The organism is Yinghuangia aomiensis, assembly GCF_039542225.1.
Classification (GTDB): Bacteria; Actinomycetota; Actinomycetes; order Streptomycetales; family Streptomycetaceae; genus Yinghuangia; species Yinghuangia aomiensis.
In genome coordinates this window covers 1-54,249 of record NZ_BAABHS010000007.1, presented here as the reverse complement: position 1 = coordinate 54,249, position 54,249 = coordinate 1, and the positions used below count along the sequence as shown (strand labels likewise).

50 protein-coding genes are annotated in these 54,249 nt (G+C 70.6%); 23 read left to right on the top strand and 27 right to left on the bottom strand.

Going from position 1 to position 54,249, the window contains the following annotated elements:
* Positions 1-32: 32 nt before the first annotated feature.
* From ABEA93_RS11310 to ABEA93_RS11300, 3 genes are all read right to left on the bottom strand, one after another.
* Positions 33-824 (bottom strand): hypothetical protein, encoded by a 792-nt coding sequence (locus tag ABEA93_RS11310; RefSeq protein ID WP_345675287.1) that lies wholly within the window; start codon positions 822-824, stop codon positions 33-35.
* Between the two features lie 86 nt (positions 825-910).
* Positions 911-2,056 (bottom strand): LLM class flavin-dependent oxidoreductase, encoded by a 1,146-nt coding sequence (locus tag ABEA93_RS11305; protein WP_345675286.1) that lies wholly within the window; start codon positions 2,054-2,056, stop codon positions 911-913.
* 341 nt (positions 2,057-2,397) lie between these two features.
* On the bottom strand, positions 2,398-3,189 hold the full coding sequence (locus ABEA93_RS11300; RefSeq protein WP_345675285.1) for an SDR family oxidoreductase: 792 nt from the start codon (positions 3,187-3,189) through the stop codon (positions 2,398-2,400).
* Between the two features lie 231 nt (positions 3,190-3,420).
* On the opposite strand from ABEA93_RS11300, the gene ABEA93_RS11295 reads away from it, so the two are divergent.
* From ABEA93_RS11295 to ABEA93_RS11285, 3 genes are all read left to right on the top strand, one after another.
* Complete coding sequence (locus ABEA93_RS11295) at positions 3,421-3,876, top strand: nuclear transport factor 2 family protein (protein ID WP_345675284.1); 456 nt, start codon at positions 3,421-3,423, stop codon at positions 3,874-3,876.
* Positions 3,877-3,931: 55 nt separating this feature from the next.
* A complete protein-coding gene (locus ABEA93_RS11290; RefSeq protein ID WP_345675283.1) occupies positions 3,932-4,702 on the top strand; it encodes an SDR family oxidoreductase in 771 nt (256 codons plus the stop codon).
* Positions 4,703-4,931: 229 nt separating this feature from the next.
* Positions 4,932-5,621, top strand: a complete 690-nt coding sequence (locus ABEA93_RS11285; protein WP_345675282.1) for a DUF4352 domain-containing protein — start codon at positions 4,932-4,934, stop codon at positions 5,619-5,621.
* A gap of 228 nt (positions 5,622-5,849) precedes the next feature.
* On the opposite strand, the gene ABEA93_RS11280 is transcribed toward ABEA93_RS11285, so the two are convergent.
* From ABEA93_RS11280 to ABEA93_RS11260, 5 genes are all read right to left on the bottom strand, one after another.
* Positions 5,850-6,305 (bottom strand): nuclear transport factor 2 family protein, encoded by a 456-nt coding sequence (locus ABEA93_RS11280; RefSeq protein ID WP_345675281.1) that lies wholly within the window; start codon positions 6,303-6,305, stop codon positions 5,850-5,852.
* A 65-nt stretch (positions 6,306-6,370) separates the two neighbouring features.
* On the bottom strand, positions 6,371-6,811 hold the full coding sequence (locus ABEA93_RS11275; protein ID WP_345675280.1) for a hypothetical protein: 441 nt from the start codon (positions 6,809-6,811) through the stop codon (positions 6,371-6,373).
* Positions 6,812-6,975: 164 nt separating this feature from the next.
* Positions 6,976-9,090 carry a 3-hydroxyacyl-CoA dehydrogenase NAD-binding domain-containing protein gene (locus tag ABEA93_RS11270; protein ID WP_345675279.1) on the bottom strand — a complete coding sequence of 705 codons (2,115 nt, stop codon included), beginning with the start codon at positions 9,088-9,090 and terminating at the stop codon, positions 6,976-6,978.
* Positions 9,087-10,289: a thiolase family protein gene (locus ABEA93_RS11265; RefSeq protein WP_345675278.1), complete on the bottom strand. Its 1,203-nt coding sequence runs from the start codon at positions 10,287-10,289 to the stop codon at positions 9,087-9,089. Before ABEA93_RS11265 ends, ABEA93_RS11270 begins: the two co-directional genes overlap by 4 nt.
* Positions 10,290-10,411: 122 nt before the next feature.
* The gene (locus ABEA93_RS11260) at positions 10,412-11,413 is read right to left on the bottom strand and encodes a DUF8094 domain-containing protein (protein ID WP_345675277.1); all 1,002 of its coding nucleotides are present in this window, start codon (positions 11,411-11,413) and stop codon (positions 10,412-10,414) included.
* Between the two features lie 425 nt (positions 11,414-11,838).
* Between ABEA93_RS11260 and efeO the strand changes: the two genes are divergently transcribed.
* Both efeO and efeB read left to right on the top strand, forming a co-directional pair.
* Positions 11,839-12,963 carry an iron uptake system protein EfeO gene (gene efeO, locus ABEA93_RS11255; protein ID WP_345675276.1) on the top strand — a complete coding sequence of 375 codons (1,125 nt, stop codon included), beginning with the start codon at positions 11,839-11,841 and terminating at the stop codon, positions 12,961-12,963.
* Between the two features lie 106 nt (positions 12,964-13,069).
* Positions 13,070-14,389 (top strand): iron uptake transporter deferrochelatase/peroxidase subunit, encoded by a 1,320-nt coding sequence (efeB, locus tag ABEA93_RS11250; protein ID WP_345675275.1) that lies wholly within the window; start codon positions 13,070-13,072, stop codon positions 14,387-14,389.
* Between the two features lie 108 nt (positions 14,390-14,497).
* Here the strand turns inward: efeB and efeU are convergent, their stop codons facing one another.
* The 4 genes from efeU to ABEA93_RS11230 all read right to left on the bottom strand — a co-directional run bounded on the left by efeU (position 14,498) and on the right by ABEA93_RS11230 (position 18,752).
* The gene (gene efeU, locus ABEA93_RS11245) at positions 14,498-15,355 is read right to left on the bottom strand and encodes an iron uptake transporter permease EfeU (protein ID WP_345675274.1); all 858 of its coding nucleotides are present in this window, start codon (positions 15,353-15,355) and stop codon (positions 14,498-14,500) included.
* A gap of 251 nt (positions 15,356-15,606) precedes the next feature.
* A complete protein-coding gene (locus ABEA93_RS11240) occupies positions 15,607-16,923 on the bottom strand; it encodes an HRDC domain-containing protein (protein ID WP_345675273.1) in 1,317 nt (438 codons plus the stop codon).
* A 230-nt stretch (positions 16,924-17,153) separates the two neighbouring features.
* A complete protein-coding gene (locus tag ABEA93_RS11235) occupies positions 17,154-17,825 on the bottom strand; it encodes a LuxR C-terminal-related transcriptional regulator (RefSeq protein ID WP_345675272.1) in 672 nt (223 codons plus the stop codon).
* A 330-nt stretch (positions 17,826-18,155) separates the two neighbouring features.
* Positions 18,156-18,752 (bottom strand): DUF3000 domain-containing protein, encoded by a 597-nt coding sequence (locus tag ABEA93_RS11230; protein ID WP_345675271.1) that lies wholly within the window; start codon positions 18,750-18,752, stop codon positions 18,156-18,158.
* A gap of 186 nt (positions 18,753-18,938) precedes the next feature.
* On the opposite strand from ABEA93_RS11230, the gene hemE reads away from it, so the two are divergent.
* From hemE to ABEA93_RS11210, 4 genes are all read left to right on the top strand, one after another.
* Positions 18,939-20,015, top strand: coding sequence for a uroporphyrinogen decarboxylase (hemE, locus tag ABEA93_RS11225; RefSeq protein ID WP_425584906.1), 1,077 nt, complete (start codon positions 18,939-18,941; stop codon positions 20,013-20,015).
* 68 nt (positions 20,016-20,083) lie between these two features.
* The gene (gene hemG / locus ABEA93_RS11220) at positions 20,084-21,616 is read left to right on the top strand and encodes a protoporphyrinogen oxidase (protein WP_345675269.1); all 1,533 of its coding nucleotides are present in this window, start codon (positions 20,084-20,086) and stop codon (positions 21,614-21,616) included.
* A gap of 32 nt (positions 21,617-21,648) precedes the next feature.
* The gene (gene hemQ, locus ABEA93_RS11215) at positions 21,649-22,380 is read left to right on the top strand and encodes a hydrogen peroxide-dependent heme synthase (RefSeq protein ID WP_345675515.1); all 732 of its coding nucleotides are present in this window, start codon (positions 21,649-21,651) and stop codon (positions 22,378-22,380) included.
* Positions 22,381-22,559: 179 nt separating this feature from the next.
* Positions 22,560-23,099, top strand: a complete 540-nt coding sequence (locus ABEA93_RS11210) for a methylated-DNA--[protein]-cysteine S-methyltransferase (RefSeq protein WP_345675514.1) — start codon at positions 22,560-22,562, stop codon at positions 23,097-23,099.
* A 171-nt stretch (positions 23,100-23,270) separates the two neighbouring features.
* Here the strand turns inward: ABEA93_RS11210 and ABEA93_RS11205 are convergent, their stop codons facing one another.
* From ABEA93_RS11205 to ABEA93_RS11175, 7 genes are all read right to left on the bottom strand, one after another.
* The gene (locus tag ABEA93_RS11205; RefSeq protein WP_345675268.1) at positions 23,271-23,729 is read right to left on the bottom strand and encodes an SCO6045 C-terminal-like domain-containing protein; all 459 of its coding nucleotides are present in this window, start codon (positions 23,727-23,729) and stop codon (positions 23,271-23,273) included.
* Positions 23,726-24,658, bottom strand: coding sequence for an MbnB/TglH/ChrH family RiPP precursor modification enzyme (locus ABEA93_RS11200; RefSeq protein WP_345675267.1), 933 nt, complete (start codon positions 24,656-24,658; stop codon positions 23,726-23,728). Before ABEA93_RS11200 ends, ABEA93_RS11205 begins: the two co-directional genes overlap by 4 nt.
* Positions 24,544-25,626, bottom strand: a complete 1,083-nt coding sequence (locus ABEA93_RS11195; protein WP_345675266.1) for a TIGR04222 domain-containing membrane protein — start codon at positions 25,624-25,626, stop codon at positions 24,544-24,546. The genes ABEA93_RS11200 and ABEA93_RS11195 overlap by 115 nt, the downstream gene beginning before the upstream one ends.
* A gap of 225 nt (positions 25,627-25,851) precedes the next feature.
* Positions 25,852-26,280 carry a peptide-methionine (R)-S-oxide reductase MsrB gene (msrB, locus tag ABEA93_RS11190; protein ID WP_345675265.1) on the bottom strand — a complete coding sequence of 143 codons (429 nt, stop codon included), beginning with the start codon at positions 26,278-26,280 and terminating at the stop codon, positions 25,852-25,854.
* 93 nt (positions 26,281-26,373) lie between these two features.
* Entirely contained in the window at positions 26,374-27,804 is a 1,431-nt protein-coding gene (gene murC / locus ABEA93_RS11185; protein ID WP_345675264.1) for a UDP-N-acetylmuramate--L-alanine ligase, read from the bottom strand.
* Between the two features lie 155 nt (positions 27,805-27,959).
* A complete protein-coding gene (locus ABEA93_RS11180; protein WP_345675263.1) occupies positions 27,960-28,442 on the bottom strand; it encodes an indole-3-glycerol phosphate synthase in 483 nt (160 codons plus the stop codon).
* 74 nt (positions 28,443-28,516) lie between these two features.
* Positions 28,517-29,332 carry a pyrimidine reductase family protein gene (locus ABEA93_RS11175; protein ID WP_345675262.1) on the bottom strand — a complete coding sequence of 272 codons (816 nt, stop codon included), beginning with the start codon at positions 29,330-29,332 and terminating at the stop codon, positions 28,517-28,519.
* 31 nt (positions 29,333-29,363) lie between these two features.
* Here ABEA93_RS11175 and zapE point away from each other — a divergent pair, with 31 nt between their 5' ends.
* The 6 genes from zapE (at position 29,364) to ABEA93_RS11145 (ending at position 37,328) form a co-directional block, all read left to right on the top strand.
* Positions 29,364-30,455, top strand: coding sequence for a cell division protein ZapE (gene zapE / locus ABEA93_RS11170; protein WP_345675261.1), 1,092 nt, complete (start codon positions 29,364-29,366; stop codon positions 30,453-30,455).
* Positions 30,456-30,937: 482 nt separating this feature from the next.
* Positions 30,938-31,759, top strand: a complete 822-nt coding sequence (locus tag ABEA93_RS11165) for a PPK2 family polyphosphate kinase (protein WP_345675513.1) — start codon at positions 30,938-30,940, stop codon at positions 31,757-31,759.
* A 160-nt stretch (positions 31,760-31,919) separates the two neighbouring features.
* Entirely contained in the window at positions 31,920-34,163 is a 2,244-nt protein-coding gene (locus ABEA93_RS11160; protein ID WP_345675260.1) for an MMPL family transporter, read from the top strand.
* Positions 34,164-34,373: 210 nt separating this feature from the next.
* The gene (locus ABEA93_RS11155; RefSeq protein WP_345675259.1) at positions 34,374-35,603 is read left to right on the top strand and encodes a sensor histidine kinase; all 1,230 of its coding nucleotides are present in this window, start codon (positions 34,374-34,376) and stop codon (positions 35,601-35,603) included.
* The gene (locus ABEA93_RS11150) at positions 35,600-36,280 is read left to right on the top strand and encodes a response regulator (RefSeq protein WP_345675258.1); all 681 of its coding nucleotides are present in this window, start codon (positions 35,600-35,602) and stop codon (positions 36,278-36,280) included. Before ABEA93_RS11155 ends, ABEA93_RS11150 begins: the two co-directional genes overlap by 4 nt.
* 88 nt (positions 36,281-36,368) lie before the next feature.
* The gene (locus tag ABEA93_RS11145; protein ID WP_345675257.1) at positions 36,369-37,328 is read left to right on the top strand and encodes a hypothetical protein; all 960 of its coding nucleotides are present in this window, start codon (positions 36,369-36,371) and stop codon (positions 37,326-37,328) included.
* 76 nt (positions 37,329-37,404) lie between these two features.
* Here ABEA93_RS11145 and ABEA93_RS11140 read toward each other — a convergent pair whose 3' ends face one another.
* Positions 37,405-38,049 (bottom strand): hypothetical protein, encoded by a 645-nt coding sequence (locus ABEA93_RS11140; RefSeq protein WP_345675256.1) that lies wholly within the window; start codon positions 38,047-38,049, stop codon positions 37,405-37,407.
* A gap of 361 nt (positions 38,050-38,410) precedes the next feature.
* A complete protein-coding gene (locus ABEA93_RS11135) occupies positions 38,411-38,809 on the bottom strand; it encodes a nuclear transport factor 2 family protein (RefSeq protein WP_345675255.1) in 399 nt (132 codons plus the stop codon).
* A gap of 445 nt (positions 38,810-39,254) precedes the next feature.
* Here ABEA93_RS11135 and ABEA93_RS11130 point away from each other — a divergent pair, with 445 nt between their 5' ends.
* Both ABEA93_RS11130 and ABEA93_RS11125 read left to right on the top strand, forming a co-directional pair.
* Positions 39,255-39,698, top strand: coding sequence for a MarR family winged helix-turn-helix transcriptional regulator (locus ABEA93_RS11130; protein WP_345675254.1), 444 nt, complete (start codon positions 39,255-39,257; stop codon positions 39,696-39,698).
* A gap of 534 nt (positions 39,699-40,232) precedes the next feature.
* Positions 40,233-40,952, top strand: a complete 720-nt coding sequence (locus ABEA93_RS11125) for a hypothetical protein (RefSeq protein ID WP_345675253.1) — start codon at positions 40,233-40,235, stop codon at positions 40,950-40,952.
* A gap of 294 nt (positions 40,953-41,246) precedes the next feature.
* On the opposite strand, the gene ABEA93_RS11120 is transcribed toward ABEA93_RS11125, so the two are convergent.
* From ABEA93_RS11120 to ABEA93_RS11105, 4 genes are all read right to left on the bottom strand, one after another.
* On the bottom strand, positions 41,247-42,170 hold the full coding sequence (locus ABEA93_RS11120; protein WP_345675252.1) for a hypothetical protein: 924 nt from the start codon (positions 42,168-42,170) through the stop codon (positions 41,247-41,249).
* A gap of 711 nt (positions 42,171-42,881) precedes the next feature.
* Complete coding sequence (locus ABEA93_RS11115) at positions 42,882-43,574, bottom strand: alpha/beta fold hydrolase (protein ID WP_345675251.1); 693 nt, start codon at positions 43,572-43,574, stop codon at positions 42,882-42,884.
* A gap of 129 nt (positions 43,575-43,703) precedes the next feature.
* Positions 43,704-44,522, bottom strand: a complete 819-nt coding sequence (locus ABEA93_RS11110; protein WP_345675250.1) for an SDR family NAD(P)-dependent oxidoreductase — start codon at positions 44,520-44,522, stop codon at positions 43,704-43,706.
* Positions 44,519-45,466 carry a sugar phosphate isomerase/epimerase family protein gene (locus ABEA93_RS11105; RefSeq protein WP_345675249.1) on the bottom strand — a complete coding sequence of 316 codons (948 nt, stop codon included), beginning with the start codon at positions 45,464-45,466 and terminating at the stop codon, positions 44,519-44,521. Before ABEA93_RS11105 ends, ABEA93_RS11110 begins: the two co-directional genes overlap by 4 nt.
* A gap of 178 nt (positions 45,467-45,644) precedes the next feature.
* Between ABEA93_RS11105 and ABEA93_RS11100 the strand changes: the two genes are divergently transcribed.
* From ABEA93_RS11100 to ABEA93_RS11085, 4 genes are all read left to right on the top strand, one after another.
* Positions 45,645-46,436 (top strand): IclR family transcriptional regulator, encoded by a 792-nt coding sequence (locus ABEA93_RS11100; protein WP_345675248.1) that lies wholly within the window; start codon positions 45,645-45,647, stop codon positions 46,434-46,436.
* A gap of 115 nt (positions 46,437-46,551) precedes the next feature.
* Positions 46,552-47,202, top strand: coding sequence for a nuclear transport factor 2 family protein (locus tag ABEA93_RS11095; protein WP_345675247.1), 651 nt, complete (start codon positions 46,552-46,554; stop codon positions 47,200-47,202).
* 278 nt (positions 47,203-47,480) lie between these two features.
* The gene (locus ABEA93_RS11090) at positions 47,481-48,203 is read left to right on the top strand and encodes an alpha/beta fold hydrolase (RefSeq protein WP_345675246.1); all 723 of its coding nucleotides are present in this window, start codon (positions 47,481-47,483) and stop codon (positions 48,201-48,203) included.
* 206 nt (positions 48,204-48,409) lie between these two features.
* Entirely contained in the window at positions 48,410-48,814 is a 405-nt protein-coding gene (locus tag ABEA93_RS11085; protein WP_345675245.1) for a hypothetical protein, read from the top strand.
* Positions 48,815-48,918: 104 nt separating this feature from the next.
* Here ABEA93_RS11085 and ABEA93_RS11080 read toward each other — a convergent pair whose 3' ends face one another.
* The gene (locus ABEA93_RS11080) at positions 48,919-49,971 is read right to left on the bottom strand and encodes a hypothetical protein (protein WP_345675244.1); all 1,053 of its coding nucleotides are present in this window, start codon (positions 49,969-49,971) and stop codon (positions 48,919-48,921) included.
* 929 nt (positions 49,972-50,900) lie between these two features.
* Complete coding sequence (locus tag ABEA93_RS11075) at positions 50,901-51,407, bottom strand: transposase (protein ID WP_345675243.1); 507 nt, start codon at positions 51,405-51,407, stop codon at positions 50,901-50,903.
* A 902-nt stretch (positions 51,408-52,309) separates the two neighbouring features.
* On the opposite strand from ABEA93_RS11075, the gene ABEA93_RS11070 reads away from it, so the two are divergent.
* Positions 52,310-52,855 carry an HD domain-containing protein gene (locus tag ABEA93_RS11070; protein WP_345675242.1) on the top strand — a complete coding sequence of 182 codons (546 nt, stop codon included), beginning with the start codon at positions 52,310-52,312 and terminating at the stop codon, positions 52,853-52,855.
* 783 nt (positions 52,856-53,638) lie between these two features.
* On the top strand, positions 53,639-54,160 hold the full coding sequence (locus tag ABEA93_RS42300; protein WP_345675241.1) for a PQQ-binding-like beta-propeller repeat protein: 522 nt from the start codon (positions 53,639-53,641) through the stop codon (positions 54,158-54,160).
* Positions 54,161-54,249: the final 89 nt, after the last annotated feature.

Sequence of the window (54,249 nt, the reverse complement as noted above, 5' to 3'; positions counted from 1 at the left end):
GCCCGTCACCGCCGGGTGGCGGTGGGGTGGTTCTACCAGAGCTGGTCGGTGTAGGTGTCCCGGCCGGGGATGGTCGGGATCCACGGAGCGGCGAAGGTCACCGTGCCGATGCCCGAGGCGTTGATCTGGTCGGCCCAGGCGTGGAAGGCGTCCCAGCTGTCGCGGGGGTCGCCGGACAGGAAGTACAGCTGCATGCTGCGGGTGGCCGCGTTCGGGTCGCGCGGGACGAAGGCCGGGGCGTCGTCGGCGAGCGGTTCGGCGGTCCAGGCGGCCACCGACTCGACGGCGGAACCGTCCAGGAACTTGGGCAGGTTCGCGTCGAACCACGCTTCGAGGTCGGACTGCGAGACACCCTCGGCGCGCTGCACGGCCAGCGACACCATGCCCTGGTAGCCGTGGTCGAGGGCCAGCTCCAGCGGGACCGGGTCCTCGTCGCGGTACCAGCGCTTGTCGTGCAGGTACATCGCGGTGTGCGCGTGGATCCGGTTCGGGAATCCGCGGTCGTTGGAGTACAGCCAGTTGACCTGCTCCACGGCCCAGTTGTTCCACTCGGCCCACTGACCGTCGTTGACCCAGTAGATCGCCAGGTACGAACCGGCGTCGATCGCCGGGACGACGTCGCTGTCCGCCGGGAAGCGCAGGTCCTTCAGGTCGCGGGTGGCGACCCAGCGCTTGCCCGCCAGCATGCCGGGGCCGATCATGCAGCCGGCATAGAAGTGGTCGCGCTCGTACCAGCGGTGGTACTCGACCTCGTGCCCCCGCTCCGGGTCGACCGCGGTGAACAGCATCCCGGTCGCGCGGATCGGGTACTCCTTGAAGCCCATGAACGATTCCTTTTCGTGCGAAGGACCTGACACTACGTCAGAAACGACACCGCTGTCAGCACCTGGTGACTTTCCCGGCGCCGGTCTCACCCCGCGCTGTTTCCGCCGCCCGCGGCGGCGTCCCGGAAGCGCGTGGTGCGGTGCACCGGGTCGGTGTCGATCTTGGGGATCACGTGCTCGCCGATCAGCCGGATCGACTCGAGCGCCTCGTCGATCGTCTGCCCCACCGGCAGCCCGAACGTCAGCTGGTCGACGCCGGTGCTCTCCCAGCGCTTGCACTGGCGCAGCACGTCGTCCGGGTCGCCTGCGATGGTCATGCCTTCGGAGAGCATCCAGTCGACGGCGGCCGGGTCCGGGTCGGGTATCAGCTCCGGCCACGCCGGCACCTGCGGCGGGTGCGGGAACGTGTCGTGGTACCGGAACACCAGGCTCTGCAGGTAGGTGTTCGCCGGCCGCATCATCACCTCGCGCGCCCGCTCGCGGTCCTCGAAGCAGATCGCGCTGCTGGTCACCATGATGTTGTCGTTGACGAAGGCGCCGATCGGCTCGGCGTTGGCGATCTCCGTCTTGTACGCCGTGAGCACCGGCTCCAGCTCCTTCGGCGACCCCACCGAGAAGCCCAGCACGCCGAGGCCCTTGCGGGCGGCCATGGCATAGGACGAGGTGTTGCCGGCCGCGTACCACATCGGCGGGTGCGGCTTGGCGAGCGGTTTGGGCAGGATCTTGCGCGGCGGCAGCGACCAGTACTCGCCTTCGAAGCCCTCGTATTCGTCCTGCAGCCACATCTTGGGGAACTCGGCGATCGTCTCTTCCCAGATCGGCCGGGTGCCGCCCATGTCGGTCATGCCCGGGTGGAAGCCGAGGATCTCGTGCGAGCCCGCGCCGCGCCCGGTGCCGAACTCGAACCGGCCACCCGACAGGTGGTCGAGCATCGCGACACGCTCGGCGACCTTCGCCGGGTGGTTGACCTTGGGCAGTGGGTTGAAGATGCCGGACCCCAGGTGGATCCGCTCGGTGGCGTGCGCGAGGTAGCCGAGCACCACGTCGTTGGCGCTGATGTGGCTGTACTCGTCGAGGAAGTGGTGCTCGGTGACCCACACGTACTTGAATCCGGCCGCGTCGGCCGCCTTGACCAGCTCGATCTCGCCCATGATCGCGCGGTGCTCGGCCAGCGGATCGGCCTCCTGCGCGCTCTTGGGGACATAGCCCTGAATAAAGATCCCGAACTCCATTGTTCGTCGTCCCTTCTTCGTGGTGGCTTGCCGGGGTGGAGGACGCCGACGCGGACCGGCCGTGGCGGGCATCGTGAGCATCGACGTCTTGGAAGAGGGCGGGAGAGACGCGGCCGTTCCGGGCTTCACTCGAACGGGAAACGCCGAAACACCGAAGCACCGAAGCGCCGGAACACCGAAGCGCCGGAACACCGGATACGCAGGAAACGCCGGATGCGCAGGAAACGCAAGACACGTGGAAGACGCGGGAGACGCAAGAGACGCGGGGGTCGCAGAAAAACAGGGGCACCACAGACCCCCTCGGCGCGGGGACGACCGCAGCCGCCCCCGCACCCGCGGCCTCAGAGCACGAACACCCCGTCCTCGCGCCGCACCCAGCCGGACGCGGCCAGCGCCCCGCCGTCCACGTGCAGCGTGGTCCCGTTGACGAACCCGGACATGTCGCCCGCGAGGTAGACGATCGGCGCCGCGCAGTCGTCCGGCGTCCCCCAGCCGAGCGGCACCTTGCTGCCGTAGTCCTGCCCGCCGACCGCCTCGGACAGGCCCGCGTCGCCCGGCGTCGGGATCGCGTCCGGCGCCACGCAGTTGACCCGGATCCGGCGCGGCGACAGCTCCAGCGCGAGCGACCGCGTCAGCTGCTCGACGGCCGCCTTCATCGCCGCGTACACCGCGAAGCCGGGCGCCGCGCGGTGCGCCTCGATGCTGGTCACGTTGACGATCGAGCCGCCGTCGTTCATCAGCGGCACGCCGTGCCGGACGACGTGCGTGACGCTGGTGAAGTTCTCGTCGACCAGCGCGGTCTGGCCCTTGCCGCGCACGTCGAGGAACGGCGACCAGAAGCCGCCGCCCGCGTTGTTCACGAGGACGTCGAAGTTGCCCAGCTCACGCTGCGCGTCCGCGAGGAACGCCGCGACGGCGTCCCCGTCGCGCACGTCCAGCGTCCCGACGTGCGCCTTGCGGCCCGCGTCGGCGATGGCCTTCGCGGTCTCGGACTGGTCTTCGCGGTCGCAGATGGCCACGTCCGCGCCGAATCGCGCCAGCGCGGCGGCGGTCGCCGCGCCGATGCCGCGGGCGCCGCCGGTGACGACGGCGACACGGCCGGTGAGCAGGGCGGAGGAAGGATCGAGAACCACGTCGTACCTCTTCTGGCAGGCGGCGGCGCCGCACGGGTGCCGCGGCGCACAGCTCACCATGCCATCTGACGCGGCGTCACTAAAGAGCGATGCGACGCGATTTCGATCGCGTTGCCGACCCCGGGCGCAGCCCGGCGGAAGCACGGGGCGGGCGGAATCCGGGTCTGGATTCCGTCGGCACGCGGCCGTACTGTGACCGCCAGTCAACGGCGGCCTACCGGAGGTTCACACGTGTCACCCGAACGCATGCCCGGACACATCGCCGTCCCGAACCTGATCGGCCTGTACGCCGAGGCCATCGACGACGGGGACTTCGAGAAGGTCGCGGACATCCTCGCCGACGCGGTGGTCACCAGCGAAGGCACCGACCGGGAAACCGTGGGCCGCGCCGCCGTCCTCGCCATGTACGAGGACTGGACGCTCCGCTACGAGGACGGCACGCCGCGCACCAAGCACGTCACCACGAACATCATCCTCGAGGTCGACGAGGACGCCGGCACCGCCGCGGCCCGCTCCTACTTCACGGTCCTGCAGGCCACCACCGGCCTGCCGCTTCAGCCGATCATCACCGGCCGCTACCGCGACACCTTCGTCCGCGTCGACGGCGCGTGGCGCTTCGCGACCCGCCACATGATCACCGAACACCTGGGCGACCTCAGCCACCACCTCAAGATCGCGCTCGGCTGACCGGAATCCCCACCCCGCACCGCTGCACCACCGAACCGACCCGAAAGGACGTCCCATGGGCAAGCTCGACGGACGCGTCATCCTCATCTCCGGCGCGGCCCGCGGCCAAGGCGAGGCCGAAGCCCGCCTGTTCGTCGCCGAAGGCGCGTCCGTCGTGCTCGGCGACGTCCTCGACGACGAAGGCGCCGCAGTCGCGAAGGACCTCGGCGACGCCGCCCGCTACGTCCACCTCGACGTCACCAAGGAAGCCGACTGGACGGCTGCCGTCGCCGAGGCCAACGCGGCCTTCGGCAAGCTCGACGGCCTGATCAACAACGCCGGCATCCTGCAGTTCGGCGCCATCGTGGACACCTCGCTCGACGACTACATGAAGATCGTCAACGTCAACCAGGTCGGCGTCTTCCTCGGCATGCGCGCCGCCATCCCGTCCCTCGTGGCCGCGGGCGGCGGCACGATCGTCAACACGTCCTCGACGAACGGCCTCCAGGGCGTCGCCGGCATGATCGGCTACACCGCCACCAAGTTCGCGGTCCGCGGCATGACCAAGGCCGCCGCCCTCGAACTCGGCCACTCCGGCATCCGCGTCAACTCGATCCACCCCGGCGGCATCGACACCCCGATGGTCCGCCCGGACAACGTCGAAGGCCTCGTCGCCGACGACACCAGCTCCGGCGACATCTACGCCGCTCTCCCCGCCGGCCGCGTCGGCCAACCCGAAGAGGTCGCCAAACTCGCCCTCTTCCTCTCCTGCGCCGACTCCTCCTACTCCACCGGCTCGGAGTTCGTCATCGACGGGGGGATGACGGCGGGCCCGACCTGGGCGTGAGCGCCACTCTTTCAGCGCGCCGCCCGACGACGGGTACCCGGCCGGACCTCCGCGATCCGGCCGGACATCCGTCACGGCAACCCGTACGGCGGCGCGAGGCGATCGGATGACCGCCCGGACAGCCGGAAGAGGTAACGATTCCGCGGCCACGTGCCCGGATCTCCCGTATTTCTCCCGCCACTTGAGTGTTGCTCTGCCACCATGATCACTCCAACCGGATGGGGGGATCATGAAGCGCATAGCGCGACTCGGTTCCGCGCTGGCGGCGTTGGTCGTGGGGACCACGCTGCTCGGAGCCTGCAACGACGACTCGCCGAAAACGACCGCGAAGACACCCAACGCGGCCGCGATGGACTGCACCGACCCGAACATCCCGATGGGCGAATGGCGCAAACGCTGCGACACCGAAAGCGGCGAAGCGTCCCCGACGGCGAAGGACAGCGCCGCACCTCGCTCCTCGGCTCCGGCGTCGGACGCCACCGCCGCACCGGGCGCCGGCAGCACCACCGCCCAGGTCGGCGACACCATCAGCCTCACCGGATTCGAAGGCGTGAAGCTCGACGCGACCGTGGTCAAGGTGGTCGACCCCGCGACACCGGAGAACGAGTACATGAAGCCCAAGGCCGGAACGCGCCTGGTGGCCGTGCAATGGCGGATCGCGAACACCGGCACCGTGCCGGTCGACAGCGGCCCCACGAGCGGCTCGAACGTAGTCGACGGCTCCGGGCAGCAGTTCGATGCCTCGTACTACCCGACCTCGGCGGGCCCGGAGTTCCCCAGCGGCGTGAAGATCCCGCCGGGCGAATCCCGCCTCGGCTTCGTGACCTACGAGGTTCCGGACGACTCGAAGGTCGTGAAGATCCAGTTCGCTGCGAACTCCGGCTACGCCAAGCAGACCGGCCAATGGGCGGTGTCCTGAGCGGGGCGAGGTGAGGGCCGGCCCGGGGGCCGCCGTCCGCTGGTCGAGCGCATGAACGTCCTGCTCGGCGTCCGTTCGCAGCTCACGAGGGAGACGGCCGAGAATTACCTGGTACCTCGGCCGTGTGGCGGCGCGGTTCCGGACGCCTGATCTCCGCCGCCGGAGTCCGGCGCGCGGAACACGTGCGGCCTCGGCCGACCGCTGCGCATCCCGCGCGCCGGTGGTGCGTCAGGCGCCTGCCGCCTCCGCCGCCAAGCTCGTCTCGCCCTCCCACGTCGACAGCCCCAGGTGCTCCCGGATCTCCGCCGGGGGCTCCCAGAAGGCGCGGACCGAGTCGACGAGGCCTTCGTCGTTGACGCGCCAGAGTTCGATGCTGTCGACCCAGGCGGGCTTGCCGGCGACGGAGCCGTGGTTGCGCATGTAGACCTGGGCTTCGCGGCCGCAGGCGATGACGAGGACGGGTTCGAGGGTCCAGACCTTGTCGGCGGTGAACGACTTGTCCCACGCCTGGACGGACATCACGTCGCGGCCCACGGCGGCGACGGTGCCGGGCGGGTCTTCGTAGCGGACGTCGTCGGCGAGGATCTTCAGCCAGGAGTCCTTGTCCTGGTTGTTCCAATGGCGGACATGGGCGTGCACGGCTTCGCGTGCCGCCGCGGCGAGGTCCTTCGGGGCATCTGTCATCCCGTCAGATCTAGCCGCGGCGGCGTGAAGTATCAAGAACCATCGGGACCGATCGCGTCGGCTCCCTACTCCGGCGCGTTCTCGCCGGGACGGGTCTCCCGGCGTCGTCCCGACACCGCCCCGGCCGCGTCCGCGACCGCCAGCGCCGTACCGGCCACGGCCGAGCCGCCCGCCAGAGCGGCGATGAACATACGAGTCCGCGGGAGTTCGTGCCAGTGCTGCCGCGTGGCCAGGGTGTCGCCGACGTCCGCGGCGGCGGAGGCCAACGCCCACAGCGGGAACCCGCGGCCCGACAACGCCGCCACCACGGTGCCCGCGCCCAGGGCGACGTCGCGCGCCCCGAGGGCCTTGGCGAACACCGTCCCGCCCGTGGTGAACGCGTCCTCGCCGATCCACGGCCGCGACACCGACGGCGGCCTGGTGATCGCCATCACCCCGAGCAGCGCCCGCGCCGCACCCCATCCGGCGCCGGCGGAACGGACGGTCTTGCGCCAGTCACGAGACATTCGCGGACTCCTTCACAGCGGACGATTCCCTGCCCTTACCCACGCACAAAGGCGCCGCACGCCCCCCTTCGCCAAGGGGGGCGCACGGCGCCTCCGTCACAGCACCGACGACCTGCCGCACCTATGCCTTACCGCGGCACGACGCCACGGCACCGCGGCACGGCTCACGCCACCGACGCGACGCCCGGCTCCAGGAACCGCTTCCCGGTCGCCTTCTCCGCGATGCCCTCGCGGTCCAGGTACGGCGTGATGCCGCCCAGGTGGAACGGCCAGCCCGCGCCGGTGATCATGCACAGGTCGATGTCCTGCGCGGCTTGCACGACGCCCTCGTCGATCATCAGCCGGATCTCGGTCGCCAGCGTCGCCAGCGCCCGCGCGCGGACCTCGTCCGCGGTGGACGGCGACGAGCCGACCTCCATCAGCGCGGTCACCTCAGGGTCGACCTCGGGCGCGCCCGACGCCCACGTGAGGAACGACCGCTTGCCGGCCTTCACCACGCGCGCCAGGTTCTCCGACACGCCGAACCGGTCCGGGAACGCCCCGTGCAGCGTCTCGGCGACATGCGCGGCGATGGCCGGGCCCACGAGTTCGAGCAGCACCATCGGCGACATCGGCAGCCCGAGCGGAGCGAGCGCCTTGTCGGCGACCTCGATCGGCGTGCCCTCGTCGACCGCCGCGAGCACTTCGCCGAGGAACCGCGTCAGGATCCGGTTGACCACGAACGCCGGGGCGTCCTTGACCAGTACCGCCGTCTTCTTCAGCTGCTTGGCGACCGCGAACGCGGTGGCCAGCGACGCGTCGTCGGTCTGCTCGGCGCGCACGACCTCCAGCAGCGGCAGCACCGCGACCGGGTTGAAGAAGTGGAAGCCGACGACCCGCTCGGGGTGCGCGAGCTTCGACGCCATGTCGGTGATCGACAGCGACGACGTGTTGGTCGCCAGCACGCACTCGGCCGACACGACCGCCTCGACCTCGGCGAACACCTGCTGCTTGACCGACAGCTCCTCGAACACCGCCTCGATGACGAAGTCCGCGTCGGCGAACGCGTCCTTCGTCAGCGACCCGGTGACGAGCGCCTTGTAGCGGTTGGCGGAATCCCGGCTCATCCGCTTCTTCGCGAGCAGCTTGTCGATCTCGGCGTGCACGTAGCCGACACCCTTGTCCACGCGCTCCTGGTCGATGTCGGTCATCACGACCGGCACCCCCAGACGCCGCGCGAACAACAGCGCCAGCTGCGACGCCATCAGGCCCGCGCCGACCACGCCGACCTTGGTCACCGGACGGGCCAGCGACCGGTCCGGCGCCCCGGCGGGCCGCTTGGCGCGCTTCTGGATGAGATCGAACGCGTACAGCCCGGCGCGGAGTTCGTCGCTCATGATCAGGTCCGCGAGGGCCTCGTCCTCGAGCGCGAAGCCGGCGTCGACGTCGCCGCTGCGGGCCGCGTCGATGATCGCCAGCGCGCGGTACGGCGCCGGCGACGCGCCCGCGACCTTCATGTCCGCGATGAACGTGCCGGTCTCGACGGCCTTGTCCCAGCCCTCGCCGCGGTCGAACTCGGCGCGCTCGACGGTGACGTCGCCGCGCACGACCTTCGCCGCCCAGCGCAGCGACTCGGCCAGGAAGTCGGCCGGCTCCAGGAGCACGTCGGCGATGCCGAGTTCGAACGCCTTCGGGCCGTTGAGCTGCTTGTTCTGGTTGAGCGCGTTCTCCAGGATCACCGTCACGGCCTTGTCCGGGCCGATCAGGTTCGGCAGCAGCGTGCAGCCGCCCCAGCCCGGCACCAGGCCGAGGAAGCACTCCGGCAGCGACAGCGCGGGCACCGCCGACGAGATCGTGCGGTAGTCGCACGCCAGGCCGATCTCCACGCCGCCGCCCATCGCGGCACCGTTGTAGAAGGCGAACGTCGGCACCGGAAGGTTGCGGATCCGGCGGAACGCGTCGTGCCCGGCACGGCCGATGGCCAGCGCCTGCTCGCGGTTCCGGATGACGCCGACGCCCTTGAGGTCGGCGCCGACCGCGAAGATGAACGGCTTGCCGGTCACACCCGCGGCGGCGATCTCGCCCGCGGCGGCGAGCGCCTCCACCTGGTCGAGCGCCGCGCCGAGTTCGGCGAGGCCCGCCGGGCCGAACGTGGTCGGCTTGGTGTGGTCGAACCCGTTGTCCATCGAGATCAGCGCGAACTTGCCCGCGCCGTCGGGGAGGTCGAGGACCCGCACCGGGAAGTGGGTGACGAGTTCGTCCGGGAAGATCTCCTGGGCGAGCTGCTTGAGGTCCGTCACTTGTCGCCCTCCCAGTGGGGGTTTTCCCAGATGACCGTTCCGCCCATGCCGAGGCCGATGCACATCGAGGTCAGGCCGTAGCGGACCTCGGGGTGCTCCTCGAACTGGCGCGCGAGCTGGATCATCAGGCGCACGCCGGAAGAGGCGAGGGGGTGGCCGAACGCGATCGCGCCGCCGTACTTGTTGACCCGCGGGTCGTCGTCGGCGATGCCGTAGTGGTCGAGGAGCGACAGCACCTGTACGGCGAACGCCTCGTTGACCTCGAACAGGCCGATGTCGTCGATGGTCAGCCCGGCGCGCTCCAGCGCCTTCTCGGTGGCCGGGACCGGGCCGATGCCCATGACCTCCGGCTCGACGCCCGCGAACGCGTACTGCACGAGGCGCATCTTGACCGGCAGGCCGAGGGCGCGCGCGGCGTCCTCGGACGCGACGATCGCGGCGGTCGCACCGTCGTTGAGGCCCGCGGCGTTGCCCGCGGTGACCCGGCCGCGGACCCGGAACGGGGTCTTGAGCGCGGCGAGGTCGGCCATCGTGGTGCCCGGGCGCGGCGGCTCGTCCTCGGTCGCGAGGCCCCAGCCCTTCTCCTGCGAGCGGGTCGCGACCGGCACCAGGTCGGACTGGATCTTGCCGTCGGCGTACGCCTTCGCGGCCTTCTCCTGGCTGCCGACCGCGAACGCGTCGGCGCGCTCCTTGGTCAGCTGCGGGAAGCGGTCGTGGATGTTCTCCGCCGTCGAGCCCATGACGAGCGCGGACGGGTCGACCAGCTTCTCCGCGATGATCCGCGGGTTCGGGTCGACACCCTCGCCCATCGGGTGCCGGCCCATGTGCTCGACGCCGCCCGCGATCGCGATGTCCAGCGCCCCGAGCGCGATGCCGCCCGCGACGTTGGTCACCGCGGTCATCGCGCCCGCGCACATGCGGTCGACGGAGTATCCGGGCACGGACTTCGGCAGGCCGGACAGCAGCGCGGCGGTACGGCCGAGCGTCAGCCCCTGGTCGCCGATCTGCGTGGTCGCCGCGATCGCGACCTCGTCCACCTTCGCGCCGGGCAGCTGCGGGTTGCGGCGCAGCAACTCGCGGATGCACGCGATGACCAGGTCGTCCGCGCGGGTCTCGTGGTAGATGCCCTTGGGGCCGGCCTTGCCGAAGGGGGTTCGGACACCGTCGACGAAGACGACGTCCCTGGGGTGACGAGACACAGTGGCAGCACTCCTCGTGGAAGGGTTACGCGCCCATGCTACTCGCCGGTAACCAGATCGCCTAGGGGGCTGTTACCGGCGGTACCCGGCTGCTCCGGCGGTATGCCTCCCGGCGGCTCGACTCAGCCTTTGGGAGCCTTGAACGTGAAATCCGTCAGGTGCTGGTCGGTCGCCATGACGTCCGGCTTGCTCGAGGACGTGCCGACCTTCGGAGGGATCCACACCAGTTCGACCGCGGTGTTCGTGGCCGTGTAGCTGGTCACCGCGAAGTCGGGTCCGGTAACGGCCTGGAACGAACTCTCGCGCCAGCGGATCACCGAGCCCTTCCCGGCGCCGGTGGTCCAGTGGTTGTCACGGACGCACGCGACGATCGCCCCGCCGTCGCCGTAGCGCCACACCGGGCCGAAGTCCCCGGACCGGGCCTGGCGGGTCACCGTCGTCTCGAACCCGTCCTTCCGGTCGGCGGCGAGCTGACGCGCCGTGTTCGCCTCCATCGCCGCCACGTTCGGGCCCCAGCCGAACGTCTTCGACGGTGTCGCGTCGGCGGACTGCGCGCACACCGCCGCGGGATCGGCGCTCAGGCCGTCGGCCGACGCCACGGTCAGGGCCGCGCCCGAGGCGTCCTCGTCGACTCCGAGGAACCGTTTCCCGTCGACGTCTTCCACGAGATAGGTGAACAGCGCCAGCTTCCACACCGGGTCCTCGGCGGAGGAGCGGAACACGAAGACCGGCCGGTCGGTGCCGATGCGTTCGACCACCATGAACCAGCGGTCGCCGTTCGCCGACGGCGCCGTGCGGTACACCAGCGGGTCCCGCACCAGCGGGTCCCGCACCGGCGGGAGCTTCGGCTCCGCGCGGTACTCGGCCTTCTCCGTCTTCCAATTCGCCTTGAGGATCGACAGCATCGGCTCGGCGACGTACTTGCCCGCCTCTGCTTCGTCGAAGCCTCCGTCCGCGGCCGTCGGAGCCAACCGCACCGCGCGGGCGATCCGGAGGGCCTCGTCGTCGGCGGGAGCGAGCGCCGGCTTGGCGGCGGACCCGGAAGGGGCGGGGGCGGCCGAGCCGCTCGCGGAGGGCGTCGCCGATGCCGTGCCGCGCGTCGCCTCGACGGCCTTGCCTGCCACGCCCGAGCCGCACCCGGCCACTGCCGCCAGCGCCGTCGCGGCCGCCGCGACGGCCAGCAGCCGACGCGACGCCGCGCGCGCGGAAAATCTCGGTGAAACCCCCACCACAACCTCCGGAGACGTCCGTCCCCGGAGGACCGGCGGACAGGAACCGAGGCGGCGCGGGCGGTGGGCGGCGTATACACGTCGGGCCGGGTCGCGGCGCCGCCGTGACGAGCGCCACGGATCGTCCCATACGGCGTCCGGTTGGTTGTTGACGGGGTGTCACAACACACACCCCGCACCTTGCTCTTTCTTTACCGCCCACTGGTGACTGCTCGGGGGCCGACTGGCACAATGCAGCGAAGCCTTGGCTTACTTAGCCTCACCTAACACCCATGGGACTTCCGGTGTGGATGTCCCCGAACGTCCCCACCGGAGTGTCCATGCCAGCCGCCCGCCGTACGCTCGCCGCCATAGCCGGCACCGCCCTCCTCGGCATCCCGGCGCTCGCCGCCTGCAGCAGCGACAGCGGCGGGGACGCCATCAAGGTGACGGCCACCGACAAGAAGTGCGAGGTCGGCAAGACCGACTGGACCGCCGGCAAGAACACCCTCAAGGTCTCCAACAAGGGCGGCTCGGTCACCGAGGTCTACGTCTACGCCCAGGGCGACCGCATCATCACCGAACGCGAGAACATCGGCCCCGGCCTCACCGTCGAGATCCACTTCGACATCAAGCCCGGCGAGTACCAGGTCGCCTGCAAGCCCGGCCAGAAGGGCGACGGCATCCGGCAGGACATCAAGGTCGCCGGCGCCACCTCCGAGAAGCCCATGGACCCGCGCCTGTCGAAGGCCGTCGCGGACTACCGCGCCTACGTCCAGGGCCAGGTCGACCAGTCGCTCCCCGTCCTCGAGCAGTTCGTCGCCGCGGTCAAGGCCGGCGACACCGCCAAGGCCAAGGAGCTGTATGCCAAGTCCCGCATCGGCTGGGAAACCATGGAGCCCGTCGCGGAGAGCTTCGGCGACCTCGACCCGAAGATGGACGCCCGCGAGGCCGACCTCCAGGCCGGCGAGGAATTCACCGGCTGGCACCGCCTCGAGAAGACGCTGTGGACCACCGGCCAGCTCACCGCCGACGACACCAAGTACGCGGACCAGCTCCTCGCCGACTACAAGGACCTCCAGGCCAAGGTCGGCACCGCCGAGATCACCCCGACCTCGATGGCCAACGGCGCCAAGGAACTCCTCGACGAGGTCGCCACCGGCAAGGTCACCGGCGAGGAAGAGGCGTTCAGCCACACCGACCTCGTCGACTTCGCCGGCAACGTCGCGGGCGCGCAGAAGGCGTACGAACTCCTCAAGCCGTACGTCCTGGAGAAGGACGCCGGCCTCGGCGCCACCCTCGACGGCGAGTTCGCCGACATCCGGAAGGTCCTCGACAAGTACAAGCAGGGCGAGGGCTACGTCTCCTACGACACCGTCAACGACCAGCAGCGCAAGGAGCTGTCGGACGCGGTCAACTCGCTCGCCGAGCCGCTGTCCAAGCTCGCCGGCGCGGTCGCGCAGTAACCGCTTCAGCCGACCGCTCCGCCTCGCCGACCGGGGCCGTACGTGCGCCTCGCGCCCGTGCGGCCCCGTCCCGCGCGGCGGTCCGACACCCCGAGGGGAGTACCCGATGACCGAGAAGCCGGACGTACCGGAGCAGGACGAGGCCGCCGCCGCGCCTTCGGACGACGACAGCGGTGCCGCGGTGGCCGAGACCGGCGCGCGCCGCGGGGTCAGCCGCCGCGCGCTCATCGGCTGGACCGGCGGCGCGCTCGCCGTGGGCGCGGGCGCGGCCGGGGGCGTGGCCGCCGCGGTGGGGGGCGGCACCGAGACCGTCGCGAACTCGACCGTCACGTCGGTGCCGTTCGAGGGACCGCACCAGGCCGGGATCGTGACGCCGGTTCAGGACCGGCTGCACTTCGTCACGTTCGACGTGCTGACCGACGACCGGGCGAAGCTGGTCCGGCTGCTGCAGCAGTGGACGGCCGCGGCCCGGGCGATGACGCAGGGGCAGCCGGTGGGCAAGGGCGCCGTCGACGGGATCCCGGAGGCGCCGCCGGACGACACCGGCGAGGCGCTGGGGCTGCCGCCGGCGAACCTGACGCTGACCATCGGCTTCGGGCCGACGCTGTTCGTGAAGGACAACAAGGACCGGTTCGGCATCGCGGCGAAGCGGCCGGTGGCGCTGGCGGACCTTCCGCCGTTCCCGGCGGACAACCTCGACCCGAACCGGTCGGGCGGCGACATCTGCGTGCAGGCGTGCGCGGACGACCCGCAGGTCGCCGTGCACGCGATCCGGAACCTGGCGCGCATCGGGTTCGGGACGGTCGCGGTGCGGTGGTCCCAGCTCGGGTTCGGCAAGACGTCGTCGACGACGCCGGACGCGCAGACGCCGCGGAACCTCTTCGGGTTCAAGGACGGCACGCGGAACATCGCGAGCGACGAGACCTCGCGGCAGGACGAGTTCGTGTGGGCCGACGGCTCCGACTGGATGGCCGGCGGGTCGTACCTGGTCGCCCGGCGGATCCGCATGCACATCGAGACGTGGGACCGCACCGGGCTGGGGGAGCAGGAGACGGTCATCGGGCGGACCAAGGGCGAGGGTGCGCCGATGGGGGCCGTCAAGGAGCACGACCCGGTGCCGCTGAAGGTTCTCGACGAGCGCTCGCACGTGCGGCTGTCGCACCCGGACTCCAACGACGGGATCACGATCCTGCGGCGCGGATATTCGTTCGTGGACGGGTCCGACGGTCTGGGCCGGCTCGATGCGGGGCTGTTCTTCCTGGCTTACCAGCGGGACCCGCGGCGCGGCTTCATTCCGCTCCAGCAGAAGCTGGCCTCGCAGGACCGGCTGAACGAGTACATCCAGCACGTCGGATCGGCGATCTTCGCCTGCCCGCCCGGGGTGCGCGGAGCGGACGACTACTGGGGCAAGGGACTGTTCGCCTGAGCCCAGGCGGACCGAAACGCGGTGGGGCGGGACTTCCTCGGAAGTCCCGCCCCACCGCGTTTCCCGCTGTATGTCTCGCCGTGTTCCGCCTGCGTCCGGCGTCCGGCGTCAGGCCTTCGCGGCCTCCGCGGTCGTGTCCACGGCCGCCTGGGGCGCGCTGCTCTTCGCCTTCGGCTTGTGGAACAGGAACACCGCCATCACCGGCACCAGGTAGGCCGCCCACACGACCACCTGGGTGACCGTCGGGTCCGGCTGGAAGTTGAAGATGCCCTTGAGCATGGTGCCGTACCAGCTGTCCGGCGGGATGGTGTCCGAGATGTCGAACGCCTTGTCGTTGATGCCGGGCAGGAAGTCGGCCTCCTGCAGGTCGTGAACGCCGTACGCGAGCACACCGGCCGCGACGACGATCAGCGCGCCGCCCGTCCACGTGAAGAACTTGGCGAGGTTGATCTTGACCGCGCCCTTGTAGAAGAAGAACGCCAGCACCACCGCGGACAGCAGTCCGAGGATCACGCCGATCAGCGGGTCAGTCCCGTCGCCCGTCGACCGCACGGCCGTCCACACGAAGAGGGCCGTCTCCAAGCCCTCGCGCCCCACCGACAGGAACGCGGTCAGCACCAGCGCCCCCGTGCCCATCGCCAGCGCCGCGTCGAGCTTGCCGTGCAGGTCGGCCTTGAGGTGCCGCGCGGTGCGGCGCATCCAGAAGACCATCCACGTCACCAGGCAGACCGCGACGATCGACAGCGACCCGCCGAACAGCTCTTGGTCCTCGAAGGTCATCTCCGCCGAGGTGAACTCGAGCATCGCGCCGAAGCCGAAGCTCAGCAGCACCGCCACCGCGACGCCCGCCCACACCGGCGGAAGCCGGTCGCCGCGCCCGGTCTTGACGAGGTACGCCACCAGGATGCTGACGACCAAGGCGGCTTCCAGACCTTCGCGCAGGCCTATCAGGTAGTTGGCGAACACCGGGTCTCCTCGCGTGCGCGTGCGCGAACGGCGGGTCGGGCCGCCGAAACGGCAGCAGAGGGCAGGATTCAGGCGAGCCTGAGGATTTAGGCAAGCCTTACCAAATCACCTGCGCGGAGGCCGCGTCAACGTGCGAGAGGTCACCGAAGCCGGGCATGACAAGACCTTTACCGAGCCGGACCCGACCAACGGTTCGGCGCGCGCCACCCCGGCCGAAACGGGCCCCCGCGGACCCGCCCGACCGCGTCGGCTCAGCCCGCCGTGCCGCCGTTCCCCTGATGCGCGGCGATCCGCAGGAACGCCCCCGACAGCGCGTGCGCCGTCAGGTGGATCTGCCAGGCCCGGGCCCCCTGCGCGCGCAGCACCTCGGCGACCGCGTCGGCCGACGGGGCCGGCGGCGGCGACCAGGCGAGGCGGCGCACCGAGTCCGGCGCCAGCAGGTTCTCCGTCGGCACACCGTGCTCGTCGGCGATGGCCGCGACCGCGGTACGCGCCGCGGTCAGGCGTTCGGCGGCGGCCGGGTCCTTGTCGCCCCAGGCGCGCGCCGGCGGCGGGCCCTCGTGGGGAAGCGTGGACGGCGGAAGCTCGTCGTCCGGCACCGCCCGCCCGGCTTCGATCGCGGACAGCCAGGCCTGCGCCTGGCGGCGGCTGTCCCGGCCGGTGAAGCCGGGCAGCGCGAGCAGCGCCGCGGACGACGCGGGGCCCGCAAGGGCGGCTTCGACGATCGCGGAGTCGGGGATGACCCGGCCCGGCGAGACGTCCTTGGTGCGGGCGATCCGGTCCCGCGCCTCCCACAGCGCCCGGACGATCGCCAGCTGGCGGCGGCGCCGGACCCGGTGCAGGCCGGACGTGCGGCGCCACGGGTCGACGCGCGGTGCCGGCGGGGGAGCGGCGGCGATCGCCGAGAACTCCTCCAGCGCCCACCCGAGCTTGCCCTGCTCGTCGAGGACCTTCTCGATCTCGTCGCGCAGTTCGACGAGCACCTCGACGTCGAGTGCCGCGTACCGCAGCCACGGCTCGGGGAGCGGGCGCGTCGACCAGTCGACGGCCGAGTGCCCCTTCTCGAGCGAGTAGCCCAGCACGGTCTCGACCATTGCGCCGAGGCCCACGCGCGGGTACGCGGCGAGCCGTCCGGCCAGTTCGGTGTCGAAGATCCGGGTGGGCACCATGCCGACCTCGGCCAGGCACGGCAGGTCCTGGGAGGCGGCGTGCAGTACCCACTCGGCGTCGGCGATCGCGGTCCCCAGCTCGGACAGGTCGGGACAGGCGATCGGGTCGATCAGTGCCGAGCCGGCTCCCGCGCGGCGCAGCTGGATCAGGTAGGCGCGCTGGCCGTACCGGTAGCCCGACGCCCGTTCGGCGTCCACGGCCACGGGACCGTCGCCCGAGGCGAAGGCTGCGACCGTCCCGGCGAGGGCCTCCGGATCCGCCACGACCGGCGGGATGCCCTCACGGGGTGCCAGCAAAGGGACCGGCGCCGGCTGTTCGGAAAGGGAAGGGAAGGCGTCGGTCACGTTTACAAAATACGCCGAAACCCCGGCGGCCGATGACGCCGCCCGCCGAACCATTCGGCAATTTGTCCGTTTTATTGGGTCTTCGGGGGTAGCGGTTCCGGGATTCCCACCGCAGAGAGCCCCTCCGGCGACCAGTTCGGCATCCGATGGCGTCGAAATCGTCACCTGGGCGGCGCCGAGAACGCCGTCCGAAGACCTGTCCCACCCCCGCAACGCACCGCGCCCCGGCCGAATCGGCCGGGGCGCGGATGGGCTGCCGCCCGGGGAGCGGCAGTGGAGCCGGTTCAGCTGATGATGCCCGCCCGCAGCGCGAGCGCCACCATTCCCGCACGGTCGCCGGTGCCCATTTTGCGGGCGATGCGCGCCAGGTGGCTCTTCACGGTCAGCGCCGACAGGCCCATGGCCTGGCCGATCGCCTTGTTCGACCGGCCCTCCGCGACCAGTCGCAGAACCTCGATCTCGCGTGCGGACAGCTCGCGGCAGCCCGACGTGGGATCGGTTCCGTTGTGGTCGGGGCGCATCCGCCCCGCGGGCGACATGCCCGCCATACCGTTGATGCCCGCCTGCCGAGCGTGTCCCGGAGTCAATCCCGCCCGCGCACCGGTCACGACATAGCCCCGGACGCCCGCGGCCAGCGCGGATCGTACGGCACCGATGTCGTCGGCGGCGGAGAGCGCCAGACCGTTCGGCCAGCCGCAGGCCCGCATCTCAGTGAGCAGGGCCAGGCCGGAACCGTCGGGCAGGTGCACGTCGGCGATGCACAGATCGCGCGGCGTGCCGGCTCGGGATCGAGCTTCGGCGATGGTCGACGTCCCGACGACGTCGCGCACCCCGAGGGCCCACAAGTGGCGGATGACGGAGTCGCGGACCCGGGGGTCGGCAACGACGACCATCGCCGTGGGCTTGGACGAACGGTAGGCGAGCAGGTTTGCGGGGTGATCGAGAAGTACCGACACCGGGCCTCCTGCGCAGTGATCGCGATTCCCGAGAAGCGGTATCGGTGCTGCTCCATCGGGGTGGTCACTGTCTCCTTCGGCAGATCCGCGCTCGGCCTTTAGAAGAAGATCCAGATCCGTTTGCCCCAATTTGCCGCAGCAGAGTGTGCGATCGGAGGCGCAGTGCCGCCACAAGCCCGCAACGCGGCGGTTGTCGGCCTTCTGGGGCCCGCACGGGGTGTCCTCGGCCGGCGCCACCGGATTAACCCGATCGAGTGGCCGGTGACGGCGGAGCCCCGCGGGGGGCGGCGTAAGGTACGCCCGCCCTGCCCGCCGCGCAGGATGCGCGGCTCAACGGTCGCGCTGCCCCGAACGCGACGGCATCGGCACCACGCCGTCCCCGCCCGCCGGCAACGGCGGCAGCCCCGCACACGTGCACAGCAGATCCAGCCAGGCCGCCATATGCCGGGCCGGATCCCCGTCGACCGGCGTCCACGACGCGCGGACCTCGATCTCCGTCCGCGCGATCTGGCCTTCCAACCCGCCGAAACCCTGCGACGTGGCCCGGGTCACCGTGCCGCTCGGCGCCGTGTAGCGCGCGCCATGCAGATGCAGCGCCTCCGTCAGCCACGTCCAGCCGACCTCCGGCAGCAGCGGATCGGTCGCCATCTCCGGCTCCAGCTCGGCCCGCGACAGCGTCACGCAGCGGAACGTGCCCTCCCACGCCTCGTGCCCCGCCGGGTCGTGCAGCAGTACGATCCGGCCGCTCCCCAGCTCGTCGTCGTCCACCACGACGTCCGCGGAGAACGCCGCGGAGAACGGCGCCAGATTGCGCGGCCGCGGCAATTCCTCGATCTCGATCCCGGGACGCAGCACCGCGGCCCGCATCTCCTCCACCGCGCGTCGGAACTCCGCCGGTTCCTCGGTCTCGCCGACTGCTGCTGCCATGCACGGCAGCGTATGTGCGGCACAACCGCCGACCGGGGAGGCGCGCGGACCGGCCGAAAGGAGGAATGCGCGCTCCGCCGTACCGACGAGAGGCAGGCGTTCCGCAAACCCGCCCGGGCCGGTCACCGCCCCCGCACCCGGCCCAGGCGGCAGGCGTGGCCGGACCGCGTCGGCAGGTCTGGGAGGATGGGCCATGTGACTGAAACGCACACCCCGGCCCCGAAGCCGTCCGCCGACGTCCGCGACTCGGCGTTCCTGCGGGCCTGCCGCCGCGAAACCGTCCCCCACACCCCCGTGTGGTTCATGCGTCAGGCCGGCCGGTCGCTGCCCGAGTACCGCAAGGTGCGCGAGGGCATTCCGATGCTCGAATCGTGCATGATCCCGGACCTCATCACCGAGATCACCCTTCAGCCCGTCCGCCGCCACAAGGTCGACGCGGCCATCTACTTCAGCGACATCGTCGTGCCGCTCAAGGCCATCGGCGTCGACCTCGACATCAAGCCCGGTGTCGGCCCCGTCGTCGCCAACCCCATCCGCACCAAGGCCGACCTCGCGCAGCTGCGCGACCTCACGCCCGAGGACGTCCCCTACGTCACCGAAGCGGTACGCCAGCTGACCGCCGAACTCGGCGGCACGCCGCTCATCGGCTTCGCCGGTGCCCCGTTCACCCTGGCGAGCTACCTCGTCGAGGGCGGGCCTTCGAAGAACCACGAGTTCACGAAGGCCATGATGTACGGCGAACCGACGCTGTGGGCCGAACTCCTCGACCGGCTCGCCGAGATCACCGCGCAGTTCCTCCGCGTGCAGATCGAGGCGGGCGCGTCCGCGATCCAGCTGTTCGACTCGTGGGCGGGCGCACTGCCGCTGCAGGACTACCGCGCGTCCGTCATGCCGGCCAGCGCCAAGGTCCTCGACGCCGTCGCCGGCTACGGGGTGCCGCGCATCCACTTCGGCGTCGGCACCGGCGAACTCCTCGGCGCCATGGGCGAGGTCGGTGCCGACGTGGTCGGCGTCGACTGGCGCGTGCCGCTCGACGAAGCCGTCCGGCGCATCGGCCCCGGCAAGGCCGTGCAGGGCAACCTCGACCCGGCGCTCCTGTTCACGCCCCTCGAAACGCTGCGCGCCAAGGCCGACGAGGTCCTCACCGCAGGGCGGGCCGCCGAAGGCCACATCTTCAACCTCGGCCACGGCGTCATGCCCAACACCGACCCGGAACGGCTCACCGCACTCGTCGAATACGTGCACGAGGCGTCGGCACGCTGACGACCCCTTCTCGCGCGCGGGGCGGGCGGCGTACGGGGCGCCCCCGCCCGGCGTGAGAGGGTGGGCTTATGCGTTCGACCCCCCGCGACACTTCCGGGTCCGCACTCCCGCGCCACGTCGCCGTCGTCGGCGGCGGCATCGCCGGGCTCGCCGCCGCGCACGCGCTGTGCCGCGACGGCGGCGGCCGCATCCGCGTCACCGTCCTGGAAGGCGCCGCCCGGCTCGGCGGCAAGCTGTCCGCGACGAGCATCGCCGGGGTCCCGGTCGACGAAGGCGCCGAATCGATGCTCGCGCGACGCCCCGAAGGCCTCCGCCTCGCCCGCGAAGTCGGCCTCGGCGCGGAACTCCAGCCGCCCACCACCGCCAAAGCCGCGATCTGGACGCGCGGCGCGCTGCGGCCGATGCCGCAGGGCCAGGTCATGGGCGTCCCCGGCGACCTCGCCTCGCTCGCCGCGTCCGGCGTCCTGTCCGCGGCCGGATTGGCCCGCGTCCCGGTCGACCACGCGCTGCCGCCCCACCCCTACGAGGACGACGTCACCGTCGGCGACTACGTCGCCGCCCGCGTCGGCCGCGAAGTCGTCGACCGCCTCGTCGAACCCCTCCTCGGCGGCGTCTACGCCGGCAACTCGCACGCCATCTCCCTCGCCGCCGCCGTCCCGCAGCTCCTGCCGATCGCCCGCGCCGGCGGATCGCTCCTCGCCGGCGTCCGCGACCTCCTCGACAAGGCCCCCCACCCGGCGCAGGCCGGACCGGTGTTCGCGGGCATCGCCGGCGGCATCGGCCGCCTCCCCGGCGCCGTCGCCGACGCCGTCACCGCGAGCGGGCACGGCACCGTCCGCACCGGCGCGACCGTCCGTGAAATCCGCCGCACCCCCGACGGCTGGCAGCTCGTCATCGGCGACACCCGCAGCCCCGAACTCCTCGACGCGGACGCCGTCGTCGTCGCACTCCCGGCCGCACCCGCCGGCCGCCTGCTGGCCCCGCACTCGCACGTCGCCGCCGTCGAACTCGGCTCCATCGAATACGCCGGCATGGCCATCGTCACCCTGGCCTTCCGCCGCGCCGACCTCACCGAAGTCCCGTCCGGCAGCGGATTCCTCGTCCCGCCCGTCGACGGCCGCCGCATCAAGGCGAGCACCTTCGCCAGCAACAAGTGGGGCTGGATCGAAGCCGCCGACCCCGACGTGTTCGTGCTGCGCACCTCGCTCGGCCGGGCCGGCGAAGCCGAAGCGCTGCACCGCGACGACGCCGACCTCGTCGCCGACTCCCTCGCCGACCTCCACGACGCCATCGGCCTGACCGCCGAACCCGCCGACAGCCTCGTCACGCGCTGGGGCGGCGGCCTCCCGCAGTACGCGATCGGCCACCGCGGCCGCGTCGCCTGCGTCCAGGACGCCGTCGAACGCCTGCCCGGCCTCGCCGTGTGCGGCGCCGCGTACGACGGCGTCGGCATCCCCGCCTGCATCGCGAGCGCCGACCGCGCCGCCGCTGCCGTCCGCACGTATTTCGGGATCGACGCGGGCCCCGCGCCGGCCCCTGCCGCCGCGGGCCTGGGCCACTTCGGTCCGGCCGCGGACCAGGGTGAAGGCGCGTCCGTGTGAAGGGAGAGAATCGAGCCATGACAGACGCGACCATGCAGGACCCGGACATCCCGGCGCCGCTCGACGAGCGCACTCCGCCCCGCCGCAAGGCCCGCGACCTCAACGAGGTCATCCGCTACACGATGTGGTCGGTCTTCCGACTGCGCGGCCCGCTGCCGGACGACCGCACGCCGCTCGCCGCCGAGGTCGAGAACCTGTTCGAGCGCCTGCTGGACAAGGACGTCGTGGTGCGCGGCACGTACGACGTCTCGGGCCTGCGCGCCGACGCCGACGTGATGATCTGGTGGCACGCGGAGACCTCCGACGCGCTCCAGGAGGCGTACAACCTGTTCCGCCGCACCGAACTGGGCCGCTCGCTCGAGCCGGTGTGGTCGAACATGGCGCTGCACCGCCCGGCGGAGTTCAACAAGAGCCACATCCCGGCGTTCCTCGCCGAGGAGACGCCGCGGGACTACGTCGCGGTGTACCCGTTCGTGCGCTCGTACGAGTGGTACCTGCTCGAAGACGCCGAGCGCCGGCGGCTGCTCGCCGAGCACGGGCAGATGGCTCGCGGGTACCCGGACGTCCGGGCCAACACGGTGCCGTCGTTCGCGCTCGGCGACTACGAGTGGATCCTGGCGTTCGAGGCCGACGAACTGCACCGCATCGTGGACCTCATGCGGCACCTGCGGGGGTCGGAGACGCGGCGGCACGTGCGGGAAGAGGTGCCGTTCTACACCGGGCGGCGGCGGACCGTCGGGGAGCTGCTGGCGGGACTCGTCTGAGACGGGCTGATTCCGCATGTCGATGGGCCGTTCCCGGTCGGGGGCGGCCCATCGCCATGTCCGAAAACCGCCGGTGTCGAGGTGTGCGCGGCGGCAGCATGGTGGACGTGACATTGCGGAGTGAAGGGATGGGTGCCGTGGACACGGAGACCTTGGTGCAGGACGCGCTGCCGCTCGATGTGGAGACCCCTCGGACCGCGGCGGCGGAGTTCGCCCGGCCGGCGGCGGGGGCGCCGCGGTACACCGTGGTGGGCTCGCCGGTAGGGGAGCTGCTGCTGACCGCGGACGCGGAGGGCGCGCTGACCGGGCTGTTCATGCTGCCGGACGCGAAGTACGTGCCCGAGATCGGCGCGGACTGGCAGCGGGACGCGGGACCGTTCGGGGAGGTCGAGCGGCAGTTGGAGGGGTATTTCGCGGGCGAGCTGCGGGAGTTCGCGCTTCCGCTGGCGCCGCGCGGGACCGAGTTCCAGCGCTCGGTGTGGCGTGAGCTGACGCGGATTCCGTACGGGGCGACCACGTCGTATGGGGCGGTGGCGGCGGACCTGGGGTCGCCGACGGCGTCTCGGGCGGTGGGGGCGGCCAACGGACGGAACCCGATTTCGATCGTGGTGCCATGCCACCGGGTGGTGGCGGGGAACGGGGCGTTGACGGGGTATGCCGGGGGGTTGGGGAAGAAGGAGACGTTGTTGGGGCTGGAGCGGGGGATTGCGGTGAGGTGAGGGTGGAGGGGTTATCCACAGGGGGGTGGGTTCGGGTTGGACGGGTGGGGCGTTGGGTGGGGAGAGTTCTTTCGTCGGAGAGATCCGATGGCGGAGGGGGCGGGGGAGGGGCCTTCGACGCTGGACAGACTCCCGGTGATGGTGGGAGGAGGGAGGGCCCTATGAACGGCGTCAGTAATGGGCGTCCGGGTTCCAACCACCCCCGTCCCCACCCCGCCGCCGCGCCCGCCGCCGTTCCCACCAAGTCCTCCGGCGCTCCGTTTGAACCGCGCCCTCCGTTTGAACCGCGCCCTCCGTTTGCACCGCCCCCTCGCCACCCACCCGCATCCCTTCCACGTACGTCGCGAACGCCTCCGCGTCCGCGCGGCTTCCGCCCTCGGCCGGCTTCGGGTGGCTCCGCGCCCACGCGGTGAACTCGCTCGGCCACCGCTGCGGACCCAGGGCCGCGACCAGTCCCGGCATCGCCCGTTCCACCCCGTCGCGCCGCTTCGCGGCCAGCGACAGGACCTGGACCTCGACTCGGCCCGGGTCGAACCCGGCCGGGACCGGGTCGCCCGCAATCAGGGCGCCGAGCAGCTCGGACTGACGTCGGGCGAGTTCTTCGCGATCGGACTCCGAGGCGCCGCTCATCCCCGCACCCCCGCTCCCGCCACCACCCGCCGTATCGCCGCCATTTCCCCCGCCAGCTCGTCCGGCGGCGGGAACGCCCCGTCCCGTTCCAGCAGGACCCCCGGCGGAACCCGCCGCTCGCACAGCATGGCCAGGATCTCCAGGACCGCCGGCGGTACCGCCGCCGCGTGAGTGTCGTGCCACAGCCCGCCCCGGAGTTCGCCTCCGGCGATGTGTACGTAGGCCACCGACTCCAAGGGCAGTTCGGCCAGCGCCCGGGCCGGGTCCGCGCTGTGGTTGACGCGTTCCGTGTGCAGGTTCGCCACGTCGATCAGCAGCGACACCCCGGTGAGCGCGACGAGTTCGGCGAGGAACTCGCCCTCGGTCAGCTCGTTCTCCGGCCACGACAGCAGCGTCGCCGGGTTCTCCAGCGCGAGCGGCACCGGCAGCGCGTCCTGGGCGATCCGTACGTTTTCCGCGATCACCCGCAGCGCCGCACGGGTCCGCGGCACGGGTAGCAGGTGCCCAGCCTCCATGCCGCCCGCGCGCACGAACGCCAGGTGTTCGCTCACCAGCGGCGCGTCCAGCCGTTCCGCGACCGACGCGAGCCGCGCAAGGCGGGCCGCGTCGGGGCGTTCCGCGCCGCCTATGCCGAGCGAGACGCCGTGCGGCACGACCGGAACGCCGCGCTCGCGCATCAGCCTCAAGGAAGCGGGCAGCGCATGCCCGTCGCAGACGTTCTCGGCGATCACCTCGACGAAGCCGACGCCGTCGAGCCGTTCCACCACCAGGTCGATCTCCGGCCGCCAACCGATGCCGACGGCTCCGCGTCCGGTCAGCTCGAACACGACGACCCCGAGGAGCACGACGATCCCGACGAGCAGGAGGACCCGGACGAGCACGAGGACGACGAGCACGACGAAGACGACGAGCACGACGAGGACGAGCACCCCGTCGGCCCCGCGCACGACGTCCCGTGATGGTGCGAACTCGCGCACGACGAGGACCCGCACCACGACGCGGACGACGTGTCCGAGGCGGCGAAGACGGACAGCAAATACGCATTGTCGGACGTCGAGGAGTACGACGACGATGATCGCGAGGACGGCAGGGAGGACGACGTCCGCGAACCCGCTCCCGCCGGCACCCGTGCATGCCGGAACACCTCCAGCAGCTCCGGGTCCGTCAGCACCGCCAGCCCGTGGGACGCGACCCGCCCCAGTCCCGCGCCGCCCGCCGCCGTCGCGTCCAGGCCGTTCTGCAGCTGCCGGCTCGAGCGCAGCCGGAACACGTAGGTGGTGCCGAGCCGGGTCTGCGCCGTCTGCGGCGAGAACGATCCGACGATCAGCAGCACCAGGCAGGTCGCGAAGCCCGCGATGTGGGACAGCAGCACCAGGGCGAACACGCCGCCGCTCTCCGGATCGAGGACGCCCGGCACGAAGATCGACCCCATGCTGAGCAGGGCCGAGAACAGCAGCAGCCACTTCGCGGCCCGGAACGGGTTCCGGCCGCCCGGGCGGCGCATCAGCCCCCAGCCCAGCAGCCGGTCGCCGACCGCCTGGACTTCGGGGCAGCGCGCGGCGAGGTAGCGGACGTCGACCAGCTGCGCGTTGCCGCCGGTCTGTTCGACGGTGCGGAGGACCCCGGCGGCGACCTGGTCGACGCCGGTCCGGCCGGTGGCGGTGACGCGGCCGTCCCGACCGATCAGCACCGCTCCGGTGGCCCGCAGGCCGAGCAGCGCGACGTCGGCGGCACGGGCGGGCCCGCCCGCCAGGAAGGCGGCCTGGTAGAGATCCAGCCGCTCGACGGGCGGCGGCGGAGACGCGGGGCGGCCACGGCGGCGGAGCGCGGTGACGGCGAACGCCACCACGAACACCATCCACGCGATGTAGACGAGGAGTGCGGCATTCGAGTTCATATTTCGTATGTACCGGACGCCGGGCGCCCCCCGTCAACCCAGGAGGCAATTCGATGGAGGTCCCTCGCCGCCCGGCCGGTTCGATGGCCACCCGACGCGCGCCCGAAGCGCACCCGACGCCCGCCCCGGCCCCGCCCCATACCCGCGGAAGGCGGCCCGGCGCCGCTCCAGGGCGCACACGGGGCCGTACGAGCCCGGCCCGCGCCCGCCCCGACAGCTGCCCTCTCAGGCCTCGCCGCCTTCACCCTCCGCCGGCTCCAGCCGCAGGCTGATCGAGTTGATGCAGTACCGCTGGTTGCGTGGCGTGAGGCGCTCGCTGTCGAACACATGTCCGAGGTGCGACCCGCAGTTCCGGCACCGGACCTCGGTGCGGACCATGCCGTACCCGCGGTCCTCGCGGAGTTCCACGCGGTCCTCGTCGACGTAGTCGAACGACGGCCAGCCGCAGTGCGAGTCGAACTTGTCCGCGGACCGGAACAGTTCCGCGCCGCACGCGCGGCACGCGTACACGCCGACCGTCTTGGTGTCGGTGTACTCGCCGGTGAACGCCCGCTCGGTGCCGGCCTCGCGCAGGACGTGGTACTCCTCCGGGGTGAGCGCGGAGAGCCACTCGTCGACGGACTTGACGACGTTGTACTTCGGTGTGTCTGCCATAACTCCATCCAACACGCACGGCCCCGGCCGCGTTCCCGGACCCTGGTGGGCGGTGGGAGAACGCGGCCGGGGCCGTGATGACCGGGGGCGGCGTCAGCGCCGGTTGATGGCCTCGAGGATCTCCGGGCCGAGCAGCGTCACGTCGCCCGCGCCCATGGTCAGCACCAGGTCCATCGGGCGTGCCATCGCGGCGACCACCGCGGGCACCTCGGACCAGCTGTGCTCCATGCGCACGAGGCCGCCGTTGTCGAGGGCGCTGTGCGCGATGATGTGGCTGGTGACGCCGGGCTGCGGGTCTTCGCGGGCCGCGTAGATGTCCATGACCAGCGCGATGTCGGCGGCGGCCAGGGCGCGGCCCATCTCGGTGCCGAGCTGCTGGGTGCGGCTGAACAGGTGCGGCTGGAACACGGCGATGACCCGGCCCGCGCCGACGGCGCCGCGCGCGGTCTCGAGGTCCGCGGCGATCTCCGTCGGGTGGTGCGCGTAGCTGTCGACGACGCGGACGCCGCCCGCCTCGCCCTTGATCTGGAAGCGCCGCCGCACTCCCTGGTACTTGCCGAGCGCGCCGCCCATGGCGGCCGGGTCGATGCCGAGGGCGCGGCCGACGGCGAGGGCCATCACCGCGTTGGAGGCGTTCACCCGGCCGGGGACCGCGAGGTCGAACACGTGCTCGGCGCCGTTGGCCGCGTGCACCGTCACCTTGCTCGCCAGGCCCTGCGGCTCGACCTTGACGATCTGCAGGTCGGCGTCCGTGCTCTCGCCGACCGTGACGACCGTCAGCTCCGGCGCGGAGGCCGCCAAGCGCTCGCGCAGCGCGCCCGCGCCCGGGTCGTCCGCGGACACGACGAGCGTGCCGCCGGGGACGATGCGGTGGGCGAACGCCTCGAACGCGTCGAGCACCTCGTCCAGCGACGCGTAGTTGGCGTGGTGGTCCAGTTCGACGTTCAGGACGACGGCGACCTCGGGGGAGTACTTGAGGAAGCTGCGGTCGCTCTCGTCCGCCTCGGCGACGAAGATCTCGCCGTCGCCGTGGTGCGCGTTGCTGCCCGCCTCGTTGAGGTCCGCGCCGATCGCGAACGACGGGTCCAGGCCGAGCGACGTCAGGCTCACCGCGAGCATGCTCGTGGTCGTCGTCTTGCCGTGCGTGCCCGCCACCGCCACCGCGCGGCGGCCCACCATCAGGCTGGCCAGCGCGTCCGACCGGTGCACCACCGGAATGCCCCGCTCCTGCGCCGCGGTCAGCTCCCGGTTGTCCGCGCGGATCGCGCTGGACACGACGACGCACGTGGCGTCGCCCAGGTTCTCCGCGGCATGCCCCACGTGCACCTGGCAGCCCAGCTGCCGCAGCGCCAGCAGCGCCGTCGAGTCCTTCGCGTCGCTGCCCGCGACCTTCGCGCCGCGCACCGCCAGGATCTTCGCGAGCCCCGACATGCCGGCCCCGCCGATACCGACGAAGTACGGGCTGCCCAGGTCGATCGCCGGAGTGGTCGCGGGCCGGTCCGCGGGCGCGGCGGGGGATGCCATGCAGGCTCCTTGGAAAACGCGTGAGAACGGGTGGGATCAGGGGAGGCCGGGGCGGGCGCGGCCGGTCACACACGTTACTGGTTCGGATGACCGGGCCGCGCACGTCGCGCCGGGCGCGGAGCGACTTCTTCCCCCGGCGGCGCCCCCGTTCGGGCCTACTTCGCCTCGGGGGTGCTGTGCGCGAACAGCTTGAGCACCGGCACACCGACCTTGTGGCGGGCCCGCGACGCCCAGTCGCGGTGGAAGAACTCCTCGATGAAGTGCGGGTCGGTCAGCACGATGACCTCGTCGGCCGAGTGCCGGTCGACGACGTCCGTGAGGATGTCCAGCGGGTTCTCGCCGGGCGCCGTCTCGCCCACGGCCTTCACGCCCGCGGCGCGCAGTTCCGCGACGCTCAGGTCGAGGGTGCGGCGGGTCGTCTCGTCGCCTTCCTCGCCCGGGTCGTGCTCGACCTCCTCGGCGGCCTCTTCGAGGTGGCCGAGAGCGACGTCGTCCAGTGCGCGTACGAGACGGTGGTGGTCGGCTTTGCCCGGCAGCACGACGACGAAAGACGTCGGCTCGTCCTCGTGCAGTCCCGTGACCAGCCGCACATCGGCCTCGTCCATGACCTTCTCGATGAGCAGCACGATCGTGTACACGCGTATGTCTCCCTCGGGTCGCCGTGACCTTTTCCACGATGCCAGCCGCCGGGGCGGTTCGGGCTGATTGCCCGCTACCGGTCCGAGTGGCGGACGTAGCGTGCGAAAAGGAAGCCGTCGTCTTCCAGAAGCGTGCGCAGTTCCATCGGTTGCGGAACCATCGGGTCGGTGCCGGCGAGGATCCGCCGGGCGGTGCCGCCGGCGAGCTGCGGGCTCAGGGCCAGGCACAGCTCGTCGACGCGTCCCGCGGACGCGAGCTGGCCGAGCAGGTGCGGGCCGCCTTCGGTGAGGAGCCGTGTCCAGCCGCGGGCGGCCAGCGCATCGACAGCCGCGCCCGGGTCGACACCGGTGGCACCCGGGGGGCCCGCCACGATCACGTCCGCGGCCTTGCGGGCGGCCGCCAGGCGCTCGGGATCGGCGTCCGGGCCGGTCAGGACGACCGTCGGCACGATCGCCTCGGTGAACAGGGGCGCGGTGAGGTCCAGCTCCAGGCTGCGGCTCACGATGGCGATCACCGGCACGGTCGCCCGCCCGGCGGCCTCGCGGGCCGCCGCGTAGGCGGCCTTGGGCTGCGGCGGCCGGTAGCCCTCCGCGCGCACCGTGGACGCGCCGACCAGCACCACGTCGGCCAGGCCGCGCAGCACGCCGAAGATCTTCTTGTCGCCCGGTGACGACAGGCCCGCGGAGAGGCCGTCGCCGGCTTGCGAGGCACCGTCGAGGCTCTCCACCATGTTGGCGCGCAGCCAGGGGCGGCCCGCTCCGACGACGTCTTCCGGGTACGCGTACACCGCGTCCAGGTCGACCTCGCCGTCCGGCGTCGTGAGCCCCGGCCCGGCCTCCCTGTCGGAGGGGCTGTCGGCTGGGCTGACGGGGGGAAGCAGACGTCGCATGCGGCCGAGTTTCCCACGCACCGTAGGCTTGATGATCGTGTCCAACATGTCCTCGGCGAGTCCCGCCCCCGAGCCGGTGTCGCTCGCCTCGCGCCAGCCGGTAGTCCCCGCCGACCGCATGGTGGCCGAAATGGTGCCCCCGCCGCGGTTCGACGGGGTGCGTTTCGGCACCTACATACCGGACCCCACGCAGCCCAGCCAGGCCGCCGCGGTGCAGCGCCTGGAGCAGTTCGCCGCCGCGCTCAACAACGGCGGCGGCGCCGAACCCAAGCGCCGCTGGTTCCGCCGCGGCGGCAGCGGCGCCGCGGCGCCCGCGCAGAGCGGCATCTACCTCGACGGCGGCTACGGCGTCGGCAAGACCCACCTCCTCGCGTCGCTGTGGCACGCCGTGCCCGGCCCGAAGTCGCTGTGCACGTTCGTCGAGCTGACCAACCTCGTCGGCGCGCTCGGCTTCCAGGAGACCGTGCGCGCGCTTTCCGGCCACCGCCTGCTGTGCATCGACGAGTTCGAACTCGACGACCCGGGCGACACCGTCCTGGTGTCCACGCTGCTCGGCAAGCTCGTCGACGCGGGCGTGAAGCTCGCCGCGACGTCGAACACGCTGCCGGACAAGCTCGGCGAAGGACGCTTCGCCGCGATCGACTTCATGCGCGAGATCCAGGGCCTGTCCGCGCACTTCGACACCCTGCGCATCGACGGCGACGACTACCGGCACCGCGGCCTCCCCGAGGCGCCGGCGCCGTCCGCGGACGACGACGTCGTCACCAAGAGCGCCTACGCCCCGGGCGTCACCGGTGCGGCGCTCGACGACTTCCCGGCGGTGCTGGACCACCTGGCGCGCGTGCACCCGAGCCGGTACGGGGCGCTGCTGGAGGACGTCCACGCGGTGTTCTGGCGCGGTGTCGTCCCGGTGACCGACCAGTCGACCGCACTGCGGCTCGTCGTGCTCGCGGACCGCATGTACGACCGGGAGATCCCGGTGGTGGCGTCCGGCGTGCCATTCGACGCGCTGTTCTCCGAGGAGATGCTCGCGGGCGGCTACAAGAAGAAGTACCTGCGGGCGGTGTCGCGGCTGGTCGCGATGGCGCGGGACGGGGCGGAGCGGGTGCCTCCGGCGGTCTGACGGGGGCTGTCTCACGTCGGCGGTGCGGCGTCTCTTCCGCGTCGGCTCGGCTCGTCGGCTCGGAACCTTGGTTCGGTGCGCCGGATTGGTTTGCTGTTCGTCCACAGGCGCACGCCCGTTCGGGTGACCCCGAAGCGCCGTCCACAGGCTTGACGGCGTCGACCTGCGGGAACCCGGCCGACCGGGCAGGATCACAGGAAAGTTGGTGATCCGGCGGACCGGGAGGGCGAACCGTGGGCAAGAAGGCGCACACGACGGACAAGGCTGCCGCGAAGCCGGGCCGGTCCGAGCCGGAGAAGACGAAGCGGCACAAGCCGAAGCAGGACCTGCTGGGGCCGCACCAGGCGAAGCCGAAGGCGAAGGCGACGGAGGCGAAGCCGGAGGCGTCTCCGCCCGCCGAGGCGCGGAACGGCCGGGTGCGTGGCAGGCCCGCTCTCGGCGGGCTGCCCGGGCCCATCGCGCGGGTGGCGCCGCTGCGCGACATGCTGCGGCTGCACGGCGGCGCGGTCGACCTGGAAGCCGCGGACTGCCGGGCCACGCTCCATGCCCCCGGCGGCAAGGCGGAGACCCTCGCGGATACCGCGGCGATGGGGGCGCGGCTCGCCGTCCTGCAGGAGAAGCTCTACGCCCAGGCGCTCGCGGGCGGGTCGCGCAAGCGTGTGCTGCTGGTGCTGCAGGGCATGGACACGTCCGGGAAGGGCGGCGTCGTCAAGCATGTGATCGGGCAGTTCAACCCGTCGGGCTGCCAGATCCAGGCGTTCAAGGCGCCGACCGAGGAGGAGCTGGCGCACCCGTTCCTGTGGCGGGTGAAGCAGCATGTGCCCGACCCGGGCATGATCGGGATCTTCGACCGGTCGCATTACGAGGACGTGCTGATCGTCCGGGTCCACGACCTCGTCCCGCGGACGACCTGGTCGCGGCGGTATGCGGCGATCAACCAGTTCGAGCAGGACCTGTACGACGACGACGTCACCGTCGTGAAGGTCTTCCTGCACATCTCGTACGAAGAGCAGCGCAAGCGCCTGCTCGAACGCCTCGACAACCCCGACAAACATTGGAAGTTCAACCCGGGCGACATCGACGAGCGCGCGTTCTGGCCCGCCTACCAGGAGGCGTACCAGGCCGTGCTGCAGAAGTGCACCACCGACACCGCGCCGTGGTACGTGATCCCCGCCGACCGCAAGTGGTACCGCAACTGGGCGATAAGCCGCCTGCTGCTCGAACATCTCGAGGAGATCGACCCGCAGTACCCGAAGGCCAACGTCGACGTGGACAAGGAACGGCGGCGGTTGATGGAGACGTGAGGTCTGTCGTCTGTCGCGGAATGGACGTCCGCCTACGGCGATTTCAGTAGGCAGTCGTGTGGTTTCAGTACGCCGTAATGTCCGTAGCGGCATGACGACTGGAGGGGTCTCTCCCGGCGAGCCTTGAGCGGTCATCGCTTGTGGAGAGGGAGACCCTGACGTGGCGACTTTTCTGTATCGGCTCGGCCGCGGCGCCTTTCGGCGGCGCGGCCGGGTCCTCCTGGTGTGGCTGGGGGTGCTGGTCGCGGTCGCGGTGGGCGCCATGGGGGCGCCGGAGGCGTCGGACGAGGAATTCTCGATGCCGGGGATCGAGTCGCAGAAGGCGTTCGATCTCATGGAGGAGCGCTTTCCGGGGACGGCCGCCGACGGCGCCACCGCCCGGGTCGTCTTCGTCGCCCCGAACGGGCAGAAGGTGACCGCGGGCGACCCGCGGAAGGCGGTCGAGGACGCGGTGCGCTCGCTCGGTGTCGGCCCGCAAGTGGCGGGCGTAGCTGATCCGTTCGCGTCCGGTGCGGTCAGCGGGGACGGCGCGACGGCGTACGCGACCGTCACCTACACCGTGGAGTCCTCCGACGTCACCGACGCCGACCGTGCCGCCGTGGACGCGGCGGTCGACCGGGCGCGGGCGGCGGGCCTGACGGTGGAGACCGGCGGGTCGGCGATGGACGCGGGCGGCGGGCCGGACGGGACCGCGGAGATCGTCGGGCTTTCGGCGGCGGCGGTCGTGCTGCTGTTCACGTTCGGGTCGCTGGCGGCCGCGGGCTTGCCGCTGCTGACGGCGGTCGTGGGCGTGGCCGTGAGCCTGTTCGGGATCGTGCTGCTGTCGGGCCCGTTGGGGTTGTCCTCGGACACGGCCACGCTCGGGATGATGCTGGGCTTGGCGGTGGGCATCGACTACGCGCTGTTCGTGGTGTCCCGTTACCGGGAGGAGCGGGGGCGCGGGCGGGCCGCGGAGGAGGCGGCCGGAGTGGCGGTCGGCACCGCCGGTTCGGCGGTCGTGTTCGCCGGGGTCACCGTGGTGATCGCGCTGGCGGGCTTGTCGGTGGTCGGGATTCCGACGCTGACGAAGATGGGCCTGGCCGCGGCGGGGGCCGTCGCGGTCGCGGTGCTGGTCGCGTTGACGGTCGTGCCTGCCCTGCTCGGGTTCTGGCCCGACGCGGTGCTGGCGCGGAAGGCGCGCCGGGCGCGCAGGTCCGGTGCCGGTGACGGCGTCGCCGGGCCCCGCGACCGTGCCGCGGGGGGACGGGACAACCTGGGCGCGCGCTGGGCCCGGTTCGTGCTGCGGCGCCCGGTGGCGGTGCTCGTCCTCGGGGTCGCAAGCCTCGGCGCGCTGGCCGTCCCGATGGCATCGCTGCAACTGGGCATGCCCGGCGACGAAGCCAAGTCCACCGCGACCACCGAGCGGCGGGCTTACGACGCCCTCGCCGACGGCTTCGGCCCCGGCTTCAACGGGCCGCTGACCATCGTCGTGGACGCACGGGGAGCCGCCGACCCGCGCGCGGCGGCGCGTACCGTCGGGGAACGGATCGGCGGCACGGACGGAATCGTGTCGGTTTCGCAGGCCCGCTTCAACGAGGCCGGCGACACGGCGGTGTTCAAAGCCACCCCGTCGACCAGCCCCACGGACGAGAAGACCAGGACGCTGGTGGAGCGGATCCGCAGCGAGCGGCCGGCGGTGGAGGCGCAGGCGTCGGCGACGTACGAAGTCACCGGCACCACGGCGCTGAACATCGACATCGCGGCGAAGGTGCAGTCCGCGCTGGTGCCGTACCTGGCCGTGGTGGGCGGCTTGGCTGTGGTGTTGCTGCTGCTGGTCTTCCGGTCCCTGCTCGTGCCGGTCAAGGCCGCTTTGGGGTTCGTCCTCTCGGTGCTGGCCGCGCTGGGCGTGCTCGTGCTGGTCTTCCAACAGGGCCATGCCGCGGACCTGTTCGGCGTGGCGCAGACCGGCCCGGTGATGAGCCTGATGCCGATCTTCATGATGGGCATCGTCTTCGGGCTGGCCATGGACTACGAGGTGTTCCTGGTCTCCCGGATGCGCGAGGCGCACACCCAGGGGGAGTCCGCCGAGCAGGCCGTCGTGTCGGGGTTCCGGCACAGCGCCCGGGTGGTGACCGCCGCCGCGCTGATCATGATCGCGGTCTTCTCCGGGTTCGTCGGGGAACAGGGGTCGCTGATCAAGATGCTCGGGTTCGGACTGGCCGCCGCGGTGCTGTTCGACGCGTTCGTGGTCCGGATGGCGATCGTGCCCGCCGTGCTGGCGCTGCTCGGCGAACGGGCCTGGTGGCTGCCCGCGTGGCTCGGCCGGATCCTGCCCCGCGTCGATGTGGAAGGCGCGGCACTCGGCCACGCGGGGCCCGGCGGCCGGGCCCCGGATCCGGACGGGGCGGTCGAGGCGCGGGTGTGAGGGGCTGCGCTGCTTGGTGCCTGCGCTGCCTGGCGGGCTGCGTTTGCCTGGCAGGCCCCGCGCCGGTTCGGCCCGGCCCCGCGCCGGGTCGGCCGGCGACGAGTCCCCGCGTACGGACCGCCCGAGCACCGCGCCTCGGGCGGTCCGCCCGCCCGCCTTCGCCGTCATCGGCGACCATGGACCACGGCACGTCCCCTTGCGGAGAGCACGATGACCAGCATTCTCGAGCGGTACGCGGAACGCCGCCCCCGGGCCGCGGACGTGGCGACAGCGGTCGCGGTGTGCGTCTGCACGCTCCTCGGGGCGCAGATCAGCACGTCCGAGTCCACTCCTCCGCACGCCCTGTGGCCCGCCTGGATCCTCGTCGCGTCCAGCGCCGCCGTCCTCGGATCCCGCAGCCACCCGCGCGCCACCCTCGCCGTCACCACCGCCGCGGCCGCCGCGCTGACCGCCCTGGGCTACCTGCCCAGCCCGCTGCTGCTCGCCCCGGTGATGACCGCCCTGTACTGGCTGGCCGCACGCACCGACTCGCGGACCACCGGCATCTACGCCGCGGCGACCGTGACCGTGCTGATGGCCACCTCACTGGCCGGCGCGCCACTCGGCGACGACCTCATCCTCCGGACCGCGGGCACCGTCCTGTGGCTGCTGCTGCCGGTGTCGCTGGGCGGCCGCAGCCGCTTCCGCCGCGCCTACCTCGAATCCGTCCAGGCCCGCGCCGCGCACGCCGAACGCACCCGCGAAGAGGAAGCCCGGCTGCGCGTCGCCGAGGAACGCCTGCGCATCGCCCGCGAACTCCACGACGCCGTCGCCCACCACATGGCCGTCGCCCACGCGCAGGCCGGCACCGCCGCGCACCTGGCCGAGACGCACCCCGAGCAGACCCGCAAGATCCTCGCCGACCTGGTCGGCACCACCACCTCCGCACTCCTCGAACTCCGCGCCACCGTCGGCGTACTGCGCCGGACCGCGGGCCCCGACACCGACCCACTGGAGCCCGCTCCGGGCCTGGACCGCCTGCCCGACCTGGTCGCGTCCTGCGCATCGGCCGGCCTGACCGTCACCGTCGCCACCGAAGGCCCGGCCCGGCCCCTGTCCCCGGGAGTGGACCTGACCGCCTACCGGATCATCCAGGAAGCCCTCACCAACGCCACGAAACACGCACCCGACCACACCGCCCTCGTCCGACTCCACTACGACACCGCGCGCTTGCTCGTCAGCGTCACCAACGACGGCGCCGCGCACGAGACCGCCGTTCCACCCGTGCCCGGCGGCGGATACGGCCTGATGGGCATGCGCGAACGCGCCCACTCCGTCGGAGGCGACCTGCGAGCCGGCCCCCGCCCCGAAGGCGGCTTCGAAGTGGCCGCCGTTCTCCCCCTCCGGCCCCGCACCGCGGCCGACGACCCGGCCGGACCACGACCCGAGGAATCCCGTTGACCATCCGCGTGCTGCTCGCCGACGACCAGACCCTCCTGCGCGGCACCTTCCAACTGCTCATCGACTCGTGCGACGACATGGAGGTGGTCGGCGAAGCCGCCGACGGCCGCCAAGCCGTGGAACTCGCCCGCGACCGGCGGCCCGACGTGGTCCTCATGGACATCCGCATGCCCGGCACCGACGGCCTCGCCGCCACCGCCGCCATCTGCGAGGACCCCGACCTCGCCGGGACCCGCGTCCTCATCCTGACCATGTTCGAAACCGAGGAGTACGTCGCCCAGGCACTTCGCGTCGGCGCCAGCGGCTTCCTCGGCAAGTACGTCACCACGGACGCCCTGCTGGACGGCATCCGCACCGTCGCCGCGGGCGAGGCCCTGCTGTCCCCCGGAGCCACCCAGGCCCTGATCACCCGCTTCCTCACCACACCCGCCTCCGGCCCACCCCTCGCCCCGGCCGAACGCCTGGCCGACCTCACCCCGCGCGAACAGGAAGTCACCGTCCTGGCGGCGCACGGCAAATCGAACGACCGGATCGCTCAGGAACTGGTCGTGAGCGTCCTGACCGTACGCACCCACATCCAACGCGCGATGACCAAACTCGGCGCCCGCGACCGGGCCCAACTCGTCGTCATCGCCTACCAGAACGGGTTGGTACGGGCCGAACCGCCGAGCCTTTGAACACCGCGGAGCGACCGCACGCACGGGACTTGCCCGGGGACGGCGATGGGGGCGCGGCGCTGTCGGAGACGTACGTTTCACTGCTGCCATGGATGAAGAAGTGGATGAAGAAGTGGATGAAGAAGAACTGCTCGCCATCGTCCAACGGTTGGTCTGGCACGACGCGACAGGCCCGTTGGAGTGCCGACAGGACGGGCACCAGGCGGGACACGTATGCCTGCCCGCGTCCGGTGACATCGCCTATGCCGCACTGACCGCGAAACTCGGCGACTGGTTCGGGCCGCCACGCGGCCTCGTCGGGCACGGGCGGATCGATCCGGCCGCGACCGGGGCGTACGGGCGGCCGCTGCTCGCGCCGTTCGGCGAGGAACTGGTCGAGATGGTGGTGTGGGCGTACGCCGGCAGGTGGATCGGAAGCGGCGCGACGAGCACCGACGACGGCCTGCAACCGGTCGTGGTCATCGCCGCAAGGCCCGACCCGGCAGCGGGCGGCGTGCCCGAGGACGCGTCCTGGGTGGAGAGAGTCGCTGCCGTCACGGGCTGGGAGCCCGGCCGCCGGCCTCAAACCGTCGACTGGGCGGCCGTCGAGCGTCGGCTGGGAACGGCACTGCCCGGCGACTACAAGCACCTGGCCGAGATCTTCGGGCACGGCGCCTTCGACGGCTACTTGGAGCTGTCCGTCCCGGATGCCCCGTTCGCGCACGCGGATCTTGTCCGGCAGAGCGAGTCGCTCGCCTCCTTCGCGCGCACGCACGGCAACGGGCAGTGGGAGCCGCACTCGTTGTTCCCCGCTCCCGGCGGGCTGCTGCAATGGGCGGCGTCCGAGCAGGCGGACCGGTTCTACTGGCTTACCGACGGCCCCGACCCGGACAAGTGGCCCATCGTGATGTCGGAGGACATCCCCGACTCGTGGGAGCAGTACGACGGCTCGACCGCCGAGTTCGTCTACCGCATGCTGACCGATCGGCAGCACCCGTTCTCGATCGCACGGCACTTCGACATCCATTGGTTCCAGAGCTACGCACGGGGCGAAGCCGCCGGGGGGTGAGGTGGATGGCTTGTGCGGGTGTTGCATGCGGAGCGGCCTCTTTGCCGAGACTGCGTTTCTTTCGGATGTGGCTCCCTCAGAGCCGGAACGCCGCCGCGACGCGCTCGGCGAGATCGTCTTCGGCCGTCGCGCTGTCGACCTGGAGCGCCTGGAGGTGGAGACGCCGGGTCTCCTCATGAAGGTGCTCCGTGAACAAGCGATCGCGTGCGGCGAGATTGTGCGCCGCTCGTGCCGGATCACTGGTCTTCCCGACAAACCCGTCACTCGGAAGCGCTCTGCTCCGCAGCGCCGCCTCCCGGAACTCGGGCGTGGGCAGCAGCCACACCGCGCGCTCGGCTGCGGCCAGCAGAGGCCGCACGAGACGGGGAAGCAGCCGGAACCCTTCGACGACCACGCACGGCTCCCGCGGCAGCCGAAGCAGGTCGTCGACGATCAGCCCGAAGCCCTCGCCGCGAAACCAGTGAAAGGTGTCGAGCATGGTTTCGGGGGTCTGGTCCACCCACCGCTCGTCCATGCCCATCGCCATGAACCGGTGTAGGAACGGGGCGTCCTCGGGCGTGCTCCGGCGCGCGTGGTCGGCCATCGCCGCGTCGGTCGCGTACAGCTGCCAGCCGTACCGATCCGCGAGCCGCCGCGCGACCGTCGACTTGCCCGCCCCCGGCCCGCCGCCGATCCAATAGACGTGCCGGAGCCGATCCGCGAACTCGGCAGTGTCAGCCATGATTTCCTCACGCGCCGGCCACTGGCCGCATGGGCGCTCGGCCGAGCACCGACGCCGCCGGCAACCGGCTGTCTACTTGGTCAAGTCCGAAGCCTTCGATGTCAGAAGTGCGGGAACCGGCCCCCAAACACCGTTTGTGGCCCCTTCTACCGTAGGCATCGACACATATGCCACCACACTGTAGGCGCGAGGATTCGCCCGCACTTCGTGCCAGTTGACCCCTGGTCATGACGTCCATTCGGACGTTGACAGAACCTGACTTCGAGAGGCGGCGTTCGTCGCCGACACGCTGCTGCGCGCAAGGCAGTGGTTGGATCACCGGGTTGGTGCACTGCCTCGCGCGCTGCTGCGGAGGAGCCCGCTAGAACATGGAGTTCGAGTTCGCGGCCTCATCGGGAATGGGCTGGGCCACGTCCCAGTGCTCCACGATCTTGCCGTCTTCGAAGCGGAAGATGTCGACGATGCTTGCACCCGGCTGGTCTGGCACGCGGATGCCATGGATATGTGACACGACGAAATCCCCTTCCGCCACGAGGCGTTTGATCTCCAGCGAGATGCCCGGGAAATTTTCGGCCAGGAAGTTCAGGAACTCCTTCAGCCCGTCGAACCCGTCGGCGATCTGCGGGTTGTGCTGAATGTACTTGTCGCCGAGAAGCGGGCGGACCTTGTCGAATTCCTTCTCGATGATGGCTGCCTGGTAGAAAGCCCGTACGGTTTCCTTGTTGCGCTCGTTCTGGTCGGTGATGCGGGTCTCTGACATGCGCTTCTCTTTCGTTTCAGGGTTGGGTCTGCAGGGCTTGGGGTGGGTGGGATCGGCGTGACGGATGGATCCGCACGGCGACGGCGGCTGTCGGCAGCCCTGTGGCCCATCCACTGGCCACGTTGGACCCGTGGACTGCTCCGGCCAGGGGCGGTCCTCGGTGGGACTGGAGGTAGCTGGATGCCGAGTGTCCGGCGATGCTGCCCAGTGGCGCGGTGCCGAGCGAGGCTCCGATGTGCTGGGAGGCTGTCACCGGGCAGGGTGGGACTGGCGGGCTTGTGGTGCCGTGGGCATGGAGGATCACCTCGGAACAGGGCTGCTCTCCGCCGCGATCGCTTGGCGGCCCCCCTAACGTTAGACGGCTAATCATTAGCCGTCAATCGAATGCGCGCGGCGCCGCCCAACGGCCACTATCCTGACCTTCGTCAAGGGACGGAGCACACGCATGACCGAGTTCACCGAGACGTACACGGCGGCGTCGAAGTCGTTCCGCGCGGTCACCACAGCGGTCCTCCGTCGGCTCGACCTGCACTTGGGCCAGAACCTCGTCGTCGCCGCATTGGCGGAGCGTGACGGCCAGACCCCCGGCGAGCTCGCTGCCGCGCTCGACGTGACCACGCCGACGATCGTCAAGATGGCAACACGCATGACTGCCGCCGGACTGGTCATGCGCGTCCGCGACGACAAGGATCAGCGATTGGTCAGGTTGCGCTTGACCGATGCGGGGCGGAGCCTCGTCGAGCCGCTGGCCGCGTCGATGAAGGAGATCGAGGAGCGCCTCACCACCGGGCTCACCGACACTGAACGTGCCTCGCTGACCGACCTCATGACGCGTGTGACCGGGAACGCCCGCGCACTGCTTGCGGAATGGGACGAATCCGGCGACTGAATACGGCGCTCCCCTTGGCGCCGCCTTCGGTGATCGACCAGCTGAACGGACGCACCCGCCGCGGGGGTACCGCGGCAGGAAGACCACATCTCCGTCGGCGAGGCGGACAGACTCCTGCTCCTCCTGCTCCACGTATGTGCACGGGGCCAGGTCTGCGAAGTAGGTCGTCGACAACGGTTCTTCCCGCGGCAGTGTCGGGGGGCACGGCCGTCCGAGTGTGACGGATTACGTTTCTGGGCCCGCTGTCCTTGGCTCTGGGTCTCAGGCGTGCGTCGGGGCCGACGGGGCCAATCTCGTCCTGGCTCGGAAAGATGCCGCGCCAGTTGCCGTAGGGATCAAGCTGGTGGCCGGAGGCCTCCCCAGGAGACACGAAGGCGCACCGAGCACCGCGTCCACCCCCAATAGCCTTTCCCGAAGCCGCAGTTCGTGACCCTGAACCGGTAACTCTGCTGATTCGTGCCCTTCAATTGCTGCGGAACACTGGAGGAACAACCACGTTCGCTGTGGTCCAAAATGGATAGTTAAGGAAATTGTGTGCCAACGCTTCGTTCGATCGTGCTTGCCGTCGCCATCGTTCCGGCCCTGACATTCACTGCAGCATGCAGTGACAGCAAGGGCGACGATGCCACGAACTCCGGACCCATATCGAGTTCGTCGCCTGTCGACAACCCGAGTGGTGGCGGCGGGACCGGGAAGGCTGCCACCAACGAGCAGTTGCAGAAGGCCATGCTGCTGCCTGCGGATCTCGGGGGGAATTGGGCAGTCGACCCGGAGGGCGTCGGCGGCGATGCGAAGATGACGCTGCTCAAAGAGGAATGCATGCCGGTGGTCGGCCTGTTCAGCCCCCTCAGCGGCGCCGCCCAGCCCGACGGCAAGGCTGAGGCGGGCTTCACGAACGAGGGCTCGGCCGTCGCCATGACGGTGCGACTGACATCCTTCAAGAACGCCGAGAAGGTCCTGGCCGATGCCCAGTCGGCCCTCGACGAGTGCCGGCTCATCACGGGAAAGGACGCGGATGGCGGCTCCGTCAGCCTCACCGTGACCACTGCGGCGGCACCGAAGCTCGGCGACCAGTCGGTGGCGTTCGCGGCGAACATCGCTGACGGCAGCGACAGCGTACATATGTCCGTCACCGCGGTCCGTGCGGGCAACACCGTGGAGACCATGGTCACCACGTCCGCCGACGGGGCTGCTTCCCCGGCTGACGAGGCGCTGCTGAAGAAGCAGTTGGAGAAGATAGCCCAGATCGGCTAGCAACCGGATACCTCCACATGAGCCGTGGCGCAGGAGAGGACAACCCTGCGCCACGGCTCTCCCGTTTCCGGAATCGCCGCGGGTGATTGGATCAGTGGACTGTGGCTTTTACGGCCCGGTTGCCGGCTCGGCCGGCGCCGCAGCATGAATGGGGCGCTGCACCGTTGGTGGTGACGGTTGCGCGGTCGCGGTGGTGCCGGCAGCAGACGACGCCGGTGACGACCTGTCCTGTGTCGTCTCCGGCGTCGACCGCTGGTACCTCACACGCGCTGTCGGGCTCGTCGGTGTGGCAAGTCAGCGCGCAAGCATGCCGCTGTACAGGTAGACGTTGCTGGTCGGCATCCCGGGCCTGGTGATGGTTCCATGCAGGAAGTCGTTGACGTGCCGGCCGTCGTCGGTGGCCATTGCCCAGTACACGAGGGTCAGATCGCCGGTGGCGGTGTGGCAGGTTTGTGTGGCGGGGTCGAGCTCGGCGGTGTTGCCACGCACGCTGAACGACCAGTTGCAGCCGTCCGCAGTGCGCGCGTTGATCCGACCCTTGGCCGCGCGGTCGGCGGTGATGTGAAGTGCGTCCTGTGCCGGGTAAGCCATGCCCTGGTCGGTGACGGCCACATTGACAAGAGAGTGCATGTCCGCGGGAGTACGGGTGTAGTCGCCGACGAAGCCGTGGATGAACTTCCCGCCGTCCCGGCCCGGCACCACCTTGGTACGGGAGCCGGTCTTCATCGTGCCAATGAGATCAACGCCGTTGGGCTGGTGGCTGATGGCGGTGATCTGCTCGGTCTCTCGATTGCCCTTGACCTGTACGTTCCACTTCGTGAGGTTGCCTACCGACCCAACAGCCGGGTTGAAGCACTGCTGGGTGGTGGACGACAGTTCCAGGCCGGTCCGCGTGACCTTGAAGTTCCAGGTGCAGCCCTGATCGCTCGTCCCGTTGACCGTGCCATGGGGGCCTGGTGTGAAGAGCTCCCAACCGACTTGAGGTACCCGCAACGGCAGCGGCAACGTACGGTCGCACGCCCCGGTCCCATCCGGGCAGGCCAAGACCGAGACGTTGTTGAGCGTCAGTTCGTTCGGCTGGTCGTAGTTCCAGTATCCGAGATACTTCGCCATGTCCGCGTCGGCGTTGGCCGCCGCCTCGGTCGGCGCGAGTGATGTGGTGGCGAGGGCGGCGAACAGTGCGCCGACAACAGCGCAGATGACGAACGTGGTACGCACGCGTACTCGCATGAAGTGGGGGAGAGATGGCACGTAGATCCCCTTGGCAGAAGGTCTGAAGTCGGCTGCGACTGATGTCGGCCGTCTGGGAACGCCGGGGTCACTGATCGGTCTTCGCGGCAAGATACGAAGCATCAGTGTTGGTGTTGCCAACATAGTGAGTGTTGGTTCTACCCACAAGTTCTCGGGCCGAGTAACGCCGAAACGGCGTGCTCGGCACCCACTCCCGGGGTATCCATGTCAGGCGCGACAGCTCCGGATCCGCCGTGAACGCCGCCGTCCTGGCCCGACCGATCAGCAAGCATCGCGCGTGCAGCGGTCGCCCAACCGCAGCGCGCGCAAAGCGCGCAAGCGACCCCCGTGTCTACAGGGCCGGCAAGGTCCCGGACAGCGATCCGTGGCCTGCGCTGGAGCAATCCCCGCCTCTGCGGGGCCAACGCGTTCTTCTGTAGGAGACGCAGGATCGGGGACGAACGATCCCCGCATCTGCGGGCCAGGCCTTCGTCACAGCAACCCCTGTGTGACAAAAGGAGCGATCCCACGCCTACAGGGCCGACGGCGCTCTGCGCTTGTCGGGCAGAGACCGCTGCGAGCGATCCCCGCGCTTACCGGGCCGACACTTCTTGACGTGCAGCTTAGCTGTCAGTCGGCGCCACCCCGTGACCCGGTAGCCGTTCAGGGGTGTGCCACACCAGCGGCTTGCGGCGAGCCTCACTGCCGGTCGAGCAGGGCAAGGACGGCGTCGGGATCGTCCTCGTGTATCCAGTGGCCCGCGCGTTCGACGGTGACGACTTCGAAGCCGGCGTGCACCAGCCGTTCAGCGCGAGCCTCGGTCACCAAGGGGCTCGGGTCCGCGGCGAGGACCAGTGACGGCACTGCCGCCCGCTTCGGCCACGTGGTGCGTTCCAGGTCGTGCATCGCCGTGGTTTCCGGGTCCCATCGGCGCAGCGCCTCCTGGCGGTGGCTCCACGCCTGCGGATCCCACAACGGATGGGCCTTGGCGATGTCGTCGAGGGACCAGTCCTTCAACGCGACGAACATGGGCATGCCCTCGCCGTAGGTGCTGCCCGCCACGGGCTTCCACGGCGGGTCGAGGTAGACCGCGCGACTCGGTCGGAGGCGTTCGACGGCCAGCGACAGCACCACGGCACCGAGCGAATGGCCAACGGCCAGCGCGGGCTCCGGCGGCACCGCGGCCAGCAGGTCGTCGGCCCACGCGTCGCGGCTGTACGTGCCGCGTGGGCTCCGGCCGTGGCCGCGCAGGTCGACTGCCCGTACGTGGAACCCCCGGTCGGCCAGCTCCGGCCCGATCCGCCACCATGACGACGAGTCGGCCGAAAGTCCGTGGACGAGCACCGCGTCGCGGTTCCCCGATCCCCATTCCTCGACGTGCAGTTCACTCACGATGCTCCCTTTCGCCTTGCCGCGACCGGACGGCCGTCCTGCCATGTGTTCGTGCATCAGCAGCCTTGTCCACGTTCCCTGCCACCGCCCACGCCCGGGTTCCGCCCGGTGGAACCCCGGGCATCCGGTTCACTGCGCGACGGGTGCGAGCTGTCCGCCGCCGCACACGTGCAGCACTTCGCCGGTGATGAAGGTCGCCCGATCGGACACCAGGAAGGCGATCGCGTCGGCGACTTCGCCCACGGTGCCGACCCGGCCCAGAGGGGCCAGCGATGCTTGCCCCTCGATGAGCGCATCCACCTCGTCGGAACCGCGTCCGGCGACGGTGAACGGGGTCGCCAGGAATCCCGGGGCAACGGCGTTGGCGACCACTCCGATCGGGCCGAGTTCGCGCGCGAGTGACCGGGTCAGCCCCACCAGGGCCGCCTTCGACGTCGTGTAGGCGGGTGGCCCGCCCGCGACCCACACGCGCGAGGACACATTGACGACACTGCCACCACCCTGCCGCTCCCACAGCGGACGTATCGCCTTGGCCAGGAGGAACGGGCCGCGTACGTTGACCGCCATGACGAGGTCCCAGTCCTCGACGTCCAGTTCGTCCAAGCCACCGCGCCGCTGCACGGCCGCGTTGTTGATCAGCATGTCGATCCGCCCGGTGTTCGCGGCGATGTCGCGCACGAGTGCGGCGACCGAGTCCGGGTCTCCTACGTCGAACTGCTGCGCCGACGCCGATCCCGGGCCGAGCCTCGCGTCGATGTCCTCGACGGTGCGCACCGCCGCGGGAAGGTCCAGGTCGGCGACGACCACGTGGTGCCCGTCGTCGGCCAGTCGGTGGGAGACGGCCGTGCCGAGTGCGCCGCCGCCTCCGGTGACGAGGGCGACGCGGCCGGTCGGGGGCTGCGGACCGCGGGCACCGCGGTCGGTGCGGGAAGGGACCGAGAAGTTCATGTGCGCCTACCGGGGGTGTCGGAATGCCGGGCGTCGGGCGGCGTGATGCTGTTGTGCGTGAGCCAGGCCGACAGCAACGCCTCGTTGTAGCGGAGTGTCTGCGCGGGGGGTCGGTGCGTGCTCAGGTCCTCCAGGGAGACCCAGCCGGCGTAGCCGATACTGTCCAAGTGGTCGAGGAAGGCCGGGACATCGACCTGTCCTTCGTCGAGGGGGACCCATCGCGAGCGCCATGCGCCGGCAGCCGTGCGTTCCCACGCCGCATTCTTGAGATGGACGTGGGCGAGGTGGGGCCCGAGGACCGCCGTCGCGACGCGAGGGTCTTCGTATCCCTCGATCACGGTGTTCCCGATGTCGTAGATCACGCCGACCTGCTCCGGGGGCAATCCGTCGACCAGTCGGCGCGCGGCCGACGCACTCGCGCAGACGGTGCGCTGATGCATCTCCACCAGGACCCGGACGCCGTGCCGCGCGCAGATTTCGCCGGCTCTCGCGACGAACCGGCGCGAGTCGCGCAGGACCTGGTCCACGGGCTCGCCGGACATGTACTCCGCGGCCCGCAGCCGCAGCCCGCCCGCTGCCGCCCGCGCCGCGAGGGAGGCGTGCTGTTCGACGCCGTCGAGGTCCCCCACCCGCAGATACGGATTCCAGGCGATCGTTGCCACCCCTGCCGCGCCCGCGAGCCGCGCGGCTTCGTCCGCGCCGTCCTCGCATGCGGTCAGGGTCGCGGCGTTGCGGCCGAGGAAGGACACGGGTTCGTCCGGCGGTCCCGACCACGGGTCGTCGGTGACACGCCACTCGACGCCGGCCAGTACGGGCGAGTGCGCGACCTGTTCGACGACCTCGGCCGGGGACAGATGCGGGGTGCAGACGGTGTACACACCCACCCGCCACCGCCGCCCGGATTGTGGCTGCGCGTCGCTGCGCGCTGCGTGGCGTGCCGACATCGGGTTCTTCTCTCCTCAGGCCGTCCGATGATTCGGCGACCGACGGATACTGCAACGATCTTGCGGGATCCCCTCGGCCGGAGCCATGGTGTGCTTCCACCCGGTGGACGACGAGGCCGCGGCCTGGGCGATACCCGGATCGGGGGCCGTCGCGATGAGCCGCAATCGGAGGGATCCCGTGGGAGGCAACACACGTGACGCAGGACGGACCACGCTCAACCGCGTCTTCGCCGTACTCGAAGCCTTCACCGTCGAGGCACCGTCCCTGTCGCTGACCGAGGTTGCCGACGGCGCCGGCCTGCCGATGGCCACCGCGCACCGCATCATCGCGGAGCTCGTCGCGTGGGGCGCGCTGGAGCGCCTGCCGGACGGCCGGTACCACGTCGGGCTGCGCCTGTGGGAAGTCGGCTCGCTCGCACCGCGTCGACGGGACCTGCGTACGGGTGCGCTGCCGTTCATGCAGGACCTGTACGAGGCGACACACGAGAACGTGCAACTCGCCGTGCGGGACGGTGCGCAGGCACTGATTCTGGAGAGCCTTTCGGGCCCTCGGTCGGTGGGAACCGTCACCGAGGTCGGCGGCCGGCTGCCGCTGCACGCGACAGGGGTGGGCAAGGTCATCCTGGCCTGGTCCGAACCCGAACTGACCCACAGTGTCGTCGAGGAGGGGCTGCCTAGGTACACCCCACACACGATCACCGCGGCGGGCCGCCTTGTCGGCGGGCTGGCCCGCGTGCGTTCGGAGCATGTGGCGTATTCGTTGGAGGAGATGACGCTGGGGGCGGTCTCGGTGGCGGCGCCGGTTCTGGGCCCGGGCGGAACCCTTCGGGCGGCGCTCGCGATCGTGGTCCGGTCTGGGACGGACCTGCGCCGATACACGCCTGCCGTGCGCGCGGCGGCGCTCGGCATCGCGCGCCGACTGCCCGTCGACGGCTCGGCTCCGACGGGTGCCGCTTCCGCCCGGCGGTAACGGACGCGGACGACTGGCCCGATTGTCTCCCAGCATGGGGAGCGCCGGAACTCGGCGACGGCCGGAACCCGCGGAGACGGCCTCAATCGGACGGAATCGAACGCAAGGAGACGGTGTGGTCACCGAACCGACCGGTGGGCTGGTCGCGGCCTCGGCCCGCGAACGCGAGGATCACGCGCAGATCCGGGACCTGCTCGAAAGCTGGGTGCTGTACCGGGATTCCGCGGACTGGGAGGCGTTTCGCGGAGTCTGGCACTCCGGCGCCTGGATGACCGCAACGTGGTTCCAGGGACCTGCGGAGGACTTCGTGGAGGCGAGCCGTGCCGGCTTCGACGCCGGTGTGGAAATCATCCACGCGCTCGGCGGATTCACGTGCCGGTCCAACGGCTCGCGCGCCATCGCGCACACCCGTATGTCGATCCAGCAGCGCGGCGAAATCGATACCGTGCTGGTCGACGTCACCTGCGTCGGCCGCTTCTACGATTTCCTGGAACACCGGGACGGCAGGTGGGGCCTCGTACGTCGGCAGCCCGCCTACGACCGTGACCGCCTCGACACTGTGGATCCGGGGGCCGAACTGCGATTGGACCCCGCCGTCCTGGACCGGTTCCCGGTCGGCTACCGGCATTTGGCCTACCTCCAGGAACAGGCCGGCTATCGGGTGCACCAAGGACTGCCCGGACTACGCGGCCCAGAGATCGAGCAGCTGTACCGCGAAGGGGACGCATGGCTCGCGGGTTCCGCGCGGCCTGGAAGGTATCTGTAAGCGCTTCCCCTTGTGGGACGGAGGCTGCTCCTCGCAAGAGTTCGTCGCCGTGCCGCCAACCGAGCATGTCGACTGCCTACCCCATGACCGGCAGTCGACATCGGTGCGACGAGGCGACTGTGCCCTCAGACACCACGCCCTGGCCGCCGGAGGACGAGCGCCGCCTCCGGGCATGCTTTTCGCCCGGCGGAACCTCAAGGTTGATCAACGTCCCAGGGGTCACGACAGTGGGGGCGTCGAGGCCCGACCGGCGCGCGAAACGATCACTACGGAGAAATATGAAACTGCGGGTTAGGGAATGGGGCACAGGCACCCGGCACGCCCTGCTCGTGCACGGACTCTTCAGCGACTCACACACCTGGCACCGACTGGGGCCGGCTCTCGCCGACCGCGGCTACCACGTCCTTGCCCCCGACCTCCGCGGACACGGTGAGAGTCCGCGCGGCAGGTACTCGCCCTTCGACTGGGCGATGGACCTCGTCGACACGCTGCCCAAACACGCCGACCTGGCGATCGGGCACTCGCTCGGCGGGCTTGTGCTGGGCATGTCCGCGGAACTCCTCGCGCCCCGCACCGCGGTCTACCTCGACCCGGCATGGCGGCTCGACGCGGCCACAGCGGACGAGTTCACCAAGATCTGGTACTCGTGGCTCGAATGGACCGACATCGGGGAACTCAAGGCCCGCCTTGGCGCGAGCTGGCCGGAGACCGACATCCGGCTGCGGTGGGAGTCGATGTGGCGGGCAGACCCGGCGGTAATTCCCGGCTTGGTGCCCGGCGGCGCCTACGACTACTCGCCGGAACGGGCCGGTATGCCGTCCCTGGTCCTTGCCTCGGACCCCAGCGACTTCATCACCCCCGACCACGCCGAGGAACTGCGCGCTCGAGGCCTGACTGTCGACGTCTTCACCGGCCGTGGCCATTCGGCATTCCGCGAGGACTTCGACGAGTTCATCCGGCGCTTGGACGTCTGGTTGGCGACGCTTCCCCATCGTCCGTGACGCTCGCCCGAGCGGAGAAGCGGTAGTTGTTCGAGGAGGCCGCGGCGGTGCGGTCCGGGGTGGGCAAAGCGTCCCGTCCACGATCACCACCTCGTCCGCCCGCGGCCTGGCGCGCCGCGGACCCCCGGACGGACTCCACATCCCACCCGCACCCGTCGATCCCACCTCAACGTCACGCGACCAGGCCACCAGTCCGGGCAGGCAAGATGATCGTCGATTCCGGCATATACCTCTTCGATTACCGGCGATTCCACCAAGAAGTCGTACCGGCCATGAGACGGCTGCACGCCGAAGGAGTGGCCGAGCCGTGGTTGGAAGCCGTATGGAACAGGGGGCAGCGACGGCCCACCCCGCTCCCGCGGTTTACGCACTACCTCAGGGAACTGACCTTCAGCCTGATGGCCGGGCGCGACCTCGTCGGCGCGTTGCCCGCCGAGTTGTTCCCGCGGCCGACATCACGCCCGAAGCGCCGCCCTCGAGGCAAGCCGGGTCAGCTGCCGTCGCCGGCCACGGACGCGTACACCCTGCCGCCGGACCACAGCGTCTGGCTGGACCTGTGCGATCTCGTCGGCGGTGCCGAGCCGGGGGATGGCCTGGCCGGTTTTGGCTAGGCCGCGGTCGAGTGACGCGGCGAAGGCCGCGACGGGGCTTTGGTGCTCACCGCTGCGCTGCCGACGCGAAGTCGGCCGCGTCCACGATGCGATCCCGCACTACATCATCGGCCGAGTTCGCGGACTTGGCCGCGGGTGGGGAAGCGTCCTGCTCCCCGGTTCACCGGCGCGGCGCGCGACTCTTCCGCCGGGGCGGGCGGTCGGTACGCGACCGACTTCGCGTTGACGGGCCCGAGCCTCGCACCGGGGACATCGATTGTCGTCGGCTGGTGTTGTGCGATGAACCGGAGGAGCGACGGGGGCACGCGGAACCACGTCTGGCTCATCGCCGTGCGAGCGGCCTTCGCCTTCTCCCCGGGGACTGTGGTCGTCAGCGCTTCAGCGCCTGCCTGACGGTCCCGGACGGCCGGTTTGATCTCGGCCGCCAGAGCGGCGGCCGCTGCGCCGCCGAGCTGGTTGCCCGAGACGCGGGCATAAGACCGCAGGAGATCCGCGGCGGCGGCGAAGTGCCGTTCGTACGCGCGCGCGTGCAGGACGCCGTCCCGCTTGGCGTGATCCCAGAGGATCAGGCCCTGCATGCTCTCGGCCGCAGCGGCGACCTGGAAGCGCACGGCGTCTTCCAACTGTCGGGTGTCGGGCTGTGGAAGGCGCTCGACGGCTGTGTCCAGCGCGCCGATCACCCATTGCGCCACCTGCGGGTCCCCGCGGCGCGACGGCGGGATGGCGTCGATCAGCGAGGACGCGATCTTCTTCATCACGGGCTGGACGATCCCGGGCAAGAGACCAGCGTATGTGGGGTTGAGGCATGCGCGGACGTGCGCGTAGCGGCGGTCGACCTCGGTGAGGGTAGTGTCCCAATCTCTGCTCCGGCCTTCTGAACCGGACGCACCGGCCGGGCCATACTCGTTGCGCCGGGCGTCCTCGGCCATCCGGCGCACCGCCGAGCCGAGCCTGCTTGCGACGACATCCCAGTCCGGGGCCGATTGCCTGTCCATTTCGGGGTTGAACGTGCCCAGGCTCCGGTGGGCGCTGCCGGCGAGCCTGTCACGCCCGGTTGTGGCGACGCTCTGCCGTATGCGAAGGGCCAGCCGACGTCGGGTCGAGTTCGCAAGCCTGCCGAGGAGATCGTGTTCGCGAGGCGGTGAAGGTTCGGTCAACGTGGCACGTCCTCGCCTCTGCGGTTCCCGAAATCTGCGCTGCCTGGCGACCACCATGTCATGAGGCTTCGCGCGCTGGCCAGTTCCATCGCGTCACGGGTGTCCTTGGCGTTCAGGCGGACGGGTGCGGTTCGCGCCATTCGTCGGTGTCGTGCAGGTGGTCGAGGGTCGCGGCGAACGGCGTGATGTCCAGGCCCTGTTCGGCCAGCCAAGCGTCGGAGTAGTACGCGCCAACGTTCAGAAGCCGCTACCCAGGTCGGCATCCAAGCCCGTGTTCGAGTCCCGGCGGTGCTGAAGGAGGAGTGCATGCCGGTGGTCGGCCTGTCTACTGAGCCGCTACTGACCGCTCAGGTCCTCCCAAGAAGCCACGATGTCTGGCCACCCGCGCAGTTCTCCCGCGATCGGGCCCGACCCGGTCGGCCGGGCACCCGAACAGCCTGCCCCGAAACGCCGCTGGAAGGCGATCCGGTAGATCTACGGATTCGTCGTCGGTGGCCCGGGGGGCGACCATTTCAGCATGGGATTTTGGACGAGCAAGGCCAAGGGTGAAGACGTCATCGACCTGGCGTGGAGCCCGGGCGCAGGACCCAACAAGGACGTCGGGCCGGAGCGGTACGAACCACCGGGGCTTTCACCGGAAGAGCTTGCAAAGCGAGACCAAAGAGAACGTGACGCTGCCGCCAGGCACGAGGCGCGAAGGCGGCAGGAAAGCATCCGACGCCACGAGGAAGCAAGCCGCCCAGCGACCTCCAACCCCGACGCCTACAGGCAAGCGGGACGGGGCCGGGGTCTGGGCAAAGGTTGACTCTTGAGAAGGCGTCTGAGCAGCGTTCAGAAGAAGATCGCGTTCAGGTCCGTTTCGTATCGCCAGGTAAGCGTGGATTCTCCTGTCCGAGAGCGGGCCATTTTGTCAGCCATGGCCGAGTGGATCATCGCGCGGGATCTCTGGGCAGGGCTTCGTAGTCGCGGGCCAGGCGGCGGTTCTGCGTCAGCCCGCCGAAGGCGCAATCGACGACCCACTGTTTGGGCAACGGCGTGAACCGGGTCGGCGAGGTCCGCTTGACGACTTCGACGTCGATCCGCAGCCGTGCGCCGTGGTTGATCGCGAAGTTGCTGTGGCCGCCGTCGACCGAGACTTGGGCCACGCTCGAATGCGACGCGGAGAGCTGGTCCAGCAGTTGCCTGCCGCCGGCGGAGTCGTGCACCGACGCCGCCGTTCCCAAGGCCACCAGCAGCAGGCCGAGGGTGTCGGTGACGATGTGCCACTGGCGACCTTTGATCTTCTCTGCGGCGTCGATGCCGTGGTCCGTCTCGTCGACGTTGCGCGGGGTCTTGACGCTCTGCGCGTCCGTGACCGCAGCGGGTGCGGTCGCGCAGCTGGTCGTGTAGCCGCTGTGTGGGCGCGAACAGCAAGTCTCCACCGGTCTGTTCGACACTCTGTTCACGAAGGGGCCGATAGCGGACCCGGCCTCCCCGGCCGAGCCAAGGAGGAGTCACCCAGACCGATTCAAGACGTCACCGTCCGAGGTGCGCCCGAGTCGTTCCACCGACCAAGCTCCCTGGCTGACGAAACCCGTAGTGGTAACCCCACACAGGATTTACCCGGACGCTGTCTGCGCCGCACGCAATCCCCGCACGCACGGGGCCGACAGATCCATCGGCTGCGGCCGATCCTCCGGGTCCGAGCGATCCCCGCACACGCGAGGCCGAATCGAAGCACCGCGGCGCCCGGACAAAGATCGTCACGCACAGATGCCGGCGACCACACACCGAGGTGATTCCGAAGGAACCTCCAGGACCAACAAAGCAACGTAACGTACAGCACACACCAGGCTCCAGGGGCGCTGCTCCCGGGACCGTCGGCTGCTACGAAGCCCCGCTGCCGCAGCTCGGGAAACCGAAGTCCCGCCACCGATCGCCTCGATGGAACGGCCGGGCGAGGGCGGCAGACGGCAGACGTCGCGTCGGCTGGGTAATCAGGCGCCAACGCCAACGCCAACGCCAACGTGGGAAACGCGGGTGTAGGCGGCTCAGTCGGAGTTGGGTGCCTGGATGAGGTCGATCCGGTTCCCCGTAACGGGCCGCCTCGTCACCGGCGACGCGGGTGTCGTCCCCGATAGCGCGGACCTGTAGGCGACGCACCCGCAAGCTGTCGCGGCGGTGTGACGTCGGGCTGTTGGCCGGCCGGCTGAGCTTTGTCGATGCTGGACCTGGCCCGGGTGAGAACGTGCTTTTCGATACACGACTCGAAGCCTCGGATAGTGCCGACGGATCGCGTACCTGCGAGACCGCACGTATCGGATATCTCCGAGCCGCATGGCTCCGTAGTCTCGCAAGTATGGAGCTGACGGATGCCTATCGCCTGGCCGAGGACCTTCTTGCCGAGCCATTGCCGCGCCGATGGGAGCACTCCAAGGGAGTTGCCCGGCGTGCGGAGTCGCTGAGTCACATCCTGGGAGACGACGCCGAACTGCTGCACGCGGCCGCCATCCTGCACGACGTCGGCTACTCGCCAACGCTGGTGACGAGCGGCCTTCACCAGCTCGACGGCGGGTGGTATCTGCGCGATGTTGCGCACGCCGATCCGCGAGTTGCGCGGCTTGTGGCGCACCACTCCTGTGCCCTGCTCGAAGCGGAGGAACGCGGCTTGGCCGACGTACTGAACGCCGAGTTCGACTTCGAACGGCGTGACCTCATGGATGCCTTGATTCATTGCGACATGACAACCACGCCGGACGGCGAACCGACGACGCCGCGCGAACGAATATCCGAGATCGTCGGCCGGTACGGAGCGGACAGCGTTGTAGGCCGGTTCATTCGGCGTGCGGCGCCAGAGATCCTGGCCGCGTCCGCAAGGGTGGGGTCCCGATTGGCCTCAGCGTGATCCGGTCAGTCAAGTGCCGGTCGTTGCACCTTCGTTCCGCACGGTGATCCGGGGCCGTCCGAACCGGATGCCGTGCACCTTGAACCCAACCGGTCGATGCCCGTGTGCACGGGGCCGCACTGGGCTACGGCGGGTTCCGGTTCGCCATCGGCGGCCCCGCGTAGCGGGTCGTCGCCCGGCGGCCGCGGCCCTCGCCGGAACTTCCTCGCCGCCCGGGAAGGGCTGACCCATCATGCAGAAAAGCACAGGAGGCATGCGCATATGGGCAACCTGTTGCGGTGGTTCTGCCCGACAGTGATCGATGGTCCGCAGGGGGGATGGACATACGCATCAGTCTTATTCCGCGTGTAGGAACGAGAGTGACACATGACTGCATCCTGGCCCCCGCCTTCGCCTAATCCCTCCCAGGGCGGGCCGTCTTCGGAGCACGGGACTGGTGGGTCCCATCCGTGGACTGGCGCACAATCGGCATACCCGCCTCGGCCGGCTGGTCCGCAGCCCTCCAGGACACGGCGTAAGCCACTGACGGTTCTGGCCATTGTGGTCACCCTGGCTGTCGTCGCGGGACTGGGGGCATGGTTCGCCTTCTCCGGTTCGGACACCAAGCACGCGAAGGCATCACCGACTGCATCAGCCACCCGTCCAACTGCTGCTGTAACAGCAGGGGTTAGCAGCCCGGCAACCATCGGTCTCGCGCAAGCATGGACCGTCGGCGGCGCCGGAACCGGTGCGGCATCAGACGCCGTGCGAGGCGGCTGGGCCGGTAATTCCAAGGTGTTCGTCGTGCGTGCATCCGGGGTCACCATGTACGACCCGGCGACAGGCGCGGTCAATGGGGAGGTCGCACCGCCGTCCACGCTCAAGACGATCTGCAACTCGATGGCCAAACCGGCCGACGGGATCGGCTTGGTCGGATGGGCGGGCGCGTCCGGGGACTGCGACAGCGTCTCGGCGGTGGACCTGGCCGAAGGCACCGTCTTGTGGACCCAACAGTTGAAGGGAGTCGGCGCGCCGTGGGAGATGGCCCTCTCCGCCACCGAGACGGAAGCGGTGATCGGCGCCGGCTCATTCGTGTGCGCATACGACTTGCGCACCGGCTCTCCGCTGTGGACTTGGCAGTCGCCGCCAACAGGGGCTCTCGACGACCACTGGGACGTCCACGACGTCCTGGCGTCCCCGCAGAGCGTCGCGCTCACGCTCCAACGTGCCGACGACGCGGCCAACTACGTGGGGGCGGTTGCGTCCCTCGATCCCTCGACCGGAGCCCTGAACCGTTCCGGGATTGGTGGAGGCTCTATGCGTTGACTCCAGCCGCCGGTTGGGGCTGGTGTTGAGCGTAGTAGTTGGTCTCGTGTTCGTGGGGCGGGATGTCTCCGATTGCGGTGTGGATGCGT

What these genes read in the sequence shown, in the direction of transcription:
- hemQ (WP_345675515.1), top strand. Translation starts at nt 21,649, where the DNA reads ATGCAGGACCCGGACATCCCGGCGCCGCTCGACGAGCGCACTCCGCCC.
- hemE (WP_425584906.1), top strand. Translation starts at nt 18,939, where the DNA reads ATGGGCCATGTGACTGAAACGCACACCCCGGCCCCGAAGCCGTCCGCC.
- ABEA93_RS11070 (WP_345675242.1), top strand. Translation starts at nt 52,310, where the DNA reads ATGGAGCTGACGGATGCCTATCGCCTGGCCGAGGACCTTCTTGCCGAG.
- ABEA93_RS11135 (WP_345675255.1), bottom strand. Translation starts at nt 38,809, where the DNA reads ATGTCAGAGACCCGCATCACCGACCAGAACGAGCGCAACAAGGAAACC.
- ABEA93_RS11155 (WP_345675259.1), top strand. Translation starts at nt 34,374, where the DNA reads ATGACCAGCATTCTCGAGCGGTACGCGGAACGCCGCCCCCGGGCCGCG.
- ABEA93_RS11090 (WP_345675246.1), top strand. Translation starts at nt 47,481, where the DNA reads ATGAAACTGCGGGTTAGGGAATGGGGCACAGGCACCCGGCACGCCCTG.
- ABEA93_RS11145 (WP_345675257.1), top strand. Translation starts at nt 36,369, where the DNA reads ATGGATGAAGAAGTGGATGAAGAAGTGGATGAAGAAGAACTGCTCGCC.
- ABEA93_RS11175 (WP_345675262.1), bottom strand. Translation starts at nt 29,332, where the DNA reads ATGCGACGTCTGCTTCCCCCCGTCAGCCCAGCCGACAGCCCCTCCGAC.
- hemG (WP_345675269.1), top strand. Translation starts at nt 20,084, where the DNA reads ATGCGTTCGACCCCCCGCGACACTTCCGGGTCCGCACTCCCGCGCCAC.
- ABEA93_RS11105 (WP_345675249.1), bottom strand. Translation starts at nt 45,466, where the DNA reads ATGTCGGCACGCCACGCAGCGCGCAGCGACGCGCAGCCACAATCCGGG.
- ABEA93_RS11285 (WP_345675282.1), top strand. Translation starts at nt 4,932, where the DNA reads ATGAAGCGCATAGCGCGACTCGGTTCCGCGCTGGCGGCGTTGGTCGTG.
- efeO (WP_345675276.1), top strand. Translation starts at nt 11,839, where the DNA reads ATGCCAGCCGCCCGCCGTACGCTCGCCGCCATAGCCGGCACCGCCCTC.
- ABEA93_RS11205 (WP_345675268.1), bottom strand. Translation starts at nt 23,729, where the DNA reads ATGAGCGGCGCCTCGGAGTCCGATCGCGAAGAACTCGCCCGACGTCAG.
- ABEA93_RS11280 (WP_345675281.1), bottom strand. Translation starts at nt 6,305, where the DNA reads ATGACAGATGCCCCGAAGGACCTCGCCGCGGCGGCACGCGAAGCCGTG.
- ABEA93_RS11240 (WP_345675273.1), bottom strand. Translation starts at nt 16,923, where the DNA reads ATGGTTCGGCGGGCGGCGTCATCGGCCGCCGGGGTTTCGGCGTATTTT.
- murC (WP_345675264.1), bottom strand. Translation starts at nt 27,804, where the DNA reads ATGGCATCCCCCGCCGCGCCCGCGGACCGGCCCGCGACCACTCCGGCG.
- ABEA93_RS11310 (WP_345675287.1), bottom strand. Translation starts at nt 824, where the DNA reads ATGGGCTTCAAGGAGTACCCGATCCGCGCGACCGGGATGCTGTTCACC.
- ABEA93_RS11140 (WP_345675256.1), bottom strand. Translation starts at nt 38,049, where the DNA reads ATGGCTGACACTGCCGAGTTCGCGGATCGGCTCCGGCACGTCTATTGG.
- ABEA93_RS11130 (WP_345675254.1), top strand. Translation starts at nt 39,255, where the DNA reads ATGACCGAGTTCACCGAGACGTACACGGCGGCGTCGAAGTCGTTCCGC.
- ABEA93_RS11195 (WP_345675266.1), bottom strand. Translation starts at nt 25,626, where the DNA reads ATGAACTCGAATGCCGCACTCCTCGTCTACATCGCGTGGATGGTGTTC.
- ABEA93_RS11275 (WP_345675280.1), bottom strand. Translation starts at nt 6,811, where the DNA reads ATGTCTCGTGACTGGCGCAAGACCGTCCGTTCCGCCGGCGCCGGATGG.
- ABEA93_RS11305 (WP_345675286.1), bottom strand. Translation starts at nt 2,056, where the DNA reads ATGGAGTTCGGGATCTTTATTCAGGGCTATGTCCCCAAGAGCGCGCAG.
- ABEA93_RS11165 (WP_345675513.1), top strand. Translation starts at nt 30,938, where the DNA reads ATGCTGCGGCTGCACGGCGGCGCGGTCGACCTGGAAGCCGCGGACTGC.
- ABEA93_RS11110 (WP_345675250.1), bottom strand. Translation starts at nt 44,522, where the DNA reads ATGAACTTCTCGGTCCCTTCCCGCACCGACCGCGGTGCCCGCGGTCCG.
- ABEA93_RS11290 (WP_345675283.1), top strand. Translation starts at nt 3,932, where the DNA reads ATGGGCAAGCTCGACGGACGCGTCATCCTCATCTCCGGCGCGGCCCGC.
- zapE (WP_345675261.1), top strand. Translation starts at nt 29,364, where the DNA reads ATGATCGTGTCCAACATGTCCTCGGCGAGTCCCGCCCCCGAGCCGGTG.
- ABEA93_RS11230 (WP_345675271.1), bottom strand. Translation starts at nt 18,752, where the DNA reads ATGGCAGCAGCAGTCGGCGAGACCGAGGAACCGGCGGAGTTCCGACGC.
- ABEA93_RS11085 (WP_345675245.1), top strand. Translation starts at nt 48,410, where the DNA reads ATGATCGTCGATTCCGGCATATACCTCTTCGATTACCGGCGATTCCAC.
- msrB (WP_345675265.1), bottom strand. Translation starts at nt 26,280, where the DNA reads ATGGCAGACACACCGAAGTACAACGTCGTCAAGTCCGTCGACGAGTGG.
- efeB (WP_345675275.1), top strand. Translation starts at nt 13,070, where the DNA reads ATGACCGAGAAGCCGGACGTACCGGAGCAGGACGAGGCCGCCGCCGCG.